Here is a 54599-nt window from a genome sequence, read left to right as displayed (position 1 = left end):
GCGGCGGACATAGACGGTCATCCCGCCTTGCGCGCCGCTTTCCTTTTCCGGGAACAGCGAGGCGGCCGTGCAGCTGCCGATATTGTCGCAGCCCACCACCCAGTCGCGATAGCTTTCGATCGGCCCCGGCACGGGCGCCGCCGCCTGCGCCGGGACGGCGATCGCTATCCCGATCCCTGCCGCCGTCATCGTCGATACAGCCCTGAACATCCCCCCGAATGTCATGCGTCTTCCCCCATTTGCCGGACGATCCCCCGATCCCGGTCCCGTACCTGTCATAGGAATTTCGCGCGGCGATGCAATTAGAGCTTGGCCTTGCGGGCGGAGCGCCTAGATAGGACGCCGGATTTTCGGCGCATGAAAAGGGGCATGGCATGGAAGCGATAGGCGTGATCGGCGCGGGGCAGATGGGGGCGGGCATCGCCCAGGTCGCGGCGCAGGCGGGGCTGCGGGTGCTCCTCGCCGATATCGACATCGCGCGGGCGCAGGCGGGCCGGGACGGCATCGCCCGCATCCTCGGCAGGCAGGTCGAGAAGGGCAAGATCGCGCAAGGCGACGCCGATGCGGCCGTCGCCCGCATCGAGCCGGTGGCCGATTATGCGCCGATGGCCGGTGCGCAACTCATCATCGAGGCCGCGACCGAGCGCGAGGAAATCAAGCTGCGCATCTTCGAGGCGGCGGGCAAGGTGCTGGCGGCCGACGCGGTGCTGGCCAGCAACACCTCGTCCATCTCGATCACCCGGCTGGCCGGGGCCTCGCCCGATCCGGCGCGGTTCATCGGCCTGCATTTCTTCAACCCGGTGCCGCTGATGCAGCTGCTGGAGATCATCCGCGGCTTCGCCACCAGCGACGCCACGGCGGACAAGGCGCGCGCCTTCGGCGAAAAACTGGGCAAGCAGGTCATCATGGCGTCGGACAGCCCCGGCTTCGCGGTCAACCGCGTGCTGCTGCCCCTGCTGAACGAGGCCTTCTTCGCGGTGGGCGAGCGAGTCGCCTCCATTCCCGACATCGATACCGGGGCGAGGCTGGGGCTGGGCCATCCGATGGGGCCGCTGGCGCTGGCGGACCTGATCGGCCTCGACACCTGCCTGGAGATTCTGCGCGTGCTGGTGGACGACACCGGCGATCCCAAATATCGCCCCGCCCCGGTGCTGAAGAAGCTGGTCGAGGCGGGCTGGCTGGGCCGCAAGACGGGCAAGGGCTTCTACGATTATTCCGGCGCCGAGCCGGTTCCCAGCTTCTGATCCCGCGCCGCCCATGGGCATGGTCCGCGCAACGCGCTTGCCTTTTGCGCGGACTTGCCTTTAGGGGCGACTCATGACCCAGAATTACGCACCCGATCCCGCCCTGCTCGCCAAAGCCGAAACGCTGGTCGAGGCGCTGCCCTATATGCAGCGCTATGCGGGCAAGACCTTCGTGGTCAAATATGGCGGCCATGCGATGGGCGACCCCGAAGCCGCGCGCGACTTCGCCGAGGATGTGGTGCTGATGAAGGCGGTCGGCATCAACGTCATCGTCGTCCATGGCGGCGGGCCGCAGATCGGCGCGATGCTGAAGCGGCTGGGCGTGGAATCGCAGTTCGTCGGCGGCCTGCGCGTTACCGACAAGGAAACCGCGCAGATCGCGGAGATGGTGCTGGCTGGGTCGATCAACAAGGAAATCGTCAGCTGGATTTCCGGCGCGGGCGGCCGCGCGGTCGGCATTTCCGGCAAGGACGGCGGGCTGGTGCTGTGCGAGAAGGTCGGCGGCAAGCGGGAGCCCGACCCCAATTCGGGCATAGAGCGCCATGTCGACCTGGGCTTCGTCGGCGATCCGGTCGCGGTCGACCGCAGCATCCTCGACAGCCTGTCGAAGGACGGCATCATCCCGGTGGTCGCGCCCGTGGGCATCGGTGCGGACGGGCACACCTACAACATCAACGCCGACACCATGGCGGGCGCGATCGCGGCGGAGGTGAAGGCGTCGCGTTTCTTCCTGCTGACCGACGTGCCGGGCGTGCTCGACAAGGACAAGCAACTGCTGACCGATCTCGATCCCGCGCGGATCAACGCATTGCAGCAGGACGGCACGATCACCGGCGGCATGATCCCGAAGCTGGAAACCTGCATCCACGCGGTGGAGAACGGCGTCGACGCCGCCGTCATCCTCGACGGGCGGGTTCCGCATGCGATGCTGCTGGAAATTTTCACCCGCCGGGGCGCGGGCACGCTGGTCCGCGCCGCCGCTGCCTGATCCGCAACGCCTTGTTGCGATCCGGCGGGGTTGTGCGGAGCCGACAGGCTGGTCTAAGGCGTTTCGCGATACGGGCGCCCGCCGCCCCGCCTGATTGTCACGCACGGAGAGTTCATGGTTTTCGCTTTGTACCAGATCATTTCCATCCTGCTGAACGTGCTGTGGTGGATCATCATCGTTCAGGCGATCATGAGCTGGCTGATCGCGTTCAACGTCATCAACACCTATAATGACATTGTCCGCTCGATCTGGATCGCGCTCGACCGGCTGACCCAGCCGCTCTATCGCCCGATCCGCCGCATCATGCCGGATCTGGGCGCGCTCGACCTGTCGCCGATGGTGGTGCTGCTGATCATCATCATCCTGCAACAGGCGGTGCTGCCGCCGCTGTTCGGGGCGATGATGTGACGAATCGCTGAAGGGGCAGGGCGCGGTGGAGGAGGCTTCCTTCTGGCGCACCGACGGCGATGATCTGATGCTCGCCATCCGCCTGACCCCGCGCAGCGCGAAGGAAGGGACGGGCGGCGTCTGGCGGGACGAAAAGGGCGCGGCCTGGTTGCAGGCGCAGGTGCGCGCGGTGCCCGAAAAGGGCAGGGCCAATGATGCGTTGATCCGGCTGCTTGCCAAAAGGCTCCGCATCCCGGCAAAAGACATACTATTGGATTCCGGCGATAGCAGTCGGCTAAAGCGGTTGCGGCTCAAGGGACAGGCGCGGAACGCCGCAGCCATCATGAAGGACTGGATTGAGGAATGACCATCGGGAAACTGATAGACGGAAAGGCGTTCGCGTCGGGGCTGCGCGAGCAGGTGGCCGAAGGGGTGGCGGCCTTCGCCGCCGCGCAGGGGCGCAAGCCCGGACTTGCGGTGGTGCTGGTGGGCGAGGACCCGGCCAGCTCCGTCTATGTGCGCAACAAGGGCAAGATGACGCTCGCCGTCGGCATGGAAAGCTTCGAATACAAGCGCCCGGCGACCATCGGCCAGGACGAGCTGCTGGAACTGATCGAGGAGCTGAACGGCGACCCGCGCGTCGACGGCATCCTCGTGCAGCTGCCTCTCCCGAAGCATCTGGACGAGCAGGCGGTGATCGCCGCGATCAACCCGGAAAAGGATGTGGACGGCTTCCATGTCGTCAACAGCGGCCGCCTCGCCGTCGGCCTGCCCGCGCTGGTGCCGTGCACGCCGCTGGGCTGCCTGATGCTGCTGAAGGACGAGCTGGGCGACCTGTCGGGGCTGGAGGCGGTGGTGATCGGCCGCTCCAACATCGTCGGCAAGCCGATGGCGCAGCTGCTGCTGGCGGAAAACTGCACCGTCACCATGGCGCACAGCCGCACCCGCGACCTCGCCTCGGTCGTCCACCGGGCCGATATCGTGGTGGCGGCGGTCGGGCGGCCGGAGATGGTGAAGGGCGAATGGATCAGGCCCGGCGCGACGGTGATCGACGTGGGCATCAACCGCGTTCCCTCCACCGACGAGGAAGGCAAGAGCCGCATCGTCGGCGACGTCGCGACGTCCGAGGCGATCAGCCATGTGAACGCGATCACCCCGGTGCCGGGCGGCGTCGGGCCGATGACGATCGCGGTGCTGCTGCGCAACACGCTGGTCGCGGCCTGCGCGCGCGCCGGGATCGAGGTGCCCGAAGGGCTGTGAGGGCGCGGCTGGCCCTGACGCTGGCCCCGATCCTGACCGGGCTGCTGCTGGCTGGCACCGCCCCGGCGGCGGCGCGCCAGCCGGGGCGCGCCCGCTTCTTCCCCGACCCCAGCAGCGTTTTTTCCGCCGACATCGCCTTCAACCGCCTCGCCGCCGAAAAGGGGCTGTGGGCCGCCTATCGCGCGACGGCGGCCGAGGATGCGGTGTTGCTGGTGCCGAAGGCGGAGAGCGCGAAAAGCTGGCTGAAGGGCCGCAAGGACGATCCGGCGCGGGCGATGAGCTGGCAGGCCTACAGGGCCTTCGTTTCCTGCGACGGCCGCATGGCGGCGACCACCGGAACATGGCGGCGGCGGGACGGGGCGCAGGGCGAGTTCGTCACTCTCTGGCGGCGGGATCGCAAGGGCGACTGGAAATGGGCGTTCGACAGCCGCTTGCCGGGCGAAGCTCTGCCCGAACCGCCAGAGGCGCTGGAGGGGCGCGTCGCCCGGTGCAAGGGCGCGCCCGCCGGAGCGCCGCCGACGACCGGACCGGGGCGGGACGGCCCGCCGCCCAGTCCCCCGCCATCGGGCAAGGACGCGGCCATTCCCGACGACGGCAGCCTGATGCTGAGTTATGTCGTGCAGAAGGACGGCAGCCGCGAGGTCCGCCTGTCCGTCTGGAACGGCGCGGGCTATGACGTGGCGGTCGACCAGCGGGGGATGGCGGCGCAATGATGGAATTGTTCGTCTCCGCCTTCGTCACGCTGTTCGTGGTGATCGACCCGCCGGGCTGCGCACCCATCTATGCCAGCATGACCACCGGAGCGTCGGCGCAGCAGCGCCGCTCCATGGCGATCCGCGCGGTGGCGATATCGGCGGCGATCCTGCTGCTGTTCGGCCTGTGGGGCAAGCAGTTGCTCGGTGTGCTGGGGGTGGAGCTGTACAGCTTCCGCATCGCGGGCGGCATCATGCTGTTCATGATCGCGCTGGAGATGGTGTTCGAGAAACGCACCCAGCGGCGCGAGGACCGGGCGCAGAAGATTCGCGAAACGCCGGAGGTGGAGGATGTCTCCGTCTTTCCGATGGCGATGCCGATGATCGCCGGGCCGGGCTCCATCACCACGGTCATGCTGCTGATGGCGCGGGCCGAGGGCGTGCAGGAGCGGCTGGTGGTGTTCGGTGCGATGGCGGCGGTGCTGCTGCTGATGCTGGCCGCGCTGGTGGCCGCCGGGCCGCTGATGGCGATATTGGGGCAGAAGATCGAGGCGGTCATCACCCGCCTGCTCGGCGTGCTGCTGGCCGCGCTTGCCGTGCAGTTCGTGATCGACGGGATCAGCGCGGGCTTCTGAAAAAAGATAGTGGCGGCGCCCCCGCCTTGGGGAGCGCCGCCGCAGGACGATCAGCTTCTCACGTCGTTTTCGGTGACGGGCACGATCTTGATTTCGACGCGCCGGTTGGCGGCCTTGCCTTCCGCCGTCGTGTTGCTGGCGATCGGCTGCGTCTCGCCGAAGCCGCGCGTCGCCATCCGGGCGGACTGGACGCCGCGCATCGCCAGATAATTGGCGACCGACTGGGCGCGCCGCTCCGACAGGCCCTGATTATAGGCGTCCGACCCGTCGCTGTCGGTGTGGCCGTAAATGTCGATATAGGTCTTGGGGAACTGGCTGAGGGTGGAGGCGACCTCATTCAGCGTCGGCTGGAACTGCGGCTGCACCTCGGCGCTGTCGAAGCCGAAGGTGATGCCCGACGGCATGCGCAGCAGCAGGTCGTTGCCGTCGCGGATCACGTCGACGCCGGTGCCGGCGGTCTGCTCGCGCAGCTTCTTTTCCTGCGCGTCCATGTAGGCGCCGACGCCCGCGCCCGCGAGCGCGCCGATGCCCGCGCCGACGATCTTCTCGGTGCGGTCGCGCTTGCCGCCGACCAGATCGCCGAGCAGATAGCCGCCCAGCGCGCCGCCGACGCCGCCGATCGCGGCCTTGGAAACCTTGCGCTGTCCGGTTTCGGGGTCGGTAACGCAGGCGCTGGTCGCCATCAGGGCCACGAGGGCGAGGCCGATTCCGATCTTTCCGGTTTTGCTGGTCATATATGCACCCTTTCCGATGTCATGAGTTGTTCCGAACAATTGAGCGTTTGACGGCGCCAGAGGTTCCTTTCGTCCTTTTTTACCGCCGTAACTGAACCTCGTCTGATCTGCCTGTTGTGAATTCGCAAGATTCCCTGCAATAAGACCGGCACATCATGATCGAAGCAACTTCTTTGTCGCCTTTCCCCTGGTGGGATGTTGTCATCATCCTTGCCCTTGTCGCGTTGAACGGCGTGTTCGCCATGTCCGAGCTGGCGCTGGTTTCCTCGCGCAAACCAAGGCTTCAGGCGGCGCGGAAGGCGGGGAAGGGCGGGGCGGCGGCCGCGCTGCGGCTGGCCGAGGATCCGGGTAAATTTTTGTCAACGGTGCAGATCGGCATCACGCTGATCGGCATCATCGCGGGCGCCTATTCGGGCGCGAGCCTGGGCGGGCCGGTTTCGGAACGGCTGCACCGGCTGGGGCTGGACGACGATGTGGCGCTCAGCCTCGGCTATGCGCTGGTGATCGGCCTCACCACCTATGCCTCGCTGATCATCGGCGAACTGGTGCCCAAGCAGTTCGCGCTGCGCTCGCCCGAGACGGTGGCGATGATCGTCGCCCGGCCGATGGCCTTGCTCGCGCAGGCGACCGCGCCGGTGGTGTGGCTGCTCGACGGCTCGACCGCGCTGGTGTTCCGCCTGCTCGGCCTCACGCGCGAGGCGGAATCGCAGGTGACGGCGGAGGAATTGCAGTTGATCGTCGCGGAGGCGAGCAAATCCGGCGTGATCGAGGAAAGCGAGCGGGCGATCATCTCCGGCGTGGTGCGCCTCGCCGACCGGCCGGTGCGCGAGGTGATGACGCCGCGCACCGATGTCGACTGGATCGATGCCGACGCCGACGCCCGCACGCTGCGCGCGCGCCTGCTGGAAACGCCGCATACCCGGCTGCCGGTGGGGCAGGGGTCGGTGGAGGAGATTATCGGCGTGGTGCAGGCGCGCGACATCATGTCCGCGCTGCTGCGGCGGCAGAAGATCGACATCCGCGCGCTGATGCGCGCCGTGGAGGTGGTGCCCGACCAGGTCGACGCGATGGACGCGCTGGAGGTGCTGCGCCGGTCCGACGTGCCGATGGTGATGGTGCACGACGAATATGGCCATTTCGAAGGCATCGTCACCCCGTCCGATCTGCTGTCCGCGATCGCGGGCAATTTCGCGTCCGATGCGGATCTCTACGACGAGCCCGATCTGGTGGAGCGGGACGACGGCAGCCTGATCGTTTCCGGCCAGATGGCGATCGACCAGCTGGCCGACCGCATCGGCATCGCGCTCTATGAGGAGCGCGACTATGCGACGGTCGCGGGCCATGCGTTGTGGCATTTCAAGCATCTGCCCGAAGTCGGCGAAACCTTCGAGGATCAGGGCTGGCTGTTCGAGGTCGTCGATATGGACGGGCGCAAGATCGACAAGCTGCTGCTGATACCCCTCCGCCCCCGGCGGCATTGAGCGGCTGGTCCTGTAGGAGCGAAGGCAGGAAGAGCGTGCCGCGTTTCGGAATGAAGCGGACATAACGGTTCAGGAATGACAATTCTCCACCTCAATAATCGAACAGCCGCACGGGCGGAGAAATTCTTGACCGTCTCCGCGTTGCGGTGCAGCATATCGCCCCATGACAACAGAAAACCGGCCTGAGGCGACCATCTCGCAAAATCCCGACATCCGCTATCTGGGGCGGTTGCTGGGCGACGTCATTCGCGCCTATGGCGGGGAAAAGCTCTATCGCCAGACGGAATATATCCGCTCCGCCTCGGTCGATAGGGCGCGCGGCGTGGAGGGCGCGGACCTTGTCGATACCGGCTTGGGTGCGCTCGGCCTCGACGATACGCTGTCCTTCGTGCGCGGCTTCATGCTCTTTTCGATGCTCGCCAATCTGGCCGAGGACCGGCAGGGCATGGACACCGACACCGAAGGCTCGTTCGCGGTCGCGGTCGCCGCGCTGGAACGTCATGGCGTCGGCCGGGACAAGGTGCTGGCGCTGCTCGACCGCGCGCTGGTCGCCCCGGTGCTGACCGCGCACCCGACCGAGGTGCGGCGCAAGTCGATGATCGACCACAAGAACCGCATCGCCGAACTGATGCGGCTGCGCGACGCCGGCCAGATCGAAACCGACGCGGGTGAACCGGTGGACGAGGCGATCATGCGCCAGATCGCGCTGTTGTGGCAGACGCGCCCGCTGCGCCGCGAACGCCTTTATGTGCAGGACGAGATCGACAACGCGCTCACCTATTTCCGCGACGTGTTCCTGCCGGTGCTGCCCGCCCTCTATGCGCGGTGGGAACGGATATTGGGCGGCCGCCCGGCCAGCTTCCTGCGCGTCGGCAACTGGATCGGCGGCGATCGCGACGGCAACCCCTATGTGCAGGCGGACCAGCTCCGCTCCGTGATGGCGCGCGGCGCGGAGGTCGCGCTCGGCCATTATATGGACGGGGTGCACGGCCTCGGCGCCGATCTGTCCATCTCGACCGAACTCGCCGCCGTGCCGCAGGCGGTGCTGGACCTTGCCGAGGCGAGCGGCGACCTGTCGCCCAGCCGGGCGGACGAGCCCTATCGCCGCGCGCTGTCGGGCATCTACGCCCGGCTTGCCGCCACCTATGAGCGGCTGACCGGCAAGACGCCGCCGCGCCCCTCCACGCTCCGGGGCCAGCCTTATGCCGCCCCGTCCGATCTGCGCGCCGATCTCGTCATCCTCGCGCAGGGGCTGGCGAGCGACGGCGAGGGCGCACTGGCGACCGGCGGCGCGCTGGGGCGGCTGATCCGCGCGGTGGAGACCTTCGGCTTCCACCTCGCGACGCTGGACATGCGGCAGAACAGCGCCGTGCATGAGCGCGTCATCGCCGAACTGCTGCAAGAGGCGGGGGTCGAGGGCGACTATCTCGCACTCGACGAATATGCCCGCGTCGCGCTGCTGCGGCGGGAATTGGCGACCAATCGCCCGCTCGGCTCGCGCTTCGCCCGCTACAGCGAGGAGACGGCGAACGAGCTGGCGATCGTCGAGGCCGCCGCGCAGGCCCATCGCGCCTACGGCCCCCAATCGATCACCCATTATATCATCAGCAAGGCCGAAAGCGTGTCGGACATGCTGGAGGTGGCGATCCTGCTGAAGGAAGTCGGCCTCTGGCGCATCGGCGGCAAGGACAGGGACGGCGGAGATGGGCCGCCCCAATGCGCGGTGATGCCGGTGCCGCTGTTCGAAACCATCGCCGACCTGGAAGCCGCGCCCGCGGTGATGAGCGCCTGGTTTGCCCTGCCTGAAATCGGCGCGCTGACCCGCGCGCGGGGGCATCAGGAGGTGATGATCGGCTATTCGGACAGCAACAAGGACGGCGGCTATCTCACCTCCACCTGGGGCCTCTATCAGGCGAGCGAGGCGCTGGCCCCGGTGTTCGAGGCGGCGGGCGTCGGCATGCAGCTGTTCCATGGCCGTGGCGGCGCGGTCGGGCGCGGCGGCGGCTCGGCCTTCGCGGCGATCCGCGCGCAGCCTTCGGTGTCGGTGCAGGGGCGCATCCGCATCACCGAGCAGGGCGAGGTGATCGCCGCCAAATATGGCACCGCCGACGTCGCCGCCGCCAATCTGGAATCGATGACCAGCGCGACGCTGCTGGCGACGCTGGAGCCGCAGACGCTGGGCGAGCAGGACAAGGCCCGTTTCGCCGCCGCGATGGAGCAATTGTCGGCGACCGCCTTCGCCGCCTATCGCGAGCTGGTCTACGATACCGAGGGCTTCAAGCGCTTCTTCCGCGACCTGACGCCGATACAGGAGATTTCCGGCCTCAAGATCGGCTCCCGCCCGGCCAGCCGCACGAAGAGCGACCGGATCGAGGATCTGCGCGCCATCCCCTGGGTGTTCAGCTGGTCGCAGGCGCGGGTGATGCTGCCCGGCTGGTACGGCGTCGGGCAGGCGATCGACCGGTTCGCGGACAAGGCGCTGCTGAAGGACATGGCGCAGGTCTGGCCCTTCCTGCAATCCAGCCTCGCCAATATGGAGATGGTGCTGGCCAAATCGGACATGGGCATCGCCGCGCGCTATCTGCCGCTGGTGCGCGACCAGCAGGCCGGGCAGGCGATCTTCGCCCGCATCCGCGAGGGCTGGGAAAAGGCGCGCGACGGCCTGTTGACGGTGACGGGGCAGAGCTTCCTGTTGCAGGCGAGCCCCGCGCTCGACCGCTCGATCCGGCTGCGCCTGCCCTATATCGAGCCCTTGAACCTGTTGCAGGTGGAACTGCTGAAACGTCACCGCGCGGGCGAGGACGACCCCCGGATCAAGGAGGGGATCGAATTGTCGATCAACGCCATCGCCACGGCGCTGCGCAACAGCGGGTAGGAGGCAAGGCCATCTTCCCCTCCCCTGAAGGGGAGGGGCTTGATATCGCTACCGTCTCCCTATCCACCAAAAAGAAAAGGCAGGCCGCCCATAGACGACCTGCCTTTCCCTATTTCTACCCTCTTCCATCCCTCTGCCAGGCAGTCTGAAACAGGCAGCGGATGGAAGAGAGAGGTTGGCGCCCGGAGGCGCCGGAACGTGGGGATCAGTATTTCAACACCAGACCGGCCATCGGACGGAAAGTGTTGAAATTGCCGAGCGTGTCGACCTGCAGGCGCAGGCGCATATTGCTGCGGTCGGCGCTGCTGCCCAGATCGGCGGGCGAGATTTCCGCGCCGAAACCGTAAGTGGTGCCGTGGAAATCCGGGCTGTCGTCGCCCAGCGCCGAGAAGTTGGTCCAGCGATAGCCGACCGCGCCATAGATCAGGCTGTCCTTGCCCGCCTTCACGCCGGCGCGGCCGGTGACGCCATATTGCCAATCGACATCGCCCTTGACGCCCTTGGCGACATTGCCTTCGACGCCGACCACGATCGGCCCGGCGACGTTGTAGTTGAGGCCCGCGACGCCCTCGACCGTGATGCTGTCATAGCCGAGCGGCGGAATGCCGGACTTGTCGGGCTGGTCGTTGAACTTCTCCCAGCCGCCGAGTACGCCGACATAGGGTTCGAGGCGACCCGCGCCGTCCTGGGCGTGAGCCGCCACGGGAGCGATGGACGCAGCGGCCAGTGCCGCGAAAAGCAGTTTCTTCATGTCTTTCGACCTCTTCATGTTTTTCAGTAAGACACACGGTTTGGACCCGGCGGCCGGCGATCGAACGTTCCCTGTGACCGCACAAGCAAGGGTGGAATGCGCGGGGGCGGCTTACAGTTTCATGAACAGGGACAGAAAACGAAAAGAAGCTGGAAATGCGGCATTAATGTCACGGTTTCTGAACCTCAGATTACTGAAATAAGGCGCAAATGGTGACGAAATATGGAAAAGGCGGGGTGATGCACCCCGCCTGGAAATAATATAGCAATATGGTTCCATCCCGATGGGATGGGCCGTTTGATTATCAGGTCAGGAAACAGTCGCCTTGATGATCTTGCCGGGATTTGCCGGCGGCTCGCCCTTGGGCAGCGCGTCGACATGTTCCATGCCTTCCTCGACCACGCCCCAGACCGTATATTGGCGGTCGAGGAAGGTCGCGTCGTCGAAGCAGATGAAGAACTGGCTGTTCGCGCTGTCCGGGTTCATCGCCCGCGCCATCGAGCAGACGCCGCGCACATGCGGCTCGGCATTGAACTCGGCCTTCAGGTCGGGCAGCTGCGAACCGCCCATGCCGGTGCCGGTCGGGTCGCCGCCCTGCGCCATGAAGCCGGGAATCACGCGGTGGAACACCACACCGTCGTAAAAGCCTTCCTTGGCGAGGGTGGTGATGCGTTCCACATGCCCAGGGGCGAGGTCGGGGCGCAGCTTGATAACGACATCGCCGGTATCGAGCGTGAAAGTCAGTCTCTGGTCGGCCATGTCCTTATCTCCCGAACAGCCTGTTGGTAAAATGGGTTTCGCCCATATAGGGCCTGCATGGCTTTTGGGAAGGCGCAACCATGGCTTTTCTGTCGAATGGCATTGCAATTCGGATGGGCATGAGCGAAAGCGGGCGCATGATCGAAGGGCAGGCAACAGAGGGGGCAGCGGATGAACCAGACCAACGCCGCGCCGCCTGCGGGGCCGCCTGAGGACGCCGAGCCGGGCCTGATCGATACCGTCCCCGGCGAAGACGCCGCCGCCGCCGAATCCCGCCATGACGAGGACGACCGGCTGAAGCCCGAATATGTCTCCGCCGTGCGCGAGGCGGTGGAGCAGGGCGACCGCGACCGCGCGCGGGAGCTGGTGTCGCCGCTGCACCCCGCCGACATCGCCGACCTCATCGAGCTGACCCCGGCGGAGGAGCGCGCCGACATCATCGCCGCGCTGGGCGATCTGGTCGGCGCGGAGGTGCTTTCCGAACTCAACGAATATGTCCGCGACGACCTGATCGAGGCGCTGGAGCCGCAGCAGGTCGCCGACCTCGCCTCCGAGCTCGACACCGACGACGCGGTCGCGATCATCGAGGATATGGAGGAGGCCGACCAGCAGGCCGTCCTCGACGCGATGGAGCCGGAGGACCGCGCCGCCATCGAAAGCGCGCTCGCCTATCCGGAGGAATCGGCCGGCCGCCTGATGCAGCGCGACCTGATCGCGGTGCCGCCCCATATGAATGTCGGGCAGGTGATCGACTATCTGCGCGACGGCCAGCGCCTGACCACCGACTTCTGGGAAATCTTCGTCGTGGACGAGGCGCATCATCCGATCGGCACCTGTCAGCTCAGCTGGGTGCTGACCTGCCCGCGCTCCATCCCGATCGCCGACGTGATGAAGCGGGAGCAGACGCTGATCCCCGTCGACATGGATCAGGAAGAGGTGGCGCTGCGCTTCCAGAAATATGCGCTGATCTCCGCCGCCGTGGTCGATGCCGAAGGGCGGCTGGTCGGCATGATCACCGTCGACGACATATTGCACATCGTGCAGGAAGAGGCGGGCGAGGATATTCTCCGCCTGTCCGGCGCGGGCGACGGCGACATCAACGAACCGATCCTCGAAAGCTACAAGGGCCGGGTGCGCTGGCTGCTGTCCAATCTGGTGACGGCGCTGGTCGCCTCGACCATTATCGGCATATTCGAAGGTACGATCGAGAAGATGGTCGCGCTGGCGACGCTGATGCCGATCGTCGCCGGGGTCGGCGGCAATGCGGGCAGCCAGACCATGGCGGTGACGGTGCGCGCGTTGGCGACCAACCAGATCACCGCGTCCAACCGCTGGCGCACGGTGCTGCGCGAGATACGGGTGGCGTTGCTCAACGGGTCGACGGTGGCCTGCGTGCTGGGCATCGGCGTCGCGATCGTGTTCGGCAATATCGTGCTGGGCGGGGTGATCGCCGCCGCGATGATGGCCAATATCGTCACCGCCGGACTGGCCGGAGCATCGATTCCGCTGATCTTCGACCGTTTCGACGCCGACCCGGCGGTCGCCTCCTCGATCTTCGTGACGATGGTGACGGATTCGATGGGCTTCCTCGCCTTTCTGGGGCTGGCGACGGCGGCGGGACTGACCGGATAGCATCGCCACCGGCCGGAAAAGGCCCGGTCCGAAAAAGGTTGAAAGCGGGCCCGGCACGCGCCATGTGCTGTGCATGCCCCTGCACATGACGAAGATCGCCTTCGGTTGCGACAGCGCGGAGGATTTGCGCCTCTATCTCGAATCCTGCGCGGGAATGGGCGAGGCTCGCCTGACCACGCGCTATTGCCCGAAGCGCGCGGGGGAGATGGCGGGCGGATCGCTCTACTGGATCCACGCGGGAACGATCATCGGGCGCAGCCCGCTGCTGGGCTTCGAGGAAAACGGGCAGGGGCGCTACTGGATCCGTATCGAACCGCGCCTCATCCCCGTCGCCCCTCGCGCCAAGCGGGCGCATCAGGGTTGGCGCTATCTGGAGGATAAGGACGCGCCCGCCGATCTGGGCGGCGACGGCGCAGGGGGCGATGCGCTGCCCGCCCATCTGGCGCAGGAACTGGACCGGCTGGGGCTGATGTAGCGCGCTGCTATAGGATCAGGGTATCCCCGTCGACTCCCGCATCCGTTTTTCCGCATACCATTGCCGCAGCATCGCCTGGGTGCAGCCGGTAAAGCCGTAGCTGCCGTTGGGCGAGCAGCTGTTCGGCGTGATTGCCTGACCCGCCTGCTCCATCATCGCCACCTGGCTGGCCCAGCCGGGGCCGCCCATCGGCTCCGCCTTTTCGCGCAGGGCCTTGGGGATGCGATAGCGCTCCGCCTCCGGCTTGCGGGCGCAGACGACGATCTCCTCTTGCTTGCCCGCGTCGGTGGGGCAGGGATCGTCGCCATAGACGACGAGGGTGATGACGCGCTCCGGCGGCTCGGCCGCCAGCGCGGGCGCGGCGCAGAGCAGCGCCGCCAGTGGCGGCATCAGGGCAAGGACAAGGGCGCGGCGCGGGGCTTCCATCCCCATTCCTTCCGCCCGACCGCCTGAACCCAGCCTGTATGGGGAGGGGGACTGTGGTTGCACTGGCTGGTTTCGGCCAAGAGCTTACCTCCGCCTTCATCGTCACCCTGAACTTGGTTAGCTGCGCTGGCCTTCGGCTCAGGTCCATTTCGCCGGATTGACCATTGGTCTGTGGGGCTTGATGGATGCTGAAACAAGTTCAGCATGACGATTAGGTTACATCTAGCTACCTAAATAACCTCTCCTATCCCGTCATGCCAGCGCAGGCTGGCATCTCAGGAGGTGGCGCGCGACACGGCCTGAGACTGGGGCCTGAGTCCCCGGTGGCGCATGAGGAGAGCGGATCGCTCCCCACCCCATCCCAAACCGCTATCCGCCGCCTTAATGCCGATGATCCGGCTTGCTGTCGGCGGGCGGGGTGGTGACGGGGGCGCCCTTGTCCTCCAGCCCTTCCTGCGCGGCGCGGGCGCGGGCGGCTTCCTCGGCCTTCACCCGTTCCTCGATCTTTTCCGAATCGGCGTCGATGGTCGACAGGCGCTTCTCCCGCTCCGCCGCGACCAGATCGGCCCAGCTCTGCTCGCCGGTCATGCGCCGTTCGGCCTTGGCCTGCGCGGCGAGCTTGGTGAAGCAGCCGGTGACGCCGCCCGCGCCATCGGGGGTGCAGCTTTCCGTGCCGGACTTGCCGACATATTCGATCGACTTGACGCGGTTGGCCCAGGCTTCATTGCGCGTCGATCCGAAATCGGGGTTTTCGCGCAATTCCTTGGGAATGCGATAGCGTTCCTTTTCCTCCTGCCGCGCGCAGACGGTGATTTCGCCGCCGGTGCTGGCCGGGCAGGGATCGTCGCCATAGACGATGACCTGCCGGATGCGCTCGGCCGAAGGACCCGCGACCTCGCCCTGCGCCAGCGCGGGAGTGGCCGTCGCGATCAACGCCGCCGCGCCCGCGCCCAGAACATATGTCAGTCGATGATGCATGGTCAGATCCTCTTCGAAAGGGCGATGGCGGCCTTGCACCCCAGCCGGATCGCCCCGAACAGCAGGGGATAGGCAGGCGCGTTCTCCGCCCCATGGGCCAGCGCGGCGTCGCGATGCTCGACCTCTTCGGCCTGAAAATCCCGGATCGCCTCGGAAAGTTCCGGGTCGCTGTCGCCCAGCGCGCGGAGCTGCTCCTCATAATGCTTGTCGATCTCCGTCTCGATCGCGGCGGTGCAGGCCATCGCGGCCTCCGGCCCGATCGCGGCGGTGACGGCGCCCAGCGCGAAGCCCGCCGCCTTCCATACCGGATGCAGCAGCGTCGGGCGCACGCCGCGCTGCGCGATCATCGCGTCGAAATGCTTGCGGTGGCGTTCCTCCTGCGCGGCCATCACCGCGATGGAACGGCTCATCGGGTGGCGATCCCCCATCACCGCGAGCTGGCCCGCATAGATGACCGTCGCCCCGAACTCCCCCGCCTGATCGACGCGCAGCATCGAGGCGCGGTCCGGCTTCGGGCGGTTGGGGCGGGGAAAGTCGCTCATCTCTTTCTCAATCCTTGCGGGCGCGCAGCAGGCAGGCGGCGATCAGCGCCGCCGCCGCAAGGGAGAATAGAGCATTGAAGCCCGCAAGGGAAATGCCGAAAAGCGACCAGGGCGCGACGTCGCAGCGGGTCAGCGGCGCGGCCATGATCGCATCGAGCATATCCTGCGCGCTGCCCCCCGCTATCGGCACGGAGCAGGCGGTGATACCTTCCCACCAGCCATATTCGACGCCCGCGTGAAACACGCCGATCGCCCCGCTCACCGCGATTCCCAGCGCGGCGAGCGCTGTCAGCAGGCGGCTGGTCCCGGCGCGCGGCCGGGTGGCAAAGGCGCCGAGCGCAAGCAGGATCGCGGCGGCATGCGGCCAGCGCTGCCACAGGCACATCTCGCACGGGTAAAGGCCGCCTATATATTGCGACGCCAGCGCCCCGCCCAGCAACAGCGCGGGCGCGGCGAGCGCGATCAGGCGAGCGAGCGGCAGCGCGGAGGACCGGTTCATCCCCGCCTCAGCGCCTGCCCGCGGCTTTCTTCAGCGCCTCGGTTTTTGCCTCGGCCGTGGTTTTCGTACCCTGCGGGGCGAGGCGGGCGATGGTGTCCAGTGCATAGCGCAACTGGAAATCCTCTATGCCCTTTGCCTTCAGCTGCTCGGCGGTCATGGAGAAGCGCGGATCGTCCTTCGCATCTTCCTCGAACACCGGGTCGTCGCTCTTGATCTCGTTGATCAGGTGGCGGCGCAGGTCCGATTCGCGGAATTTGGGCCGCGTCTTGTAATCCGGGTCGGACAGCTGCGGCACGCGGATATCGGGCTTGATGCCGCCTTCCTGCACGCTGCGGCCCGACGGCGTGTAATAGCGCGCGGTGGTGAGGCGCAGCGCGGTGGTGGGCGAGAGCGGCAGCAGGGTTTGCACGCTGCCCTTGCCGAAGCTGGTTTCGCCCATGACGAGCGCGCGATGCTGGTCCTGCAACGCGCCCGCGACGATCTCCGACGCGGAGGCCGAGCCGGAATCGACCAGCACGATGATCGGCGCGCCGTTCGTATCGTCGCCGGGCTTGGCGTAATAGCGCTCTATGTCGCCCTTGGCGCGGCCGCGCTGCGACACGATCTCGCCGCTGTTGAGGAAGGTGTCGGACACCGATACCGCCTCGTCCAGCAAGCCGCCGGGGTTGGAGCGCAGGTCGAGGATATAGCCCGCCGGCTTGCGGCCGAGCGACTGGGTGATGCTGCGGATGGCCGAGCGCACGTCGGCGCCGGTATTGGCGGAGAAGCTGACGATCTGGATGACGCCGACGCCGTCCTTCACTTCCCACTTCACCGGCTTGATGTCGATGATCTCGCGGGTCAGCGTCAGTTCCAGCGGCTTGTCGCGGCCGGGGCGCACGATGGTCAGCTTGATCTGCGTGCCTGGCTTGCCGCGCATCTTCTCCACCGCCTCGTCGAGCGAGCTGCCATAGACCAGCTCGCCGTCGATATGGGTGATATAGTCGCCCGCCTTGATCCCGGCGCGGGCGGCGGGCGTGTCGGCGGTCGGCGCGATCACCTTGACGGTGCCGTCCTCCATCGTGACGGAGAGGCCGAGGCCGCCATAGCTGCCTTCCGTCTGGGTCTTCATATTCTCGAAATCGCGCGCGTCGAGGAAGCCGCTGTGCGGATCGAGGCTGGACAGCATGCCGGAAATGGCGCCGCGAATCAGCTTTTCGTCGTCGACCTTCTCGACATAGTCGGTGCGGACCTTCTGGAACACGTCCATGAATTCGTCGAGCGCGGCATAATTGCTGCCTTCCGCTTCGGCCATGGCGGCGGTGGTGGCAGGCACGAGCGCAAGCGCGGCCAGGGCGGCGGCATTGCGGAGCAACGAGGAATTCATAGGTGCAGCGGTCCCGATACTGATATGGCCACTATATAGGACGGCGCGGGCGGCGCGCATAGCGGGATTTTCGGCCACCCCTGTCGCGTCATGCCAGTGCAGGCTGGCATCTCAGGAGACGGCGCGCGGGCATGGCCTGAGACTGGGGCCTGCGACCCCAGCCTGCGCCGGGGTGACGGCAGGCCAAGGTCAGCTAATCGTAAGTCCGCCTGCTCACACCCCCGCATTCGCCATCGCCACCACATCGACGGGCCGGCCCTGCCGCCGCAATTCGATGGTGACGGCGGGATGCTCTCCGCCGCCCGCGACGCCGATCGGCCCGCCCTGCCCGACATCCTGCCCCACGGCGACGGAGAGGCGGGCGAGGTCGGTGACGAGGGTGGTCCAGCCGTCGCCATGGTCGATGATGACGATCTGGCCGAAGCCGCCATAGGGACCGGCAAAGACGATGCGTCCTCTGGCGGGTGCGACGACCTGCGCGCCGGGCGCCGTGGCGATCGTGATGCCGCGCGATCGCACGCCGCTGTCCGACAGCTCGCCCATGCCGGTTATCAGCGTGCCCGCGACCGGCAGGCGATAGGCGGGTGCGGCGGCGGCGGCGGCGGCGGCGGCGCGTTCAGGCGTGCCGGGGCGGGGTTCCGGGCCGGGCAGGGCGGCGAGCCGGTCGCGCCGGGCGCCGGCCTGCTGCATCCGCGCGAGCAGCGCGCCGATGTCGCGCGCTCGCTCGCTCATCGCCAGCGCCCGCTCGGTTTCCAGCGCGGCGTCGGAGGACAGGCCCCGCGCCGCGATCCGCTTCTGCGCTTCCAGGCGGCTGAGCGCCACGCGCTGCTCGGCCAGCCGGGCGCGGGCGTCGCGCAGCCCATCGGTGGCCTGCACCGCCATCGCCTGAAGCGCGCGCGTGCGATCGAGGTCCGCGCGCAGCCGGTCAGTGCGCTCGCGGATGACGGGCAGCAGATGGGCGAAGGCGGCGCGGACATGCACCGTGTCGCGCAGGCTGCCCGGTTGCAGCAGCGCCAGCACGGGCGGGCGGCTGGAAAAGCTCTGCAAGGCGGCGGTCAGGCGCACCAGCGGCCCCTGCTGCCGCGCCAGCCCGGCGGACTGGCGCTCGACCAGCTTGCCGATGATCGCGATGCGCGCCTGCCCGGCGCGCAGGTCGGCCTCGCTTTCGGTAACGCGCGCGGCGAGGGCGGCGGCCTGCGCGTTGAGGCGGTCGGCCTCCCGCGTCGCGGCGCTCGCCTGCGCCTCCAGCTGGCGGGAGAGGGCGCGGGCGCGCTTCGCCTGCTCGCTCGCCTGCCGGTAGGCGCGCTGTTCGTCCGCCATGCTGGCGGTGCGGCCGGAGACGACGACCTGCTGGGCCGACGCGATCCACGCGCCGGACAGCAGCGCCAGAGCGCCCGTGCCTGTGACGATGGTGATGAGGACCCCCCGCTTCATGCCCGCTATCCTTCGCGATGATAGGGGTGGCCCGCAAGGATGGATGTCGCGCGCCAGAGCTGTTCGGCCAGCATCGCGCGGGCCATCATGTGCGGCCAGGTCATGCGGCCGAAGGCGATCAGCAGGTCCGCCCCGGCCCGCGCCTCATCGTCGAAGCCGTCCGCCGCGCCGATCATCAGCCGGCATTCGCGCATGCCGTCGTCGCGCCAGCCGCCCAGTTTCTCGGCGAATTCCATCGATCCCAGCTGCTTGCCCTTCTCATCCAGCAGCACGGTGACGCAAGGGGAAGCGGCGATCGCGGGCGGCTTGCCGCCGGTGTCGGGCAACTCGGTGACGCGGGTGGGCCAGCTTATCCGTTTCAGATAGCGCTCGACCAGTTCCGCCTCCGGCGAGCGCCCGATCTTTCCGCGCGCGACGATGTGCAACAGCATGAGCGCGGCCTTTCCGCTCGCTCCGGCGCGTCAGCGGCGCGGAGCGGTCAAAGGGAGGCGGCGGCCGGCGGGGCGGGCGGCGCGTCGGAAAAGCCCCACATGCGCTCCAGATTGTAGAAGCTGCGCACTTCCGGCCGGAACAGGTGGACGATCACGTCGCCTGCATCGACCAGCACCCAGTCGGCGGCGGGCAGCCCCTCGATGCGCACGATGCGCCCGGTCTGCTGCTTGATCCGCTCGGCCAGCTTCTGCGCCATGGAGGCGACCTGGCGGGAGGAGCGGCCGCTGGCGACCACCATATAGTCGGCGATGCTGCTCTTGCCGGCGAGGGGGATGGAAATGGTTTCCTGCGCCTGATCGTCGTCCAGCGACTGCATCACGATGGCGTGGAGGTCTGCCGGGGAACCGGCGTCGGATGCCGGGACACTGGCGGGGTGGGTCTGGTTCAAAATCGCTCCTTCAGTGGTGATGGGACCATGGATGACGGGACAAGACGGTGCGTAAGCGGGTCGCGCACGCTCCGGTTTCGATATTCGCGGTGCCAGAAAGGGTCGGCCCGTCGCAACAGGGTTGCCGATCGCGGATCAGGGCGGAAGCGCAAAAGCACAAGCGCCGGGGCTCTCCAGTCCGTCCAGTTTCTGCTCTGGCGCGCGGGCCGGACGAAACGCCGCAGCCAGTTCATGGCGGGTTCACCATGACTGCGCGCATCATAACCCGGACGCGCGACCACGGCAATGGGCATGATGCGCGCTATGCCGCGCCAGTCCTTCCACGCGCCGAACTGGCGCAGATTGTCCGCGCCCATCAGCCAGCAGAAGCGATGGCGCGGATAGCGGCGGACGAGCGCGTGCAGCGTATCGACGGTGTAGCGGGTGCCGAGGCGCTGCTCGATCGCAGTCGGACGGACCGGCGCGCGCGCCGCTACCCGCCGCGCATGGGCGAGGCGGTCGGGCAGCGGGGCCATGCCCCTGGCGGGCTTCAGCGGATTGCCGGGGCTGACCAGCCACCAGATCTCGTCCAGCCCCAGCGCTTCCCGCGCGAACAGGCTGATCGCGCGATGGCCGCCATGGGCGGGGTTGAACGATCCGCCCAGCAGGCCGATCTTCCGGGGAAAGCCGCTTTTCGTCATGAGGGGAAGGGCAAGGGCGGTCAGGCCCGCGCGCCCGCTTCGCCCACGCCCGCGCTATTGTGGCGCAGCGCCTTGAGCACGGTGGCGACGATGCCGTCGGCGTCGAGTCCCGCCTCGGCATATTGCCGTTCCGGCTTGTCCTGATCCTGAAAGACATCGGGCAGGCGGAGCGTGCGCAGCTTCAGCCCGGTGTCGATCAGTCCCTCGTCGCTGGCGAGCGTCAGCACATGCGCGCCCAGCCCGCCGATGCTGCCTTCCTCCACCGTCACCGCGACCTCATGGCCGGTGAGCAGGCGGCGGATCAGCGCCTCGTCGAGCGGCTTGGCGAAGCGCAGGTCGGCGACGGTGGTCGAAAGCCCGCGCGCGTCGAGCGCGTCGGCGGCCTTGAGCGCCTCCTCCAGCCTTGTGCCGAGCGAGAGGATCGCGACCTTCTTGCCCTCGCGCACCACGCGGCCCTCGCCGATCTTCAGCCGCATGGGCTGCTCGGGCAGCGGCACGCCGACGCCGTTGCCGCGCGGATAGCGCACCGCGATCGGGCCGTCGTCATGCAGCGCGCAGGTGTGGATCATGTGCACCAGCTCCGCCTCGTCGGCGGCGGCCATCACCACCATGTTGGGCAGCGTCGCGAGATAGGTGATGTCGAAGCTGCCCGCATGGGTGCTGCCGTCCGCGCCCACCAGCCCCGCGCGGTCGATGCCGAATCGCACCGGCAGGTTCTGGATTGCGACGTCATGCACCACCTGATCATAGGCGCGTTGCAGGAAGGTCGAATAGATCGCGCAGAAGGGCCGCATCCCCTGCGCGGCCAGCCCCGCCGCGAAGGTGACGGCATGCTGCTCGGCAATGCCGACATCGAAGCAGCGGTCGGGGAATGCCTCCTCGAACTGGTCGAGCCCGGTGCCCGACGGCATGGCGGCGGTGATCGCGCAGATCGTCTCGTCGCGTTGCGCCTCGGCGATCAGCGCCCTGGCGAACACGCCGGTATAGCTGGGCGGTCCCGGCGGGGCCTTGGCCTGTGCGCCCGTCACCACGTCGAATTTCTGCACGCCATGATATTTGTCGGCGGCGGCTTCGGCGGGCGCATAGCCCTTGCCCTTCTGCGTCACGACATGGACGAGGCACGGCCCCTCGGCCGCGTCGCGCACATTTTCCAGCACCGGAATCAGCTGGTCGAGATTATGCCCGTCGACCGGGCCGACATAATAGAAGCCCAGCTCCTCGAACAGCGTGCCGCCCATCGCCATGCCGCGGGCGAATTCGTCGGTCTTCTTCGCGGCATTGTGGAGCGGCCGGGGCAGCTTGCGCGCGATCTTGCGGGCCAGCCCGCGCAGGCCGAGGAACTCGCGGCTCGACACCAGCCGGGCGAGATAGGCCGACAGCCCGCCCACCGGCGGCGCGATCGACATGTCGTTGTCGTTCAATATGACGATCAGGCGATTGCCAGCCGCCTCGGCATTGTTCATCGCCTCATAGGCCATGCCCGCCGACATCGCCCCGTCGCCGATGACGGCTATGCCCTTGCCGGGCCTGCCCGCCAGCTTGTTGGCGATCGCGAAGCCCAGCGCCGCGCTGATGCTGGTGGAGCTGTGCGCCGCGCCGAACGGATCATAGTCGCTCTCGGCCCGCCTGGTGAAGCCGGACAGGCCGCCGCCCTGCCGCAGCGTGCGGATGCGGTCGCGCCGGCCGGTCAGGATCTTGTGTGGATAGCATTGGTGCCCCACGTCCCAGATCAGCTTGTCTTCGGGCGTGTCGAACACATAATGGATCGCGGTGGTCAGCTCCACGACGCCGAGGCCCGACCCCAGATGGCCGCCGGTCACGCCGACGGCGCTGATCGTCTCGGCGCGCAGCTCGTCGGCCAGCTGGCGCAGCTGGTCGGGCCGCAGACGGCGCAGATCGGCAGGTTCGTCGACCTGATCGAGCAGGGGCGTGGCGGGGCGTTCGTTCATTGTGCCTGTGTCTCCAGTCCCCGCCCATAGACCTTGCGGCCCCGCTTGTCGAACCCCCAGTAAAGGGCGTTCATGCGGGCGCACACTCCGCGCAGCGGCCCTGAACCTCTATCACCGGGCGGGCGGCGACGAAGCCTTCCCGGTTGGCCCGTTCCCGCACCGAGGCGGTGAGCGTGTCGTCATCGACATGGATCGCCTTGCCGCAGTCGGTGCAGACGAGGAAGATGCAGTCGTGCATGCAGCCGGGATGCGCGTTGGCGATATAGGCGTTCGCGCTTTCCACGCGAGTCGCGAGGTTGGACGACACGAACAGGTCGAGGATGCGATAGACGCTGTTGGGCGCGACCCGCTTGCCGCGCGCCGCCGACACCGCGTCGGCGATGTCGTAGGCGGAGGTCGGCCGGGTCCGCTCCGCCAGCGCGTCGAAGATCGAGGCGCGCATCGGCGTCCATTGCTCGCCTCTTTTTTCCAGCGCATGCTGCGCCGCCTCGCGCAGGGAGGCCCCGCTGAACTCGTGATGATGATGGCTGCCCATGAACGGAGTGTAGGGATGCGGGACGCCCTGTACAAGAGGAGGGGCACAGGGGGAGGGGCATGCGGCAAGGCTTGCCTGTTGCCGCGCAAAGGCGGATAGTCGCGCGATGGATGAGGAAAAGCTGATCGTCTTGCTGACCCCCTTGCTGGGCGCGCGGGCGCGGGCGGCCCTCGATGCGCTCGTCCTGCCCGATGCGGGCGGGGAGGCGGAGCCGGACAGCATCTGTGGGGCGGAGCTGGCCTTCGCGCTCGCGGCGGCGCTGCATCAGGGGCTGCTCGACCGGGCGCCGACCGGCGCCGCCTATGTCGCGGACAGGATCGCCGCCGGGGGGCGGGTGCTGCTGGACCATGGCGCGCTGCGCACCATCCGCCTGCCCGACGGCGAACGCACCGGCGCGATGCCCGCCGGGGCGGATGCCTTCGCCCGGCTGCTGGAGCCGCTCGGCTACCGGATGGCCGGGGTCTATCCGCTCGACCGGCTGAGGATGACCGGCTACGCCTGGTGCCATGCGGAGCATCCGCACGCCCTTCCGCAATATTTCGTCAGCGAACTGCATGTCGACCGCTTTGGCCCGGATTTCCAGGCGGCCGCCCGCCGGATCTTCGGGACGACGGCCGATCCGCTGAACAGCTTCGCGCGCGAGGCGCTGGCGCGGCTGGCGGCGCAGGGACGACTGGCGCTGGAGGATGCGGCGGAGCTGCTGCCGGTGCTGGCGCGCGCGTTCGACCGGCATCATGACGCGCCCGCGCTGGCCGATTATGAGGCGCTGAAGCGGGAAAGCGCAGAGGCGGCGTGGATCGCGACCGAGGGCAATGCGTTCAACCACGGCACCGACCGGGTGGCCGACCTCGACGCCACCGTCGCCGCCCAGCGCGCGGCCGGGCGCGCGATGAAGGATGTGATCGAGATTTCCGGCAGCGGCCGCGTCCGCCAGACCGCGACCCGCGCCGACCGGGTGGAGCGCCCGTTCCTCGACAAGAACGGACGCCATGTGACGATGGGCGTGCCCGGCTCCTTCTACGAATTCATCAGCCGCGATATGGACCCGGAAACCGGCGCGCCCGACCTGCGCTTCGACAGCGGCAATGCGCAGGGCATCTTCAAGATGACGACGCCGGATTAGGACCGATCGACATTCAGCCCATGCGGGCCTGCAAAGCGCGATTTCCTGCGCTTCGGTGCTCACGGACCTTTAAGTCCGCTGCGCTCCGATGCTCGAAAATCACGCTTTTGACCTACGGTCGCCTTCGGCTTCGGCTCCACCTGAACTGAATGTCGATCGGTCCTATAGCGACAAGCATTCATTGGAACCGTTCGGGGTTCTGGTTATCTGAACCCGGTCCTCGTCAGAAGCTCTCTTCCGCATAGACCCGGCTCAAATCGCCGCCCCATTCGCCATGATAGCGGTCGAGCAGGATTTCGGCCGGAGTCTTGCCGCGCGCCACCACCTCGTGCAGCGCGTTGAGATAGCCGGTTTCGTTGTTGCCGCTGGCGTCCAGCCGCGCGCGGCGGGCAAGGCCGCCCTGCGCGATCTCCAGCACCACAGGCGCGATGTCGCGCAGCGTCCGCCCCGCCGGGATCGGCGCGTCGAGGCCGAGCTTCGGCACGGCGTCGCGCAGCGTCTGGCGATCCTCGATGCTCCAGCCCTTCACCAGATCCCACGCGGCGTCGAGCGCGCCCTGTTCGTAGAGCAGGCCGACCCACAGCGCAGGCAGCGCGCAGATGCGGCTCCACGGCCCGCCGTCCGCGCCGCGCATTTCGAGGAAGCTCTTGAGGCGCACCTCCGGGAAAGCGGTCGAGAGATGGTCGTTCCAGTCGCTGACCGTCGGCTTCTCGCCCGGCAGCGCGGGCAGGCGGCCGTCGAGGAAATCGCGGAAGCTCTGGCCCGCCGCGTCGATATAGTGGCCGTCGCGATAGACGAAATACATCGGCACATCGAGCGCATAGTCGGCATAGCGCTCATAGCCGAAGCCGTCCTCGAACACGAAGGGCAGCATGCCGGTGCGCGCCGGGTCGGTATCCGACCAGATATGGCTGCGATAGGAAAGGAAGCCGTTGGGCTTGCCCTCGGTGAACGGAGAGTTGGCGAAGAGCGCCGTCGCCAGCGGTTGCAGCGCGAGGGAGACGCGGAACTTCTTCACCATGTCCGCCTCGCTGCCGTAATCGAGGTTGGTCTGGATGGTGCAGGTGCGCAGCATCATGTCGAGGCCCATGGTGCCGACGCGCGGCATGTGGCGCAGCATGATGCCGTAGCGGCCCTTGGGCATGACGGGCAGGTCCTCGCGCTTCTTGTCCGGCCACATGCCTAGGCCGAGGAAGCCGATGCCCAGCGCCTCGCCCACCGCCTTCACCTGTTGCAGGTGGCGGCCGGTTTCGGCGCACGTCTGGTGCAGATTTTCGAGCGGCGCGCCCGACAGCTCCAGCTGGCCCGCCGGTTCGAGGCTGATCGTGCCGTCCGCGCCGCCCAGCGCGATGACGTTGCCGCCCTCGACGATCGGGTCCCAGCCATAGCCGGTGAGGCCCATCAGCAGCGCGCGAATGCCCTTTTCCTCGTCGTAGGACGGCGCATGATGATCGCCCTGCGCATAGACGAACTTCTCATGCTCGGTGCCGATGCGCCAGTTTTCCGGGGGCTTTTCGCCACGCGCGAAAACAGAGATCAGCTGATCCCGCCCTTCGATGATCGGATCATCCGCCCCTGTATCTGTTCTGGTGCTCATGTGCGCGCCTTACCCCCTGTGAGTGTCGCTGCAAATAGGGATGAGCGCGGCCGCGATCAATCGCCCCGCTATTGCAAAATGATATTTCATTTCCGGGATAATCAATCGCCCGGCGCCTGATGGGCCCGCCAGTCGCCGTTCAGCGCCATCCAGCAGGCGGTGGCGGCGATTGCGGCGGTTTCGGCGCGCAATATGCGCGGGCCGAGCGAAATCGCGACCGCTGCCCTGTGGGCGCGGATCGCCTCCCGCTCCTGCACCGTGAAGCCGCCTTCCGGCCCGATCAGCAGCGCCGCCGGGCCGGGATGGGCGGCGAAGGCTTCGCGTATCGGCGCGCCGCCCGTCTCGTCGGCGAAGAAGAGATGCCGTCCCTCCGGCCAATGGGCGAGCAGCGCGGGCAGCTTTTCCATCCCGTCCAATGCGGGCAGGGCGGTGCGGCCGCATTGCTCGGCGGCCTCGACCATATGGGCGCGCAGCCGGTCGAGATTGAGCTTGTCCACCACCGCGCGCGCCGTCAGCACCGGGCGAAAGCGGGCGACGCCCAGTTCGCACGCCTTTTCCGCGACCAGATCGATCCGCCCCTTCTTGATCGGCGCGGCGCACAGCCAGAAATCCGGCGCGGTTTCCAGCGGCCTGGTTTGCTCCGCGCACTCCAGCACCAGATCGCGCTTGCGGATCGCGGTGGCGCGCGCCGCCCATTCGCCGTCGCGCCCGTTGAACAGCAGCACGGCGTCGCCTTCCTTCACCCGCATCACCGAGAGGAGATAATGGGCGGCATTGCCCTCGACCGGGATGCGCGCGCCGGGCCCCAGCGCCTCCTCCACATGAAGGCGCGGCGCGCTGCGCGGCGGCCAGGCCGGGGTCGCGGCCATCAGCGGCGCGCGCCCGATGGGCGGGGAAGGGGGCGGGCGGTCGTCATGCCCGCTTCTCTAGCGGCAGAGGGGAGGCGCGGCCACCGGGATTTTCGCCTTCTCTTGCCATCGCCCTTCGCGGCATGGCAGATGGGCGCAAGCAAGGGAGCAGCGCATGACCGCCGGAAAAGAGGAACAGGGCCGGGAAAACCGGCTGCATTACTGGATGTTCGGCGGCTTTCTGGCGGGGCTGATATTGGGGCTGGCGGTCTACAGCTTCGCGGGCGGCGCGCCCTGGGTCGGCTGGGTCGCGACGCACATCACCGGGCCGGTGGGGCAGGTGTTCCTGCGGCTGCTGTTCATGCTCGTCATTCCGCTGCTGGTGTCGGCGCTGATCGTCGGCGTCGCCGAAATGGGGGAGGTGCGCGCGCTGAAGGCCATTGGCGTGCGTACGCTGGTCTATACGCTGCTGGTGTCCTCGGTGGCGGTGGTGCTGAGCATGGCGGTGGTCAACCTGTTGCGCCCCGGCGCCGGGGTCGACCCGGACGCCGCCCGCGCGCTGCTCGAAACATCGGGCGCAGGGGCGAAGGCCATCATCCAGAGCGCCGAGGAGGCCGGGGCGAAAACCGGCATGGAGTCGATCGTCGCCATCGTCCCGTCCAACTTCATCCAGGCGATGAGCCAGAACGACATATTGGCGGTGATGTTCTTCGCGCTGATGTTCGGCATCGGTTTCCTCATCACCGATCCCGACCGCACGCAGGTGCTGCGGTCCGGCATAGAGGGCGTGTTCGAGATATCGATGCGGCTGATCGGTGTGGTGATCCGCATGGCGCCGCTCGCCATATTCTGCTTCATGTTCAACCTCGCCGCGCAATTCGGCTGGGATCTGATCGTGCGGCTATCGGCCTATGTCGGCGTCGTGCTGCTGGCGCTGGGGTTGCAGATGTTCGGCGTGTTCCCGCTGATCCTCGCCTTTTTCGGGCGCAAGAACCCGATCGCCTTCTTCCGCGAGACGCAGGAGGCGAGCGTGATGGCCTTCGCCACCGCCTCGTCCAACGCGACGCTGCCCACCTCGCTGCGGGTGGCGGACGAAGGGCTGAAGCTGCCCCGCCCGATCGCGCGCTTCGTGCTGACCATCGGCGCGACCGCGAACCAGAACGGCACGGCGATGTTCGAAGGGGTGACGGTGCTGTTCCTCGCCCAGTTCTTCGGCGTCGACCTGACGCTGGGGCAGCAGCTGGTGGTGATGATCATCTGCATATTGGGCGGCATCGGCACGGCGGGCGTCCCGGCCGGGTCGCTGCCGGTGATCGCGCTGATCCTCGGCACCATCGGCGTGCCGCCCGCCGGGATCGGGCTGGTGCTGGGCGTGGACCGGCTGCTCGACATGTGCCGCACCACGCTCAACGTCGTGGGCGATCTGGTCGCCGCGCAGGTCATCAGCGCGCGGACGGGCGCGCTGGCCCCGGTGGGGGAGGAAGAGGCGGCCCCGGCCGGATGACCGGGGCTGCGGTCCTCCGTTTTACTGGACTTCGAACACCGCCTCGACCTCGACCGCGCAGTCGAGCGGCAACTGCGCTACGCCGACGGTGGAGCGCGCATGGCGGCCCGCATCGCCCATCACCGCAACGATCAGGTCCGACGCGCCGTTCATCACGGCGGGCAGGGCGGAGAAATTCGGCGTCGAATTGATGAAGCCGCCCAGCCGCACGCAGCGCACCACCCGGCTGAAATCGCCGTCGACGGCGAGCTTCAACTGCGCCAGCACGTTGATGAGGCACAGCGCCGCGGCTTCCTGCCCCGCTTCCTTCGTCACCGCGCCGCCGACCTTGCCCCGGTGCGCATCGGCGATGGTCCCGTCCGCCCCGGCGCAGATCTGGCCCGAAATATGGATGAGGTTGCCGCTCTGCACATAGGGCAGGTAATTGGCGACCGGGGCCAGCGGGGTGGGAAGCTCTATGCCGAGTTGCCGGAGATTATGCTCGATCTTGCTCATGTCTGCCTTTCTGGTGAGGACGGGGTTCCGGGATATGCTAGCAACAGCGCCCTCCGCCGCCGCCATAGCGCGCCTGCTCCCGGTTGCGGAAGAATTCGACGCGGCTCATCGGCGGTCGGTCGGGGTGGCGCTGGGCCATGTGGCGCAGATAGGCGTCGTAGCTCGGCTGGCCGACCATCAGCAGCGCCATCTCGCGCATCCGTTCCAGCAGCGCCCTCATTCGGCGGGCACCATGTCGGGCGTGATCTCGTGCGCGGTGGGCGCGTTCACCCGGCGCGCGGCAATGCAGGTGCGGATGGTGAAGAGCAGCAGCGACAGCACGACGAACAGGAAGATCGCGCACAGCGCCGCATCCACCCGGTCGTTGAAGATGATAGCCCGCATCTCCGCCATCGACTTGGCGGGCGCCAGCACCTCGCCCCGCGCCGCCGCTTCGGAGAAGATCGACGCATGGGCGAGGAAGCCCACCTTCGGATCGGCGGAGACCAGCTTGAGCGTTCCGGCGGTCAGCGTGCAGACCAGCAGCCAGACGGTCGGCACCGCCGTCACCCAGGCGAAGCGGTCGCGCTTCATGCGGAACAGCACCACCGTCGAGAGCATCAGCGCCACGGCGGCGAGCATCTGGTTGGAGATGCCGAACACCGGCCACAGCGTGTTGACGCCGCCCAGCGGATCGGTGACGCCCTGATAGAGGAAGAAGCCCCAGGCCGCGACGCACAGCGCCGTCGCGATCATCCCCGGCGCGAGCGAACTATGCGCGCGGAAGGACGGCACGGCGAGGCCGATCAGGTCCTGCAGCATGAACCGCCCGGCGCGCGTGCCTGCGTCCACCGCCGTCAGGATGAACAGCGCCTCGAACAGGATCGCGAAATGATACCAGAAGGCCTTCATCGCCGGGCCGCCGACGACATGGCTGAAGATTTCCGCCATCGCCACCGCCAGCGTCGGCGCGCCGCCGGTGCGGGAGATGATGCTGTGCTCGCCCACATCCTTCGCCGTCTGCACGAGGATGTCGGCGGAGACGGGAAAGCCCATCGCGGTGACGGCGGCCGAGGCGCTTTCCGGCGTCGCGCCGAGCACGGCGGCCGGGCTGTTCATCGCGAAATAGATGCCGGGGTCGAGGATAGACGCGCCGACCAGCGCCATGATCGCGACGAACGCCTCCATCAGCATGCCGCCATAGCCGATGAACGGCGCGTCGCCCTCGCTGGCGATCAGCTTGGGCGTGGTGCCGCTGGAAATGAGCGCGTGGAAGCCCGACACCGCGCCGCAGGCGATGGTGATGAAGAGGAACGGGAACAGCGCGCCCGACCACACCGGCCCGCCGCCGCCGACGAACTGGGTCAGCGCGGGCATCCGGAGCGGCGGCGCCATGATGAAGATGCCGACCGCCAGCGCGACGATCGCGCCGATCTTGAGAAAGGTCGAGAGATAGTCGCGCGGCGCCAGCAGCAGCCACACCGGCAGTACCGAGGCGATCGCGCCATAGCCGATCAGCAGCCAGCACAGCTGCACCGGGGTGAAGGTGAACACCGGTCCCCAGAAAGGCGAGGCCGCGACATTCTGGCCGAAGATGATGGCGAGGATCAGTCCGACGAAGCCGAGGATCGACACCTCGCCGATCCGGCCGGGGCGTATCCAGCGCGTATAGACGCCCATGACCATGGCGAGCGGCACCGTCGCGGCGACGGTGAACATGCCCCACGGGCTTTCGGCCAGCGCCTTCACCACGATCAGCGCCAGCACCGCGAGGATGATGACCATGATCATGAAGGTGCCGACCAGCGCGATGGTGCCCGCGACCGGGCCCATTTCCATGCGCACCAGCTCGCCCAGCGAGCGTCCGTCGCGGCGCATCGAGACGAACAGCACCATGAAATCCTGCACTGCGCCCGCCAGCACCACGCCCGCGATGATCCAGAGGGTTCCGGGCAGATAGCCCATCTGCGCGGCCAGCACCGGCCCCACCAGCGGCCCCGCGCCCGCGATCGCCGCGAAATGATGGCCGAAGAGCACCCGCCGGTCGGTCGCGACATAATCGAGGCCGTCGGCGCGATAGAGGGCGGGCGTGGGCCGCGCCGGGTCGAGCCGCATCACCCGCCGCGCGATGAACAGCGCATAATAGCGATAGGCGACGAGGAAGGTGCAGAGCGCCGCGACGACGATCCACAGCGCGTTGATCTGCTCGCCCCGCACGGTGGCGGTGACGGAAAGCGCGACCGCGCCGATGATGGCGAGGATGATCCAGGGAATATGCTTCATGAAAGGCCCCTCTGTTCGCCGCGAATCCTGCCGCATCCTCGCGCCGCATGCAATGGCGCTCTGGCTGATGGGGCGGGGTGCGGGGAACGGGCTGGCGGAAGGGAAGGCCATCCGCCAGATCATCACGCCTTGAGAGAGCTTATTTCAGCTGGGCCAGATAGGCGATCACGTTGGCGCGCGCCTGCGGGTTCGCCATTCCGGCAAAGGCCATCTTGGTGCCGGGCACCATCGCGGCCGGGCGCTTGAGCCAGGCGTCGAGCCGGGCCGGGGTCCAGACGATGTTCGCCTTGGTGAGCGCGGACGAATATTTATAGCCCTTTTTGAGGGCGGACTTGCTGCCAACGATGCCGAACAAATTGGGGCCGAGCGTGTTGGCGCCGCCGCGATTGACGGTGTGGCAGGCGCGGCACTGCGCATAGAGCTTCGCCCCCTGCGCCGCATCGCCCGCGGCAAAGGCGCTGGTGCCGAAGAAAAGCGAGGCGCCGAGCGCGGCACCGGCGCATGCGAGAGAGATTGTCCGCACTGTTTTCCGATCTCCATTCTGTTTTGTGGCGACAAATAGTAACATTCGTTATTGTTGTGCAATCCCTTATAGGAAAAGCACCGTCGATGCGCGCGGAAAATCATGGCGGTGGGACAAAAAGGCCATCGACCCGCTTGCGGCGCGGCGCGGGGCAGGCTGATATGACGGAACCCATCCGCAGGAGCGATCACAGATGAAGACCCTATTCCCCCGCACGCTCGCCGGTGCCGCCGCGATCATGGCGGCGGCCTGCCCCGTCCATGCGCAACAGGCCGCTTCGCCGCCCGCCGCGCCCGCGCCGGTGCTGGAATTCGCCTTTGAGGAAATCGTGACGCTGGCGGCGGATATTCCGGTCGGCAGGACCGCGCTGGGGGAGCGCAACATCGTGCCGATCACCGGCGGTACCTTCGAAGGGCCGGGCGAAGGGCCGGGCATCAGGGGCACGATCATCCCCGGCGGGTGGGACTGGCAGTTGCGGCGGCCCGACGGGTGCACGCAGATCAAGGCCGATTACATGCTGCGCACCGATGACGGCGTGGTCATCAACGTCGTCAATTCGGGCGTGCTGTGCCGCTCCGCCGATGGCGCCCTGGTCCCGGCGCGGACGACGCCGGTGTTCGAGGTTCCGGTCGGCAAATATGACTGGCTCGGCAAGTCGGCCTTCATCGGCACGCTGGAGCCGGTGAAGCTGCCCTCCGGGCCGGCGGTGAAAATCCGCTTCTATCGCGCCCGCTAGAGCATTTTCAAGTCAGGTGGACACATCTGACGACTCGGAAAAGGCGGAAACAAAAGATAATCAGAGCATGATCCGCTTCAGTTGAAGGGGATCATGCCCTAGAATTCCGCGAGCGCCGCGCCGTTGGCGCGCAATATCTCGTCGACCCTCCGCAGCGCGAGGGCGAGCGGCTCCGTCTCGCCCAGCAGGGCGAAGCTGCCGCCCAGCGCGAAGCTGCAATGGCCGTGCACCGTCGCGACGAGGGACCGCGCAAGGCTGGGCGCGTCCTCCTGCCTCTCCTCGGCCAGGATCGCGGAAACCTCGCGTGTCACGATGGCGGTGAGGCGCGCGCGCTGGTCGGCGAGCGGTTCGGGCAGGCCCGTGCCCTCCGGCAGGCGATGCGCGTAGATCGCCGCCCAGAGATTGGGATGCCCTTCGGCGAACTCGAAATAGCCGCGCACCAGCGCCTCGATCCGCTCCTGTCCCCGCAGGCCGGAGAGGCGGTGTTCCAGCCAGTCCGCCCACAGCAGGAAGGTGCGGCTGTTGATCGCCATCACCAGCGGGTCGATGCCGCCGAACATGTGCATGATCGTGCCGACCGAATAGCCGATGCGCTTGGCCACTTCCCGCGCGGAAAAGCGGGCGAGGCCGACCTCCGCCATCAGCGCCTGCCCCGCATCGAGGATCAGCGCTTCCAGTTCTGCCCTGCTGTGATCGGATCGCCTGCCCATGGGCCCCGTTTCTAATATGGAAATTGAACAGCGTCCAATTTTAATTGCACAGCGTTCAATTTTAGGCTAGCTGCGATGCATCGACGGCAAGCGAGAGGCGCTGGATGACGGCCTTATGGTTCCTGGGCATGGTGGTTCTGGCCGTGCTGCTGATGGATGCGCGCAAGCGGCTCGCGGCGCTGGAGCGAAAGGTGCGCGAGGCCGAACTGGCGGACGAGGGCTTGATGTGGCGCGCCGCCGCGATCGCGGAGCCCCCGGCCGAAGCGCCCCCGGCAAGGCCCTCCCCATGGCAGGCGCCGGAACCGGAACCCCAGCCGCAGCAACCGCAACCCTTCCCGGCGGCGCAGGCGCAGGAGGGTGCGCGCCCGGCGGTCGAGCCTCTCGCCGAAGCCGCGCCGGTCGTTACCGAAACGGACCGCGGCGAAGCCGTCGCCCCGCCGCAACCCGCGCCGCGCTGGCAGGCCATGCGGCCGTCCATCAGCTTCGAGGATCTGTTCGGCCGCAAGCTGCCGATCTGGGCGGGCGGCATCACGCTGCTGGTCGCGGCGGTGCTGCTGGTCAAATATTCGATCGACGCAGGGCTGCTCTCGCCGCCGGTGCGGATCGTGCTCGGCCTGCTGTTCGGCGGCGGCCTCATCGCCGGGGCGGAGCTGGCGCGCAGGCGCGCCGAGCTGGTGCAGGACGCGCGGATCAGCCAGTCGCTTGCGGGCGCGGGGCTGGGCAGCCTCTATGCCGCGACGCTGGCGGCGGCCAATCTCTACGGCCTGATCGGGCCGGGGACGGCCTTCGCCGCGCTTGCCGCGATCACCGCGCTCGCCATGGGGCTGGCGCTGCGTTTCGGCGCGCCGAGCGCCGTTCTCGGCCTGGTCGGCGGCCTCGCGACGCCTGCGGTGATCCAGGCAGGCGAGCCCAATGTGCCGCTGCTGGCGGGCTATATCGCCGTCGTCGTCGGCGGCCTGACGCTGCTTTCGCGCAGCCAGCGGTGGATATGGCTCGGCCTCGGCGCGCTGATCGGCGGCGCGGGGTGGAGCCTGCTGATGATCCTGATGGGCAATCTCGTTTCCCTCTCGATGCTTGCCGTGGGCCTGCTGGTGCTGCTGCTCGGCATCGGCCTGCCGGTGCTGGCGGCGGGCGAGCGGCACAGCGTCGCGCTGAGGATCGGGGCGGCGGTGGTCGCCGCGCTCCAATTGGCGCTATTGGTCGCCACCGGCGATTTCGCACCGCTCAGCTGGGGCCTCTATGGGCTGCTGTCGGTCGCCTTCATCTGGCTGACCGGCCGGACGCCCGCGCTACGGCAGGGGATGGCGGTTCCGCTGCTCGCCGCGCTCGCGCTGGCGGGCATCTGGCCGGACCCGGACCCCGCGCTGTTCCGAATCGTCATCGCCGGGATCGTGCTGCTCTATGGCGGATCCGCGCTCTGGCGCCTGTGGCGGACGGAGGGCAGCCTGCTGGAAGCCGGGTCGATCGCCGCCATCGCGGTCGCGGGCTATGGCGTGTGCCACTGGCAATTTTATGACGGCGCGCCGGGGCAGGACGGGGCCTTCGCGCTGCTGGCGGGCGGCTTCGCGCTGCTGCCCGCGCTGGGTGCGGCGCTGGGCTGGAACGATGCGCGCCGCCATCAGGATATCCGCTTCGCGCTGCTGGCGTCGACGGCGGGGCTGCTGGTCGTCATCGCCGCGCTGATGGGCCTGCCGGGCTGGAGCCTGCCGGTCGGCATCGCGATCGTGTCGGCCGTACTGCTCGGCATCGCCGTCAAGGCGGAGGACCGCTGGCTGCCGCGCGGCGCGCAGGGCTTCCTTGCCATGGCCGTGGCCGCGCTGTTCGCGACCGGCGCCACCGATACCGAGCTTGCCCGGCTCGTCGCGACGGAGCCGCACGCCCATCCGGCGCAGGCGGTCGCGCGATGGGGCATGGCGACGCTCGCCGCCGCGCTGCTGGCGTGGCGCCATCTGGGCGCGCGCGCGGGCGTGGCGCTTCAGCTGGTCGCGGTGCTGCTCGGCTACGGCCTTGCCGCGCAGATCCTCCCCGCGCCCTGGCTGGCGATCGCCTCGGCCCTCACCATGCTCGCCCTTGCCGAAGTGATGCGGCGGCAGGGCGGGCGCCTGCTCGTGCCCGCACTGGCCACCGCCGCCGGGCTGGCCGCGCTCTGGGCGATGTCGCCCTTCATGCTCTGGCTGCACCCCGCGCTCGTTTCGCTCTACGGCGAGCCGATGCTCGCCTCGGCCCTGCCCGCGCTGCGCCCGATGCTCCAGCATCTGCTCGTCCCCGCGCTGATCGCGGGCGTCACGGTCTGGCGGCTGCGGGATGGCCTGCCGCGCCCCGGCTGGATGCTCGCCATGGCGCAGATCGGCACGCTCGCGGCGATCGGCGTGCATATCCTCTACAAGCAGATATTCGCCATCGCCGACATGGACGCGTTCGTCCGGCTCGGTCTGGCGGAGCGCACGCTGTGGCAGGCCGCGCTCATCGGCGCGGGCGTGCTGCTGTGGCGCGCACTGGGCCAGCGTCCCGCCGCGCTCGCGCTGATCGGCGCGGGGCTGGCGCATAATCTGGTCTATACGCTGCTGCTGCACGATCCGCTGTGGAGCGCGCAGGCGGTCGGTCCGCTGCCGGTCGCGAACCTGCTGCTGCCCGCCTTCGGCATCGCCTTCGCCGCGCCGGTGCTGGCCGAACGGATCGCGCCCGAACAGGCCGCGCGCTTCCGCCGTCCCCGCGATCTGCTGTGGATGGCGGTGATCCTGCTCTTCGCCTATGCGAGCCTGCGCCAGCTTTTCTCCGGCACCCTGCTCACCGGCACGGCCATCGGCCCGGCGGAGAATATCGGCTGGTCGGTCCTCGCCATCTCCATCGCGATCGGCTTCCTGCTCTGGGGCATAAGGCAGGGGCTGCGCGACTGGCGCATCGCGTCGCTGCTGCTGATGCTGCTCGCGGTGGGGAAGGTGTTCCTCATCGACGCCTCCGGTCTGGAAGGGCTGCTCCGGATCGCCTCGTTCCTCGCCCTCGGCTTCAGCCTCATCGGCATCGGCTGGCTGTACAGCCGCTATCTGAAGCCCGACGGCCTGAAGCCCGACAGCGCGGTCAGCCCATAGCGGCGGCCGGTTCCGGCGCCCGCTCCGCATCGAGCAGCGCCTGAATGAGCCGCCGCACCTTCACCGCAGGGCCGTCGGCGCGCACCAGCAGCTCGCGTTGCGCGGCGGTGGCCGCGTCCAGCCGCCGCTCCACCGCCTCGATCGCGTCGACATCCTGCTGCCGGATGGTGCAGTCCGACCGATATTGAAACGCGTCCAGCTCCTCGCTGTCGAGCCGGAAGTTGCGGGTGGAAAAGCCGAAATAATGGGTGGTCGTCTCGGTTTCCGGCGTGATGCCGTGCAATATGTAGAGCGCGCCGAGCGCGGCGGGCACCTCGTCCCGCCCGTCGATCGCCAGCGTGACCGGCAGGCTGGTGCGGATCAGCTCCGGCCCGTAATAATCGGTCAGCGACAGGAAGTCCGACAGCCCCTCGAACCGCGCCGCCGCCCCGAACAGATGTTCGTGGAACGGGGTGAAGGGCACCTTGCCCGTGCGGGACACGCGATAGCCCGCCGCGCGCTCCTCCTCGACGAGGCGCGGGTTCTTCATCGCCTCGCCGCCGCCGATATGATGATGCACATAGGGCAGGTGGGTCAGGTCCATCAGATTGTCGATGAGCAGCTGCGCCCGCCCGCGCAGGTGGAAATAATTGGGCGAGCTGTAGCGCCAGCCGGGCCGGTCCAGCCCGAAATCCTCATAGGGCGGGATCAGCGCCGGGTCACAGCGGTCCCTGTCGCCCATCCAGATCCAGCACAGCGGCCCGCGCTCGACGATCGGCCAGGTCGGCTGGCGGAATCCGGCGCCGGTGCCCTGAGAAGGGACCTCGATGCATTTGCCGTCCGCGTCGAAGACGAAGCCGTGATAGCCGCAGACGATCGCATCGCCGCGCAGCTTGCCCAGCGCCAGCGGATAATAGCGGTGCGGGCAAAGCCCGTACATCGCCACCGGCTCGCCATTCTCCTTGCGATAGAGCGCGACCGGTTTGCCGAGCAGCGTGCGTTCGATGGGGTCGCGCGAAATCTCGCTCGAAAAGGCCGCGATATACCACCGGTTGCGCACGATGCCGGTCTGGGTGGTGAACGGATACATGTTTCTTCTCCTGAAACAGGGATGTCGGGTTAAGGCCGGTCGGGCGGCGCAACGGGGGCGAGGCCCAGCAGCGCGGCGGCGTTGCGGCCGAGAATGGCGGAGCGATCCTCCTCCGCCAACCCGCCCAGGAAGCCGACCGGATCGGGCTCGGCCATGTCGAACGGATAGTCGCTGCCCAGGCAGAGCCGGTCCGCGCCATGGCTGCGCACCAGCGCGTCGAGCTGCGCGCGGTCGAACACCAGCGTGTCGAACCAGAGCCGGCGCAGATAGGAGGAGGGCGGGCGCGATATGTGCTGGCGGCAATCCTCCCGCGCGCGCCACGCATGATCCATCCGGCCCCAATAGCCGGGCAGATAGCCGCCGCCATGCACCACGCACAGCTTGAGACCGGGATGATCCTCCAGCACGCCGCCGAAGATCAGATGGCTGAGCGCGACGGTCGATTCGAGCGGGTTGCCGATGAGGTTGTTGAGATAATGCTCGCTCAGGCGCTGCCCCTGCGTGAAGCCGAGCGGATGGAGCAGCAGCAGCACCCCCAGTTCCTCCGCCGCCTGAAAGAAGGAGCGGAATTCGGGATCGGCCAGCTCTCGCTCGCCGATATTGGTGCCGATCTCGATTCCCCGCATGCCATGGTCGGCGATGCATCGGCGCATCTCGGCGATCGCCATGCCGCAATCCTGCAACGGCACGGTGCCGATGCCGACCAGCCGGTCGGGCGCTCGCGCCACCGCCCCGGCGATGCCGTCATTGACGAGGCGGGCAAGCTCGCGGCCCAGTTCGGGCGGGGTGGAATAACAATATTGGGCGGGGTTGGGGCTGATCGCCTGCACGTCGACGCCCAGCCGGTCCATGTCGGCCAGCCGTTCCTCGACCCCGTTCAGCTTCGCGCCGATCGTCTGGAACATGCGCGCGTTGACGGCATCGGAGGCCGGGCAGGAAAAGGGCAGCCCGCGCGGCGCATCCGGCGCCGCCTCGCGCAACCGGGCTTCCGCGGCCGCGACATGGAGGTGTGCGTGGATGTCCACCACCAGATGCGCGCCCCGTTGCCGGACCGCGATCGTCTCGCGATCCGGCCCGCAGCAGCGCCCCTGCCCCTGTTCATGCCCCTGTTCATGCCCATGCCCCGCCATGTCAGGCCGTCTCGTCCACCGGGAAGGGGCCCCAGTTCCAGCCGCGCCCGTGGGTTTCCTCGGCGACGACATGGTTGCGCTGGCGGCCGAGGAACGTCAGCTCGCTCTCGATCACGTCCCCCGGCTTCAGCCAGCGGTTGCCGTGGAATGCCCCGTTGCCCGGCGGCGAGCCGGTGCTCAGCAGGTCGCCGGGCAACAGGCGGATGCGCTCGGACGCGTAGGACAGGATCTGCTCCGGCGAGAAGATCATGTCGGTCACCGGCCAGTCCTGCATCACCTGCCCGTTGAGCTTCAGCTCGATGCGGATGCGCGAGAAATCGACGAACTGCCTGGGCACGATGAACGGGCCGAGCGGCTTGAAATTGGGCTGGTGCTTGCTGACCCAGTCATACATGAAGCGCACGTCGGTCCGCCGGAACTCGTCCACCGTGCCGAGGTCGTTGACCATCACATAGCCCGCGATCAGATCGCCCGCTTCCTCCGGCCGGACATAGCGGCCGGTCTTGCCGACGATCACGCCCAGCTCCAGCTCCCAGTCGGGATGCTCGCCGACCAGCGGCAGCGGAATGTCGTCATTGGCGCCCGCCAGCGCCGAATGCAGGCTGGTCCAGAAATAGGGCATGCCTTCGCGTGCGCGGCGGTCGATCTCCGCATAATTGCGCTGGAAGAAATCCTCGTCGCTCTCGCCTGGCTTGCGGTTGTGCTGGTTGAAGCGGTTGTGCGTCATCATCTCGGCGACGTGCTGGCGATAGTTCGATCCGGTGAACAGCATATTCGGGTGCGCGACGCAGGGCAGCGCGCGCAGCGCCGGAAAGTCGAGCTGCCGCCCCGCGCGCTTCGCCGCGATATCGACCAGTGCGTCGAAGCTGCGGTCCCAATCGTCGAATATCGCATGGGTATCGCGCCAGCGGTCCGACAGGTCCAGCACCGTGCCGTCGGGCAGGACGATGCCGGGAAAGGGCGCTTCGCCGGGGACGGCGTAGGTTCCGATCCCGAACGATCCCGAAGCAAGGCCGGTGGCCGCGTTGAATTCCGTCATATATGCCTCCTGAGGAAGAGTGGGATTGGGTCAGGCGAAATAGCGTTCCGGCGTGTCGTCGGACCATTCGTCCATCACCACGGTCGAAATGTCGTGGACGTTGGTGCCGTCCGATGCGCGGAACAGGTCGGTGTCGGAGAAGGTCTCGAACCGCGCGCCGTCGGGCGCGCGCCAGACGTCGAACACATGGCTGCCATGGGGATGGCGGCCGACGCCCCAGATCGACTGATAGGCGCGGGCGCCGAGATAGCGGTGGGTGCGCTGCTGCGCCTCGAAATCCTGCGCCTCGAACGAGATGTGATGGCATCCGCCGCGCGCGTCCTGCATGAAGGCAAGGATGTGGTGATCGACATGCTCCTCGCCGCGATCGAGCCGGAAGAAGCCGACGATCCGCGCCTGCGGCTGACCCGGTATGTGATAGATATCGCTGCCGATCAGGCCGAGATTTTCGGCATACCAGGCGGTGACCTGCGCGAAATCCTTCACGAACAGCCCGGCATGTCCCAGCCGCCAGAGCCGCGCCGGGCCCCGGTCGCGGGCGTGCTGGTTGCGGCCGAGGCGGCGCTTTTCGAACGGGGTGTTGAGCAGCAGTTCGGGATAGGGCTCCCCGGCCGCGCGGCGGCTCATGCCGTGGACCAGCAGCACCTGATTGCCGTCGGGATCGGTCAGCGCCACGCCCTCGCCGCCGCCGGGCAGGTCCAGCGCCTTCACCGGCCCCGCGCCGGGCCGGGCGGCGGCCTCGTCCAGCGCGGCGCGATCCTCCGCCTCGAAGGCGAGGCCGAGAAACGCGTCCTCCTCCCCCCGGATCGCGACATAGGCGCATTCGTCCCCGCCGCTGGTCCGCATCACCAGCCGGTCGGCGGAGCGTTCGGCGGTGATCAGGCCGAAATCGGCCGCGAACACCTCCAGCCCATCCAGATCGCGGACCTTGAAACATACATGATGGAGGCCTTTCAGTCGCATATTATGTCTCCGTGGAAGGGGCCGCCCGGCTGCTCAGAACCCCGCGCTCAGGCGCAGGCCGTAGGTCCGGGGCGGCGTGAAGGATCCGGTGGCGAAGCCGATGGGGGAGGCCGATGCCTGCACGATATGGCGGTCGCCCTCGATATTGCTGACGAAGGCGCCGACCGCCCATTTCCCGTCGCTCGCCCGCAGCGTCAGGGTGGCGCTGGTGGTCCAGTAGGCGGGGGTCCGCATGAAATCGAGATAGTTGAAATTGGTCCAGAAGCTGTCGCGCCACGAGGTGTTGACCGAGCCGGCCAGCTCGACCTCGCCCGGTAGCGGGACGACCTGCTCGACGCCCAGATTGACCGTCCATTGCGGCGCTTGCAGCAGCGGCCTTCCCGAACAGTCGAACTCGATCACCGGTCCGCTGGGCGTCATGATGTTGGTGACGGTGCGGGGGCAGTTGTAATTGTCGCGCGGCGCCAGCGTCCGCAGGGTCAGGCCCTTGTACAGCGTGTCGAGATACTGGACCTTGCCGGAGAGGATGGTGCCCGCGAACGGCTTGGCGATGATGTCGACGTCGAAGCCCTTGATCGTCGAGCGGCCGACATTCTCGTTCGTGTTGGAAACCGTGCCGGATATCGCGCTGTAGCTGAAATAGGTGATCTGCTGGTCGCGATATTTCCAGTAGAACGCCTCCAGGTTGATTTGCAGCCGGTTGTCGAGGAAGCGGTTCTTCGACCCCAGCGTATAGGCGGTGATGAACTCCGGCTCATAGGTCGCGCTGCCCCCGCCGATCTGCAACCCGCCCGCGCGATAGCCCGTCTCCACCGAGGCGTAGAGCAGGTTCTTCGGCCCGGCCTCGAATTCGGCGGCGGCTTTCCACGTCACCCGGCTGAAGGAGCGGGTGTCGTTCACCGGCGCCTCGGTCTTCAGGATGATACTGCGATCATTGGGATCGCCCGTCGCCGGGTCGTAGGAAATGACCGGATAGACCTGTGTTCCGGCGGCATAGGGAATATTGGCGGGGATGTAGCCGCTCGCCGCCAGCCAGGCATGGGCATCGCCCGGTTGCAGGAAATTGGGGAAATGCGGCAGGTTCGGCATGCCGTCAGGGCGGAAGCCCGCGCAGCCGATCGCGAAGGAGCGCGGCGGCGTATCGGGCGGCGACCCGCCGCACAGGGCGACGAACGTGGTCTGCACGCCGTCCATCCGCTTCTCGTCCTCGGTATAGCGCAGGCCGCCGATCAGCCGGAAGCGGTCGGAGACATGCGCGGTCAGCTGGCCGAACGCCGCCCAGCTCCTGGTGCCGGAGCGGTAATCCTGAAGCGGCAGCACGAATTCCTGATTGAAGTTGTTGTTGCCCCTGATGTCCTCGTCGAAATAGAAGCCGCCCAGCACATATTCGATCATGCCGGTCCGGCCCGCCAGCCGCAGCTCGGTGCTGAACTGGCCATATTCCTCGCTGAATTGGGCGGTGTTGAAGCCGGGGCCGTAGAAGGCCGATGCGCCCTTCGTCTTGCGATAGGCCGGGATCAGCGTGAATTCGCCGATGCCGGTTTCCAGCTTCGCCTCGGCATGCACGCCCCAATAGCGATAGCCGATCGACTGCTGCTCGTTCATCGGCGCGAGGAAGCCGAAGCCCGGCGCGCCGAGCAGCGTCTGGCGATAGGCGTTGGCCGCGGGCGTATTCAGCCCCTCGCTGCCGTCGAACCCGGCCGGGATCAGCGCATTGCCGGAGATGTTGCCGAGATAGCTGTCCCCGGCGCCGACGCCCTGCACCCTGGTATAATCGCCCGCGATCCGCACGCTCAAGCCTTCGGCCGGTTCGATCAGATATTGCGCGCGCACGCCGTAGCGATCCTGATCCGCCGAGCCGTCGCGATTATAGCCGTCATGCCGCTGGCGCACCCCCGACACGCGCAGCGCGCTGGTTTCCGATACCGGCAGGTTCAGATAGCCCTCGGCCGAGATCGCGTCGTAATTGCCGTAGGAGAGCGAGAAGCCGGCCGACCGGTCGCCGATCGCGGGGTGGTTGGGGATGATGTTGACCGCGCCGCCGGTCGCGTTGCGGCCGTAGAGGATGCCCTGCGGCCCCTTCAGCACCTCGACGCGGGCGAGATCGTAGAAGGCGGTGGCGAACGCGCCGGAAGGGCGGCCGAGGACCACGCCGTCATAATTGGGCGAGATGGCGGCGTCGAAATAGGCGTTGTTGGTGATGTTGCCGACGCCGCGCAGGAAGATCGACGTTACCTGCCCGCCCGCATTGTTGATCGCGATCGCCGGGACCGCGCGGGTCAGGTCGGTGACGTTGACGACCCCTCGCGCGGCGAGGCTGTCGGCGCCGACCGCGTCGATGGCGACGCCGACGTCCTGCAGATTCTGCTCCTTGCGCTGGGCCGTCACGACGATCTCGCCGATCCCGGCTCCGGTCCTGTCCGCCTGCGCTTCCTGCGCCTGCGCCGCAACCGCCGCCAGAGCGGCGCAGAGCGCCGTCGATGCAAATAGAATCTTCCGCATAGGTCTGCCTCCCCCGTTGTGCCCCTCGCCTCCTGGGGCGAGGGTGCCGATTTCGTTGCCTGTTCCTCGCAGCTTCTGTTGATTCAGAAAAATGAATTGATTAAATGCCACGCATAGGGAAATCCTATGCGTTAGAGGGGAAGGCAGAATGCGATTCGACCGGCTCGACCTGAACCTGCTGGCCGCGCTCGACGTGCTGGTGGAAACGCAGAGCGTCACCGAAACCGCGCGCCGCCTGAACCTCAGCCAGCCTTCGGTCAGCGCGGCGCTGGCGCGGCTGCGGGATTATTTCGGCGACGAGCTGCTGGTGCAGATCGGCCGCAAGATGGTGCCGACCGCGAAGGCGCGGGAGCTGGCGCCCGCGATCAAGGAGATGCTGAACATCGTCCGGTTCCGCATCACCCCTTCGGATGAATATGACGCCGCGCAATCCCGCCGCCGGTTCCGCATCGTCGCCTCCGACTATGCGTTCGACGTGCTGCTGTCCCGCGTGCTCGCCAGGGCCGAGGCGCTGTCGCCGCATGTCGCCTTCGACATCAGCCCGCCCGGCCCGCAACGCACGCGGCAATTTCAGGACGGCGATATCGACGTGATGATCACGGTCGCGGATTACGCGTTCGAGGACCATCCCCACCAGCTGCTCTTTTCGGACGAGGACGCGGTGATCTGCTGGAACAGGGGCGCTTTTGCCGATGGCATCGATGCGGGGCAGTTCCTGAGCGCCAGTCATGCGGTGGCGGTGTTCGGGCAGGAGCAGATGCCGACCGTCACCGAACTGCATTTCGACGCGACCGGGGTGAAGCGCCATGTCGCGGTCCGCGTGCCCAGCTTCGCCGCCTTGCCCGGCGCGGTCGTCGGCACCAACCGGATCGCCACGCTGCATCGCCGCCATGCGGAGATATTCTCGGCCCTCCACCCGATCCGCGCCCACCCGCTGCCGATCAGGGGGCCGGAGATCCGGGAATTCATGCAATGGCATAGATTGCGCCGCAACGATGCGGGCCTCCATTGGCTGACCGAGTTGCTGAAGGCCGAGGCGGCGTCGCTGTGAGAACCCTTTCCCCGTCCGGGCGTTTGTTCCGCGAAGCGCGAACGCCGGTCAGGAAGGAGAGGCGAAATGGGTCTCAAGGCACTTGCACTCAACTGCACGCTCAAGCCGGAAGGCGGTGAGGCGTCCTCGACCGACGCGATGATCGCGGTCCTGAAGAAAGCCTTCGCCGCGCAAGATGTGGAGCTGACCGAAACGGTGCGGGTGTCCGCGCTCGACATCCGGCCCGGCGTGACGTCGGACGAAGGGGACGGCGACCAGTGGCCCGGCCTGCGTGCGAAGATACTCGCGCACGACATCCTGCTGTTCGGCGGCCCGATCTGGCTGGGGCAGATCAGCAGCATCGCCAAGCGCGTGCTCGAACGCATGGACGCGTTTCTGGGCGAGACGGACGATCAGGGCCGAATGCCGAGCTACGGCAAGGTCGCCGTTGCCGCGATCGTCGGCAATGAGGACGGCGCGCATTGTTCCTCGGCGCAGCTGTTTCAGGCGCTCAACGATGTCGGCTGGACCATTCCGGCCGTCGCCGCCTGCTATTGGGTCGGCGAAGCCATGGGCTCCACCGACTTCAAGGACCTGAAACGGACGCCGGAGATGGTCGACAAGACCGCGAAGATGGTGGCGGCCAACGCCGCCCATCTGGCCGCCCTGCTCAAGGCCAACCCCTATCCGGGCTGAGCCGTGATATAGCGGGCCGCGCCGCGACGGGTGTGGCGCGGCCCTGCCGGATCAGGCCGCCGGATCAGGCCGCCGGGGCGGACGCCGCCTCCCGCCGCCGCCGGGCGAGGATGTTGAGCGCCTCGACCGCGGCGGAAAAGGCCATCGCCGCATAGACATAGCCCTTGGGCACATGCGCGCCGAACCCTTCGGCGATCAGCGTCGTGCCGATCAGCATCAGGAAGCTGAGCGCGAGCATCACCACGGTCGGGTTGCGCTCGATGAAATCCGCCAGCGGCGTGGCGGCGAACAGCATCACGCTGACGGCGACGACCACCGCGATCACCATGATCGCGATATTGTCGGTCATGCCGACCGCCGTGATGATGCTGTCGATCGAGAAGACGAGATCGAGCAGGATGATCTGCCCGATCGCGGCGGCAAAGCCGATGCCGACCGTGCGCGTGTCGAACAGGTCGTCATTCGGACGCGGGTCGATCGTGTGGTGAATCTCCTTCGTCGCCTTCCAGACGAGGAACAGGCCGCCGGCCACCAGCGTCAGGTCGCGCCAGGAAAAGCCGTGGCCGAAGGCTTCGAACACCGGCTGGGTCAGCTGCACGATCCACGCGATCGACGCGAGCAGCAGCAGCCGCAGCACGAGCGCGAGGCCGATGCCGATGCGCCGGGCCTTCACCCGGTGCTCCTCGGGCAGCTTGTTGCTGAGCACCGAGATGAAGATCAGGTTGTCGATGCCGAGCACGACTTCCATCGTCACGATCGTCGCGAGCGCCACCCAGGCGGCGGGATCGCTCATTAGCGCGTTCAGTCCTTCGAGCATGTCGTCGTTCCTTCGCTATTCCGTCGCCGCCTATTCGCGTTCCCCGGTCAGGTTGAGCAGCAACTGGAAGATGTTGACGAAATTGAGGTAGAGCGACAAGGCGCCGAATACCGCGAGCTTGTCGTTCGTCTCGCGGCCGTGATGCTCCGCGAACTGCGCCTTGATGGCCTGCGTGTCCCATGCGGTCAGCCCGGTGAACACCAGCACGCCGACGATCGACACCACGAATTGCAGCACCGACGAGCCGAGGAAGAGGTTGACGAGGCTGGCGACGACGACGCCGATCACGCCCATCATCAGGAAGCTGCCGAAGGCGGACAGGTCGCGCTTGGTCGCATAGCCCCACAGGCTCATGCCGGTGAACAGGATCGCGGCGATGAAGAAGGTGCGCGCGATGCTGACGCCGGTGAAGGCGAGGAAGATCGAGGCGAGCGACAGCCCCATCAGCGCCGAGAAGGCCCAGAAGGCCGTCTGCGCCGCGCGGGCCGACATGCGCTCCATGCGGAAGGAGAAGAGGAACACGAACGCCAGCGGCGCCAGCATCACCACCCATTTGAGCGGCGTGCCGAAAAGCGGCTGGTAGAGCGCGGGGCTCGCCGCGACCAGCATCGCGACGATGCCGGTCAGCAATACGCCCGACGCCATGTAATTATAGACGCGCAGCATGTGGCGGCGCAGGCCCTCATCGAACAGCGCGTCATGCGTGCGCGCCGGAGAGCGGCCCAGAATTTCCTGATCGAACATCAATCACTCCTCGTCTGATTCAGTCGACGAGTGCTTCGCTGCCTGTGGCGAGAAGAGTTCAGACCGGCATCGAGCGCACTCGATGCGGTCCGACATCACGACCGTCGCTACGATCGCCAGAGGGGCCCGGTCCGCATGACAGGCTATTTAGCAAGAAACGCGGCGGGTTCAAGCGGCATTGAGAGGGGAGGGAGCGCGCGCCACCGACATCCGATGCGGCGCGCGCTCCGTTTCCATCTCAGTCGAACAGTTCCTCAAGGAAGGACTTGCGGCGCTTATAGGGCTTGTGGCCATAGCCTTGCTGATGGCCCCAGGGTGCGCCGGGCTGCGGAGCCGGGGCGGGGGCGGCCGCCTGTGGCGGCGGCGCGTCGCGGGCGCTGCGCTCGATGATCTTGTCGAGTTCGCCCCGGTCGAGCCAGATGCCCCGGCATTGCGGGCAATAATCGATCTCTATGCCCTGCCGCTCGCTCATCACCAGCGGAACGGCGCAAACCGGGCACGGCATTCCAACCCCTGGGTTGGTCATAATCAGGTCTCCCATTTCTGGCTCGATCCGGGGTCAGGGAAATCGACCTGCATCGAGCCGCCTCGATGCGGTCCGACATCGCGATCATGAAGGATCGCCAGAGGGGCCCGGTCCGCAGAGGCCATGATGGGAAAGGCGAAGGGATTTTTCAAGCAGGGCCGTAGCGCGCCTGGCCAAAGAAGTCCGCCGGGCCGATGCCCGGCGGACAGTGGGCTGGGGGTATTGGGGGCTGGGGGTATTGGGCCGGGGGTATTGCGTCCGGTTATTGCGCGTCGGCGGCGGCGCTGCCGGAGGACGCGGCGCTGCCCGACGACCGGGCCTGCTTCGCGGCCTTGCTGATCTGGCCCTCGCTCATCGCGGAAACCAGCACGTCGCCCTGGCCGGAGAAGTTGGCGGCGGGCAGGGAGGCGGTGCGGCCCTTCACATCGACCAGCAGCGATTGCACCCGGCCCCGGCTGTCGGCGACGACCTGCCGCACGCGGCCGATGGTCTGGCCCTTGACCGAGCGGATCGCCATGCCCGGTTCGACGGCAAAGGCCCCGGCGGCATTGGCGGCCGCGCTGTTGGCGAGCGCGAGTCCGTTGCCGCCGGCGCTCAGCGCGCCATCGGCGCTGCCGCTGACTGCACCCGATGCGCTGCCGGTCGCATTGCCCACCGTATTGCGCAGGGCATCGCCGGTGCCGCGCACCGCTCCGGCGGCCGAGCCGGCGGTCGAGCGCGCCGAGGACACCGTGTCGCGCACCGCGTCGGTGCCGATGAGCTGCGCCTCGCCCGAAGCGCCCGCGCTGCCCGATGCCGTGCCGGACGCCGAGCCGGTAACGGTGCGCGCGGGCGTGTCGAGCGTCTGGCCGACAGCGCCGCCCGCCGTCGCATCGACCGAGCGGTCGACCGCAACCGAGCCGCTGCGGCGATCGACGCGGCTGTCGCCGCTGGTGCGGGCGGTGCCCGACAAGGCGCCGTCGGCCGTGCCGCGCACGCCGCCCATGGCGCCGTCGATGCCGCCGCCAAGGCCACCGCTCAACCCACCACCGAGGCCGCCCGTCAGCCCGCCCCCAAGGCCGCCGCCCAGAAGCTGCGCCGAGGCGGGGGCCGTCGCCGCCATCATCAGCGCGCCGGTCGCGATGAAAATCTTCTTCATGACGAATTCCTTTCCGTTTCACTCAGGGAGCGCCGTTCGCGGCACCCTCATCAAGGCAAACGGACCCCCCTGCCGATTTCATCCATGGGGCCGGAATTTTTTTCAGCGCGGGCGGCAATCGCCGCACAGCAGGCCGCGTCCGTAGGTGGCGTCGGCGCCTTTCGGGCCAAGATCGCGCGCTTCCCTGTCGAGCGCGGCGCGCAGGCCCGCCCCTCCATGCCCGGCGTCCTTCATCGCGGCGGCGCGGGCGGCGGCCAGCGGCGCGGCGAAGGAGGTGCCGCGCACCGCCCGCCAGCGCCCGCGCGCATCCATCGCCTTCATGTCGGCGCCGGGCGCGGCATAATCGAGATGCGCGGGCCGCCCCGCCTCGATCAGCGCGCGGTTGCGTCCGTCGACGCCGGTGACCGCCAGCACCGACGGATAGGAGGCGGGATAGGCTGGCGGCGCGGCCGGGCCGTCATTGCCGACCGCCGCGACGATCGCCATCCCCCGCGCGGCGCAGGCCGCCACGGCGCGGGCGAGCAGCGGGTTGTCCGGCCCGGTCAGGCTGATCGAGACGACGGGCACGCGCTGCCCCTGCATCCAGTCGAGCGCCCGCACGATGGCGAGCGCGCCGCCGCCCGCCGGATCGCGGCCATAGACATCGGCGGCAACGATCGCCTGCACCCCGGCATGGCGCAGCAGCGAGGCGACGGCCGTGCCATGGTCGCTCGCGCCCGGCGCCCCGGTTGCGAAGCCGCGCGCCGCGCGCACGGCGACCGCCTGTCCGACGCCGCCGTCGATCATGCCGACCGGGGAGCGGATCGTGCCGCGCCCCACCTTGCCCTGAGGCGCGGCTGCCGCCGCTCCCGCCGCGCCGCCGGGGAAATGAAGCTGGTCGGCGGTGAACTCCCTGTCGGGCAGCGCCTTGCGCAACGTCGCCAGCGCGGCGGGCAGGCTCATCCCCGGCGGCGCCGTCAGCTCGGTGGCGGACAGGCCGAGATTGCCGAACGCTTCCACGCCCTGCACGCCAAAGCCGAGCGTGCGCGCCTTCTCCAGCGCCGCCGCATCGCCGCCGAGCATCAGCACGACGCCGCGCCGTGCGGGCGCGCCCCGCTCGTCCGGCTCCACGCTGTCGCGATGGGTGCGCAGGAACCCCCGCAGGCGATCGACGCGATCGCGCGCCATGTCCGCCACGGACCGCACCGGCGCCGTCACCTCGTCCAGCGGCGCGAGGCGGTCCAGCGCGCCCGTCGCGCGATCCAGCACCGATGCCGCCGTTCCGCCCACGTCAGGCACGCCGATCTGCGCGGCCGCGGGCAGGGCGGCGAGGGAAAACAGCAGGGGAATCAGGCGGGTCTTCATCTTTCTGCATCCTGTCACGCGAAAAAAGCGTTATGCAATGGATGAAACGGACGAGCCCGCCCGTTGCATCCCTGAAAAGAGAATGGCCCGAAAGAGAAAGGCATCGGTTCGAGCATGAGTTTCGAGGATGGCATCGTGGCGCTGCTGCCCCGGCTTCGCCGGTTCGCGGCGGGCCTGTCGCGCAACCTCGCCGAAGGCGACGACCTGTGCCAGATGACCATCGAACGCGCGCTCAAGGCCCGGCATCAATGGGCGGAGGGCACGCGGCTCGACAGCTGGATGTACCGGATCATGCGCAATCTGTGGATAGACGAGATACGCGCCGCGCAGCGCCGCCGCCAGACCTTCGTGGAGGAGGAGGCGGGCCTCGGCGTCGGCGTGGCGGCGGAGCAGGAGGTGCGCACGGAACTCGGCTTCGTCGACCGGGCGATGGCCCGGCTGCCCGACGAGCAGCGCGAGGCCGTGCTGCTGGTGATGGTGGAGGGCTATGGCTATCAGGAGGCGGCCGACATCATCGGCTGCCCGGTGGGCACGCTCAGTTCGCGCTTCGTGCGCGGCCGCGATGCGTTGCACAATCTGCTGGAGGGCGGACAATGACGATCGACCGGGAAATGCTCGCCGCCTATGCGGAGGGGCAGCTCGACGCGGCGGACCGGGCGCGGGTGGAGGCGGCGCTCGCCGCCGATCCGGCGCTGGCGGCCGAACTGGCCGGGCACCGCGCGCTGCGCGAGCGGCTGCGCGCCCATTATGCGCCGGTGGCGGAAATGCCGGTGCCCGACAGGCTGATCGACGCGGCACGCTCTCCCGCCCGCGCGGGCGAAGTGATCGATCTGGACGGCGCGCGGGCGAAGAGGGCGGAAAAGACGCGCTTCTCCTTGCCGTCGCGCTGGATCGCGGGCGGCGGCGCGCTGGCGGCCTCGCTCGCCCTGGGGCTGTTGCTGGGCAGCCGGATAGGGGGCGGCCCGGTCGGCAGCGCGGACGGGCAGTTGGTGGCCGAAGGCGCGCTCGACAGGGCGCTGACCGCGCAGCTGAGCGCCGCCGAGCCGCAGCCGGTGCGCATCCTGCTGTCCCTCCGCGACGCGGACGGCCGCTATTGCCGGATATTCGAGACGGAAGCGCTGGCGGGCCTCGCCTGCCGGGAAGAGGGGCGCTGGGCGATCGAACGCCTGCAATCCGGCGGCGGACAGCCGGGCGGGGACTATCGGCAGGCCGGCGGGGCGGTCGGCGAAATCATGGCCGCCGCGCAGGCCCTCGCCCCCGAAGGCGCGCTCGACCAGCGCGAGGAAGCGGCGGCGCGCGCGCGGAACTGGGAGTAGGGGGAACGGATTTCCGGCCTGCCTCAGGCGTGCTTTCGGCGCGGTGTTGCGGGGAAAGAGAAGTGAATCTGCTGATCCCCGACCTGTATCCCAACCGGCCGATGCAAATCGAATGGGTCAAGATTGCGGCCTGAAACGCTCCACCGTGCCGATTGTCCGGATTGCCGGGACGCGAGGATATTGTGTGGGCAGGCAGCAATCCGGGTTCCTTTGCTTGGCAGAAGAGATTCGATCGGTACAATCCGGTCCTGGGATTTTGTCGAAGAAGGACCAATATGGTTGAAACAGCAGTGGCGAGCAGCAGTCGTGGCAAGTTGCGCCGCTGGTGGAATATCTGGGCCGTGGGAGGCGTCGATCATGACGCCGTGCTGCGGCAGATCGCGGAGGAATCGGGCTGGTCCGGCCGCTATGTATTCCTGATCCTGGTGTCCGCCGCCATTTCCATGCTCGGCTTGCTGATGCCATCCGTCGCGGTGCTGATCGGGGCGATGCTGCTGTCCCCGTTGATGATGCCGATCATCGGGCTGGGCTTCGGTATCGCGACGCTCGATTTCCATGAGATACGACGCGCCGCCACGGCGCTGGCGCTGGGTTCGGCGATCGCCATCCTGCTCAGCGTGGTGATGGTGGCGATTTCGCCGGTCCAGACCATCACCAGCGAGATCGCCGGGCGCACCCGGCCCACGTTGTTCGACCTTCTGGTGGCGCTTCTTTCCGCCGTTGCCGGCGCCTATGCGCTGATCCGGGGACGCGGGGGCACGGTCGTGGGGGTCGCCATCGCCATCGCGCTCATGCCGCCGCTGGCCGTGGTCGGCTTCGGCCTCGCCACCTGGAACTGGACCGTCTTTTCAGGATCGCTCCTGCTGTTCCTGACCAACGCGGTCACGATCGCGCTGACCGCAGCCCTTGTCGCCCGCATATACGGCTTTGGCGGCCATCTTTCCCCGCACCATACGGGTTGGCAGCTCGCGCTTTTCGTCGTCGCGCTGGGTGTGTTGTCGGTGCCGCTGGGGGCTGGTCTCAGGCAGATCGCGTTCGAGGCGGTCGCGCAACGCCAGATTCGCGATGCCTTGCGCGCGCATTTCCCGGAGGGCGCGAGGCTGAGCCAGCTGGACATCGACTATGCGACCGACCCCATCCGCGTGCGGGCCGTCATGTTGACGTCGAGACTCGACCAGCAGGCCGACCGGCGGCTGGGAACGACCCTGGGCCAACGGCTGGGCAAGCCCGTCGATTTCCATGTCGACCAGCTTCGCATCGGTTCCGATGCCAGCGCGGCCGAAGCAGCGCAGATCGCGCGGGCGGCCGAGACCGGTATGGGGACGGGACAGCGGGAGCGAGCCGTTGCCGAACTTGCGCTGATCTCTGGTCAGGACGCCTCCGCCATCCATGCCGACATGGCATCGCGCACGCTGCGCGCTACCGCGGCCCCGCTTCCGGGGCTCGGCATGGCCGGCTACCGGGCGCTTGAGGCCCGCGCCGGTCGCGCGCTTCCGGGATGGACCATCGCACTGTCTCCGCCGGTGGATGTGGAACTGCCGGCCGTGCCGATTGACAGCGGCGTGGTCGATGTCACGGCACTGGATGTCGCCGCCTGGGGGGCGTCCCGCCTTTCGCGGGGCATAGTCGTGCATGGAGGCACTTCCGCGCAGCGCGAGGCCATAGCGAAAGGAATTGCCGTGCGGGGAGGCGCGGCGGAAACGGGTTCGGCGGGCGGGGCCCTCCATCTGCGATGGGCGCAGGGTGCGACCGGGGCCGCCGAAGCTTCCGTTCCGCAAGACTAGCGCGAGGACCCTTCAGCAAGCCGGGGTCAGGCGGGTCCCGACCGGTCGATCAAGCCGCTGTCGAGCAGGGGCGCGGCATCGATGGTATCGGCGTCCATCAACGTGGCAAGACGCTCGACCGCTGAGAGGATCATGGCCTGTTCCCATGGCGGAAGCGCCAAAAACCGCTCCATGAACCGCATCTGCAACGGGTCCGGCGCGTCGGCCAGCGCCTTCTTTCCATCGGGCAGCGTGCTCAGATGAAACTGGCGCTTGTCCTTTTCGCTGCGTTTGCGTTGGACGAAGCCCAATGATTCCAGGCGGTCGACGATAGTGGTGATCGTTGCCTGACTGAATTGCAGCGATTGTGCAATGGCACCCGGCGTGGCGGAACCGCGCGTGTCGATTTCTCGCAGGACGAGCAGCTGTGAAGGCGTGAGGCCCGTCGCGGCCGCCAGTTGGCGGCTGCCGATTTCGGTGGCGCGCAATACCCGGCGAAGCGCGCGGAGGGTCAGGGAAGCTATCTCGGAAGCCATGATCCGCTGCATAGCCCCACCATGGAGGAAACAGCAATATGAACCGGATTTTGGCCATATTTTCCGGAATATGCTTTACCTTTCGAAATAGTTTTATGAACCTCAGGGTTGAATATGTGCCGATAATCGGCATATATGGCGCCGACTCCGAAGGTTTTCGACCTTCTGCAACCAAAATATAATTCGGGAGATAAACAATATTCGATTCCCAAGCTACAGCGGCTTTCGCGCCGCCAAGGGCTTCTGCGCGCTCCGACCGGGGCAAGGGGCAGGTCTTTGAACTTCGCAAACCCGTCGCAACGGACGGGCCGGCCATCACGGCGCTGATCGCGGCCTGTCCGCCGCTCGATGCCAATTCCGCCTATTGCAACCTGTTGCAATGCACCGACTTCGCCGATTTCTGCATCGTGGCGGAACGGGGCGCTCAGGTGATGGGCTGGGTATCGGGCTATCGGCCGCCGACGGCGCCTCGGGATTTCTTCGTCTGGCAGGTGGCGGTTTCAGCCGAAGCGCGCGGTCGGCGGCTGGCGGGCCGGATGATCGAAGAACTGCTGGCCCGCCCGGAAAATGCGGGCGTCACCCATCTCACCACGACCGTGACGGACGACAATCACGCGTCCTGGGCCTTGTTCAAGGGGCTCGCCCGCAGGTGGCGGACCGCTCTGGAGAAAATCCCCCGCTTTGAGCGCGACGCGCATTTTGCCGGCGCCCATGCCACCGAATGGCAGGCGCGCATCGGCCCGCTGCCCCTGGGCGGCGCATCGTCCGAGGAGAATGGATGATATGACCCCTGCACTCCCCAAACCCACCTCGACCCTTCCCGACACGCGCATCTACGAGCGGCGGGAATCCACGGTGCGCAGCTATGCCCGTGCGATGCCGCGCCAGTTCGCAAGAGCGGAAGGCGTGTGGATGCACGACAATCGCGGCGGCCGCTATCTGGACTTTCTGTCGGGCTGCTCGACGCTGAACTATGGGCATAATCATCCCGTGCTGAAGCAGGCCCTGCTCGATTATATCGCGGCAGACGGCATCGCCCATGGCCTCGATCTGCACACGGACGCCAAGGCCGACTTTCTCGAAACGCTGGAAGCCCTCATCCTGAAACCGCGCGGGCTGGATTATCGCGCGATGTTCACCGGGCCGACCGGCACCAATGCGGTGGAAGCGGCGATCAAGCTCGCCCGCAAGGTGACGGGGCGTGAACTGGTGATCGCCTTCACCAACGGTTTCCACGGCATGACGCTGGGCGCGCTGGCCTGCACCGGCAATGCGTCCAAGCGGGCGGGCGCGGGCGTGCCGCTCAGCCATGTCGCGCATGAGCCCTATGACGGCTATCATGGACCGGACGTCGATACGGCCGAACTGCTGGAACGGCGGCTGGCGGACCCGTCCAGCGGCCTTGATGCGCCCGCCGCCATATTGGTGGAGATCGTGCAGGGCGAAGGAGGCCTCAACGCGGCTTCGCCCGAATGGCTGCGCAGGATCGCGGAGATCGCCAGGCGTCACGGCGCGCTGCTGATCGTCGATGATATTCAGGCCGGTTGCGGCCGCACCGGGGACTTTTTCAGCTTCGAGGGCATGGGCTTCACGCCGGATATTGTCACTCTGGCAAAGTCGCTTTCCGGCATGGGCCTGCCCTTCGCGCTGACCCTTTTCCGCCCCGAACTCGATCAATGGTCCCCCGGCGAGCACAACGGCACCTTTCGGGGCAACAACCATGCCTTTGTGACCGCAACCGCCGCATTGCGCCATTTCTGGAGCGACGGCGCATTCCGGAAGGATATCGCCCGGCGCGGTGCGCTGCTCGAACGGCGGCTGGCGGCGATCGCGGCCGAACAGGATCTTTCGACCCGTGGCCGGGGCATGATGCGCGGGATCGACGTCGGTTCGGGCG

General features: G+C 67.7%; 55 protein-coding genes and 1 pseudogene (2 of these 56 only partly in view). 23 read left to right on the top strand and 33 right to left on the bottom strand.

The features are described from left to right. Positions 1–225 carry the 5' portion of a DUF1176 domain-containing protein gene (locus GGR43_RS00805; protein WP_246343257.1) on the bottom strand. The gene continues 858 nt to the left of window position 1, outside the view, so only the first 225 of its 1083 coding nucleotides appear in the window; the start codon lies at positions 223–225; its stop codon lies off the left edge, out of view. Positions 226–374: 149 nt separating this feature from the next. Here GGR43_RS00805 and GGR43_RS00800 point away from each other — a divergent pair, with 149 nt between their 5' ends. The 7 genes from GGR43_RS00800 to GGR43_RS00770 all read left to right on the top strand — a co-directional run bounded on the left by GGR43_RS00800 (position 375) and on the right by GGR43_RS00770 (position 5206). Continuing rightward, positions 375–1244, top strand: coding sequence for a 3-hydroxyacyl-CoA dehydrogenase family protein (locus tag GGR43_RS00800; RefSeq protein WP_188070042.1), 870 nt, complete (start codon positions 375–377; stop codon positions 1242–1244). A 73-nt stretch (positions 1245–1317) separates the two neighbouring features. Continuing rightward, entirely contained in the window at positions 1318–2232 is a 915-nt protein-coding gene (gene argB / locus GGR43_RS00795; protein WP_188070041.1) for an acetylglutamate kinase, read from the top strand. A gap of 114 nt (positions 2233–2346) precedes the next feature. Next, complete coding sequence (locus GGR43_RS00790) at positions 2347–2640, top strand: YggT family protein (RefSeq protein ID WP_188070040.1); 294 nt, start codon at positions 2347–2349, stop codon at positions 2638–2640. A 67-nt stretch (positions 2641–2707) separates the two neighbouring features. Beyond that, a complete protein-coding gene (locus tag GGR43_RS00785; RefSeq protein WP_188070332.1) occupies positions 2708–2986 on the top strand; it encodes a DUF167 family protein in 279 nt (92 codons plus the stop codon). Next, on the top strand, positions 2983–3879 hold the full coding sequence (gene folD / locus GGR43_RS00780; protein WP_188070039.1) for a bifunctional methylenetetrahydrofolate dehydrogenase/methenyltetrahydrofolate cyclohydrolase FolD: 897 nt from the start codon (positions 2983–2985) through the stop codon (positions 3877–3879). The genes GGR43_RS00785 and folD overlap by 4 nt, the downstream gene beginning before the upstream one ends. Beyond that, a complete protein-coding gene (locus GGR43_RS00775) occupies positions 3876–4592 on the top strand; it encodes a hypothetical protein (RefSeq protein WP_343054373.1) in 717 nt (238 codons plus the stop codon). The genes folD and GGR43_RS00775 overlap by 4 nt, the downstream gene beginning before the upstream one ends. Next, entirely contained in the window at positions 4589–5206 is a 618-nt protein-coding gene (locus GGR43_RS00770) for a MarC family protein (protein WP_188070038.1), read from the top strand. Before GGR43_RS00775 ends, GGR43_RS00770 begins: the two co-directional genes overlap by 4 nt. Positions 5207–5256: 50 nt before the next feature. Here GGR43_RS00770 and GGR43_RS00765 read toward each other — a convergent pair whose 3' ends face one another. After that, entirely contained in the window at positions 5257–5940 is a 684-nt protein-coding gene (locus tag GGR43_RS00765; RefSeq protein WP_188070037.1) for a YiaD family glycine zipper/OmpA-like lipoprotein, read from the bottom strand. A 155-nt stretch (positions 5941–6095) separates the two neighbouring features. On the opposite strand from GGR43_RS00765, the gene GGR43_RS00760 reads away from it, so the two are divergent. Together GGR43_RS00760 and ppc are read left to right on the top strand one after the other, a co-directional pair. After that, entirely contained in the window at positions 6096–7421 is a 1326-nt protein-coding gene (locus tag GGR43_RS00760; RefSeq protein ID WP_188070036.1) for a hemolysin family protein, read from the top strand. 163 nt (positions 7422–7584) lie between these two features. Beyond that, on the top strand, positions 7585–10296 hold the full coding sequence (gene ppc / locus GGR43_RS00755) for a phosphoenolpyruvate carboxylase (protein WP_188070035.1): 2712 nt from the start codon (positions 7585–7587) through the stop codon (positions 10294–10296). A gap of 205 nt (positions 10297–10501) precedes the next feature. Here ppc and GGR43_RS00750 read toward each other — a convergent pair whose 3' ends face one another. Then, entirely contained in the window at positions 10502–11047 is a 546-nt protein-coding gene (locus tag GGR43_RS00750) for an outer membrane protein (RefSeq protein ID WP_188070034.1), read from the bottom strand. Positions 11048–11356: 309 nt separating this feature from the next. Beyond that, positions 11357–11806 (bottom strand): peptidylprolyl isomerase, encoded by a 450-nt coding sequence (locus GGR43_RS00745; protein WP_188070033.1) that lies wholly within the window; start codon positions 11804–11806, stop codon positions 11357–11359. Between the two features lie 171 nt (positions 11807–11977). On the opposite strand from GGR43_RS00745, the gene mgtE reads away from it, so the two are divergent. Both mgtE and GGR43_RS00735 read left to right on the top strand, forming a co-directional pair. Continuing rightward, complete coding sequence (gene mgtE, locus GGR43_RS00740; RefSeq protein ID WP_188070032.1) at positions 11978–13438, top strand: magnesium transporter; 1461 nt, start codon at positions 11978–11980, stop codon at positions 13436–13438. Between the two features lie 73 nt (positions 13439–13511). Then, positions 13512–13913, top strand: coding sequence for a DUF1489 family protein (locus tag GGR43_RS00735; protein ID WP_188070031.1), 402 nt, complete (start codon positions 13512–13514; stop codon positions 13911–13913). A 15-nt stretch (positions 13914–13928) separates the two neighbouring features. On the opposite strand, the gene GGR43_RS00730 is transcribed toward GGR43_RS00735, so the two are convergent. The 11 genes from GGR43_RS00730 to GGR43_RS00680 form a co-directional block, all read right to left on the bottom strand. Continuing rightward, on the bottom strand, positions 13929–14339 hold the full coding sequence (locus GGR43_RS00730; RefSeq protein ID WP_188070030.1) for a hypothetical protein: 411 nt from the start codon (positions 14337–14339) through the stop codon (positions 13929–13931). 381 nt (positions 14340–14720) lie between these two features. Further along, positions 14721–15317 carry a hypothetical protein gene (locus GGR43_RS00725; protein ID WP_246343256.1) on the bottom strand — a complete coding sequence of 199 codons (597 nt, stop codon included), beginning with the start codon at positions 15315–15317 and terminating at the stop codon, positions 14721–14723. 2 nt (positions 15318–15319) lie between these two features. Continuing rightward, positions 15320–15859 carry a demethoxyubiquinone hydroxylase family protein gene (locus GGR43_RS00720; RefSeq protein ID WP_188070029.1) on the bottom strand — a complete coding sequence of 180 codons (540 nt, stop codon included), beginning with the start codon at positions 15857–15859 and terminating at the stop codon, positions 15320–15322. A gap of 7 nt (positions 15860–15866) precedes the next feature. After that, positions 15867–16358, bottom strand: a complete 492-nt coding sequence (locus GGR43_RS00715; RefSeq protein WP_188070028.1) for a disulfide bond formation protein B — start codon at positions 16356–16358, stop codon at positions 15867–15869. A 7-nt stretch (positions 16359–16365) separates the two neighbouring features. After that, complete coding sequence (locus tag GGR43_RS00710) at positions 16366–17724, bottom strand: S41 family peptidase (protein WP_188070027.1); 1359 nt, start codon at positions 17722–17724, stop codon at positions 16366–16368. Between the two features lie 213 nt (positions 17725–17937). Further along, positions 17938–19158 (bottom strand): murein hydrolase activator EnvC family protein, encoded by a 1221-nt coding sequence (locus GGR43_RS00705; protein ID WP_188070026.1) that lies wholly within the window; start codon positions 19156–19158, stop codon positions 17938–17940. Between the two features lie 5 nt (positions 19159–19163). After that, positions 19164–19589 (bottom strand): 23S rRNA (pseudouridine(1915)-N(3))-methyltransferase RlmH, encoded by a 426-nt coding sequence (locus GGR43_RS00700; protein ID WP_188070025.1) that lies wholly within the window; start codon positions 19587–19589, stop codon positions 19164–19166. 47 nt (positions 19590–19636) lie between these two features. Further along, positions 19637–19966 carry a ribosome silencing factor gene (rsfS, locus tag GGR43_RS00695; RefSeq protein ID WP_188070330.1) on the bottom strand — a complete coding sequence of 110 codons (330 nt, stop codon included), beginning with the start codon at positions 19964–19966 and terminating at the stop codon, positions 19637–19639. 68 nt (positions 19967–20034) lie between these two features. Continuing rightward, a complete protein-coding gene (locus tag GGR43_RS00690; RefSeq protein WP_188070024.1) occupies positions 20035–20718 on the bottom strand; it encodes a nicotinate-nucleotide adenylyltransferase in 684 nt (227 codons plus the stop codon). 20 nt (positions 20719–20738) lie between these two features. Then, positions 20739–22667: a 1-deoxy-D-xylulose-5-phosphate synthase gene (gene dxs / locus GGR43_RS00685; RefSeq protein WP_188070023.1), complete on the bottom strand. Its 1929-nt coding sequence runs from the start codon at positions 22665–22667 to the stop codon at positions 20739–20741. A 70-nt stretch (positions 22668–22737) separates the two neighbouring features. After that, positions 22738–23202, bottom strand: a complete 465-nt coding sequence (locus GGR43_RS00680; RefSeq protein WP_188070022.1) for a Fur family transcriptional regulator — start codon at positions 23200–23202, stop codon at positions 22738–22740. A 106-nt stretch (positions 23203–23308) separates the two neighbouring features. Between GGR43_RS00680 and GGR43_RS00675 the strand changes: the two genes are divergently transcribed. Then, positions 23309–24325: a 2-oxoadipate dioxygenase/decarboxylase family protein gene (locus GGR43_RS00675; RefSeq protein WP_188070021.1), complete on the top strand. Its 1017-nt coding sequence runs from the start codon at positions 23309–23311 to the stop codon at positions 24323–24325. 223 nt (positions 24326–24548) lie between these two features. Here GGR43_RS00675 and GGR43_RS00670 read toward each other — a convergent pair whose 3' ends face one another. Continuing rightward, on the bottom strand, positions 24549–25922 hold the full coding sequence (locus tag GGR43_RS00670) for a glutamate--cysteine ligase (protein WP_188070020.1): 1374 nt from the start codon (positions 25920–25922) through the stop codon (positions 24549–24551). Between the two features lie 101 nt (positions 25923–26023). Continuing rightward, complete coding sequence (locus GGR43_RS00665; RefSeq protein WP_188070019.1) at positions 26024–26791, bottom strand: 16S rRNA (uracil(1498)-N(3))-methyltransferase; 768 nt, start codon at positions 26789–26791, stop codon at positions 26024–26026. Between the two features lie 154 nt (positions 26792–26945). Here GGR43_RS00665 and GGR43_RS00660 point away from each other — a divergent pair, with 154 nt between their 5' ends. Continuing rightward, positions 26946–28274 (top strand): dicarboxylate/amino acid:cation symporter, encoded by a 1329-nt coding sequence (locus GGR43_RS00660; protein WP_246343255.1) that lies wholly within the window; start codon positions 26946–26948, stop codon positions 28272–28274. Positions 28275–28295: 21 nt separating this feature from the next. Here GGR43_RS00660 and GGR43_RS00655 read toward each other — a convergent pair whose 3' ends face one another. Genes GGR43_RS00655 through GGR43_RS00645 form a run of 3 tightly spaced genes read right to left on the bottom strand, consistent with a single transcriptional unit; the run spans position 28296 to position 31031 of the window. Further along, positions 28296–28769, bottom strand: a complete 474-nt coding sequence (locus tag GGR43_RS00655) for a RidA family protein (RefSeq protein WP_188070018.1) — start codon at positions 28767–28769, stop codon at positions 28296–28298. Between the two features lie 37 nt (positions 28770–28806). Then, positions 28807–28989: a YbdD/YjiX family protein gene (locus GGR43_RS00650; RefSeq protein WP_188070017.1), complete on the bottom strand. Its 183-nt coding sequence runs from the start codon at positions 28987–28989 to the stop codon at positions 28807–28809. Then, entirely contained in the window at positions 28986–31031 is a 2046-nt protein-coding gene (locus GGR43_RS00645) for a carbon starvation CstA family protein (RefSeq protein WP_188070016.1), read from the bottom strand. Before GGR43_RS00645 ends, GGR43_RS00650 begins: the two co-directional genes overlap by 4 nt. Here GGR43_RS00645 and GGR43_RS23700 point away from each other — a divergent pair. Continuing rightward, entirely contained in the window at positions 31030–31164 is a 135-nt protein-coding gene (locus GGR43_RS23700; RefSeq protein ID WP_281392388.1) for a hypothetical protein, read from the top strand. The two genes, GGR43_RS00645 and GGR43_RS23700, sit on opposite strands and share 2 nt — an antisense overlap. Positions 31165–31170: 6 nt before the next feature. Here GGR43_RS23700 and GGR43_RS00640 read toward each other — a convergent pair whose 3' ends face one another. Then, a complete protein-coding gene (locus tag GGR43_RS00640) occupies positions 31171–31554 on the bottom strand; it encodes a c-type cytochrome (RefSeq protein WP_284278679.1) in 384 nt (127 codons plus the stop codon). 193 nt (positions 31555–31747) lie between these two features. Here GGR43_RS00640 and GGR43_RS00635 point away from each other — a divergent pair, with 193 nt between their 5' ends. Next, complete coding sequence (locus tag GGR43_RS00635) at positions 31748–32290, top strand: DUF3237 domain-containing protein (protein ID WP_188070014.1); 543 nt, start codon at positions 31748–31750, stop codon at positions 32288–32290. Positions 32291–32388: 98 nt separating this feature from the next. Here the strand turns inward: GGR43_RS00635 and GGR43_RS00630 are convergent, their stop codons facing one another. Then, on the bottom strand, positions 32389–33000 hold the full coding sequence (locus tag GGR43_RS00630) for a TetR/AcrR family transcriptional regulator (protein ID WP_188070013.1): 612 nt from the start codon (positions 32998–33000) through the stop codon (positions 32389–32391). A 104-nt stretch (positions 33001–33104) separates the two neighbouring features. On the opposite strand from GGR43_RS00630, the gene GGR43_RS00625 reads away from it, so the two are divergent. Beyond that, positions 33105–36089 (top strand): DUF2339 domain-containing protein, encoded by a 2985-nt coding sequence (locus tag GGR43_RS00625; RefSeq protein ID WP_188070012.1) that lies wholly within the window; start codon positions 33105–33107, stop codon positions 36087–36089. Here the strand turns inward: GGR43_RS00625 and GGR43_RS00620 are convergent. From GGR43_RS00620 to GGR43_RS00600, 5 genes are read right to left on the bottom strand one after another with little or no spacing between them, the layout of a single operon-like run. Then, positions 36079–37158 (bottom strand): aromatic ring-hydroxylating oxygenase subunit alpha, encoded by a 1080-nt coding sequence (locus tag GGR43_RS00620; protein WP_188070011.1) that lies wholly within the window; start codon positions 37156–37158, stop codon positions 36079–36081. The genes GGR43_RS00625 and GGR43_RS00620 overlap by 11 nt on opposite strands. A 29-nt stretch (positions 37159–37187) precedes the next feature. After that, positions 37188–38288: an amidohydrolase family protein gene (locus tag GGR43_RS00615; protein ID WP_188070010.1), complete on the bottom strand. Its 1101-nt coding sequence runs from the start codon at positions 38286–38288 to the stop codon at positions 37188–37190. Position 38289: 1 nt separating this feature from the next. After that, positions 38290–39327, bottom strand: a complete 1038-nt coding sequence (locus GGR43_RS00610; protein WP_188070009.1) for a fumarylacetoacetate hydrolase family protein — start codon at positions 39325–39327, stop codon at positions 38290–38292. A gap of 30 nt (positions 39328–39357) precedes the next feature. Beyond that, the gene (locus GGR43_RS00605) at positions 39358–40290 is read right to left on the bottom strand and encodes a VOC family protein (protein ID WP_188070008.1); all 933 of its coding nucleotides are present in this window, start codon (positions 40288–40290) and stop codon (positions 39358–39360) included. 33 nt (positions 40291–40323) lie between these two features. After that, positions 40324–42792: a TonB-dependent receptor gene (locus tag GGR43_RS00600; RefSeq protein ID WP_188070007.1), complete on the bottom strand. Its 2469-nt coding sequence runs from the start codon at positions 42790–42792 to the stop codon at positions 40324–40326. A gap of 148 nt (positions 42793–42940) precedes the next feature. Between GGR43_RS00600 and GGR43_RS00595 the strand changes: the two genes are divergently transcribed. After that, the gene (locus GGR43_RS00595; RefSeq protein WP_188070006.1) at positions 42941–43843 is read left to right on the top strand and encodes a LysR family transcriptional regulator; all 903 of its coding nucleotides are present in this window, start codon (positions 42941–42943) and stop codon (positions 43841–43843) included. A gap of 66 nt (positions 43844–43909) precedes the next feature. Further along, entirely contained in the window at positions 43910–44518 is a 609-nt protein-coding gene (locus tag GGR43_RS00590) for a flavodoxin family protein (RefSeq protein ID WP_188070005.1), read from the top strand. A gap of 64 nt (positions 44519–44582) precedes the next feature. On the opposite strand, the gene GGR43_RS00585 is transcribed toward GGR43_RS00590, so the two are convergent. From GGR43_RS00585 to GGR43_RS00565, 5 genes are all read right to left on the bottom strand, one after another. Beyond that, positions 44583–45335: a TerC family protein gene (locus tag GGR43_RS00585; RefSeq protein ID WP_188070004.1), complete on the bottom strand. Its 753-nt coding sequence runs from the start codon at positions 45333–45335 to the stop codon at positions 44583–44585. Positions 45336–45365: 30 nt separating this feature from the next. Continuing rightward, complete coding sequence (locus GGR43_RS00580; protein WP_188070003.1) at positions 45366–46079, bottom strand: Bax inhibitor-1/YccA family protein; 714 nt, start codon at positions 46077–46079, stop codon at positions 45366–45368. A gap of 238 nt (positions 46080–46317) precedes the next feature. Further along, positions 46318–46584 (bottom strand): TFIIB-type zinc ribbon-containing protein, encoded by a 267-nt coding sequence (locus GGR43_RS00575; protein WP_246343254.1) that lies wholly within the window; start codon positions 46582–46584, stop codon positions 46318–46320. Positions 46585–46867: 283 nt separating this feature from the next. Then, the gene (locus tag GGR43_RS00570) at positions 46868–47743 is read right to left on the bottom strand and encodes a hypothetical protein (protein WP_188070001.1); all 876 of its coding nucleotides are present in this window, start codon (positions 47741–47743) and stop codon (positions 46868–46870) included. A 102-nt stretch (positions 47744–47845) separates the two neighbouring features. Beyond that, on the bottom strand, positions 47846–49087 hold the full coding sequence (locus tag GGR43_RS00565) for a S8 family serine peptidase (RefSeq protein ID WP_188070000.1): 1242 nt from the start codon (positions 49085–49087) through the stop codon (positions 47846–47848). A 114-nt stretch (positions 49088–49201) separates the two neighbouring features. Here GGR43_RS00565 and GGR43_RS00560 point away from each other — a divergent pair, with 114 nt between their 5' ends. The 3 genes from GGR43_RS00560 to GGR43_RS00550 all read left to right on the top strand — a co-directional run bounded on the left by GGR43_RS00560 (position 49202) and on the right by GGR43_RS00550 (position 52187). After that, complete coding sequence (locus GGR43_RS00560) at positions 49202–49684, top strand: RNA polymerase sigma factor (RefSeq protein ID WP_188069999.1); 483 nt, start codon at positions 49202–49204, stop codon at positions 49682–49684. Beyond that, positions 49681–50403: a hypothetical protein gene (locus GGR43_RS00555; RefSeq protein ID WP_188069998.1), complete on the top strand. Its 723-nt coding sequence runs from the start codon at positions 49681–49683 to the stop codon at positions 50401–50403. Before GGR43_RS00560 ends, GGR43_RS00555 begins: the two co-directional genes overlap by 4 nt. A 275-nt stretch (positions 50404–50678) precedes the next feature. Then, a complete protein-coding gene (locus GGR43_RS00550) occupies positions 50679–52187 on the top strand; it encodes a DUF389 domain-containing protein (RefSeq protein ID WP_223177229.1) in 1509 nt (502 codons plus the stop codon). 26 nt (positions 52188–52213) lie between these two features. On the opposite strand, the gene GGR43_RS00545 is transcribed toward GGR43_RS00550, so the two are convergent. After that, the gene (locus tag GGR43_RS00545; protein ID WP_188070327.1) at positions 52214–52702 is read right to left on the bottom strand and encodes a MarR family winged helix-turn-helix transcriptional regulator; all 489 of its coding nucleotides are present in this window, start codon (positions 52700–52702) and stop codon (positions 52214–52216) included. Positions 52703–52986: 284 nt separating this feature from the next. On the opposite strand from GGR43_RS00545, the pseudogene ectA reads away from it, so the two are divergent. Together ectA and ectB are read left to right on the top strand one after the other, a co-directional pair. Further along, a pseudogene (gene ectA / locus GGR43_RS00540) lies at positions 52987–53484 on the top strand (diaminobutyrate acetyltransferase); the annotation flags it as partial. Between the two features lies 1 nt (position 53485). Then, a protein-coding gene (gene ectB / locus GGR43_RS00535) for a diaminobutyrate--2-oxoglutarate transaminase (RefSeq protein ID WP_188069997.1) crosses the window boundary here: on the top strand, positions 53486–54599 show its 5' portion. It continues 194 nt past the right edge of the window; only the first 1114 of its 1308 coding nucleotides appear in the window; the start codon lies at positions 53486–53488; its stop codon lies off the right edge, out of view.

The organism is Sphingobium jiangsuense (genome assembly GCF_014196495.1).
Lineage (GTDB): Bacteria > Pseudomonadota > Alphaproteobacteria > Sphingomonadales > Sphingomonadaceae > Sphingobium > Sphingobium jiangsuense.
This window is presented reverse-complemented; position numbering and strand designations above follow the sequence as displayed.

What these genes read in the sequence shown, in the direction of transcription:
- GGR43_RS00720 (WP_188070029.1), bottom strand. Translation starts at nt 15,859, where the DNA reads ATGAGCGACTTTCCCCGCCCCAACCGCCCGAAGCCGGACCGCGCCTCG.
- GGR43_RS00765 (WP_188070037.1), bottom strand. Translation starts at nt 5,940, where the DNA reads ATGACCAGCAAAACCGGAAAGATCGGAATCGGCCTCGCCCTCGTGGCC.
- dxs (WP_188070023.1), bottom strand. Translation starts at nt 22,667, where the DNA reads ATGAACGAACGCCCCGCCACGCCCCTGCTCGATCAGGTCGACGAACCT.
- GGR43_RS00600 (WP_188070007.1), bottom strand. Translation starts at nt 42,792, where the DNA reads ATGCGGAAGATTCTATTTGCATCGACGGCGCTCTGCGCCGCTCTGGCG.
- mgtE (WP_188070032.1), top strand. Translation starts at nt 11,978, where the DNA reads ATGAACCAGACCAACGCCGCGCCGCCTGCGGGGCCGCCTGAGGACGCC.
- GGR43_RS00560 (WP_188069999.1), top strand. Translation starts at nt 49,202, where the DNA reads ATGAGTTTCGAGGATGGCATCGTGGCGCTGCTGCCCCGGCTTCGCCGG.
- ppc (WP_188070035.1), top strand. Translation starts at nt 7,585, where the DNA reads ATGACAACAGAAAACCGGCCTGAGGCGACCATCTCGCAAAATCCCGAC.
- GGR43_RS00590 (WP_188070005.1), top strand. Translation starts at nt 43,910, where the DNA reads ATGGGTCTCAAGGCACTTGCACTCAACTGCACGCTCAAGCCGGAAGGC.
- GGR43_RS00715 (WP_188070028.1), bottom strand. Translation starts at nt 16,358, where the DNA reads ATGAACCGGTCCTCCGCGCTGCCGCTCGCTCGCCTGATCGCGCTCGCC.
- GGR43_RS00660 (WP_246343255.1), top strand. Translation starts at nt 26,946, where the DNA reads ATGACCGCCGGAAAAGAGGAACAGGGCCGGGAAAACCGGCTGCATTAC.
- GGR43_RS00650 (WP_188070017.1), bottom strand. Translation starts at nt 28,989, where the DNA reads ATGAGGGCGCTGCTGGAACGGATGCGCGAGATGGCGCTGCTGATGGTC.
- GGR43_RS00680 (WP_188070022.1), bottom strand. Translation starts at nt 23,202, where the DNA reads ATGGGCAGCCATCATCATCACGAGTTCAGCGGGGCCTCCCTGCGCGAG.
- folD (WP_188070039.1), top strand. Translation starts at nt 2,983, where the DNA reads ATGACCATCGGGAAACTGATAGACGGAAAGGCGTTCGCGTCGGGGCTG.
- argB (WP_188070041.1), top strand. Translation starts at nt 1,318, where the DNA reads ATGACCCAGAATTACGCACCCGATCCCGCCCTGCTCGCCAAAGCCGAA.
- GGR43_RS00575 (WP_246343254.1), bottom strand. Translation starts at nt 46,584, where the DNA reads ATGCCGTGCCCGGTTTGCGCCGTTCCGCTGGTGATGAGCGAGCGGCAG.
- GGR43_RS00750 (WP_188070034.1), bottom strand. Translation starts at nt 11,047, where the DNA reads ATGAAGAAACTGCTTTTCGCGGCACTGGCCGCTGCGTCCATCGCTCCC.
- rsfS (WP_188070330.1), bottom strand. Translation starts at nt 19,966, where the DNA reads ATGCAGTCGCTGGACGACGATCAGGCGCAGGAAACCATTTCCATCCCC.
- GGR43_RS00725 (WP_246343256.1), bottom strand. Translation starts at nt 15,317, where the DNA reads ATGCATCATCGACTGACATATGTTCTGGGCGCGGGCGCGGCGGCGTTG.
- GGR43_RS00580 (WP_188070003.1), bottom strand. Translation starts at nt 46,079, where the DNA reads ATGTTCGATCAGGAAATTCTGGGCCGCTCTCCGGCGCGCACGCATGAC.
- GGR43_RS00625 (WP_188070012.1), top strand. Translation starts at nt 33,105, where the DNA reads ATGACGGCCTTATGGTTCCTGGGCATGGTGGTTCTGGCCGTGCTGCTG.
- GGR43_RS00545 (WP_188070327.1), bottom strand. Translation starts at nt 52,702, where the DNA reads ATGGCTTCCGAGATAGCTTCCCTGACCCTCCGCGCGCTTCGCCGGGTA.
- GGR43_RS00620 (WP_188070011.1), bottom strand. Translation starts at nt 37,158, where the DNA reads ATGTATCCGTTCACCACCCAGACCGGCATCGTGCGCAACCGGTGGTAT.
- GGR43_RS00665 (WP_188070019.1), bottom strand. Translation starts at nt 26,791, where the DNA reads ATGGCCGCGACCCCGGCCTGGCCGCCGCGCAGCGCGCCGCGCCTTCAT.
- GGR43_RS00595 (WP_188070006.1), top strand. Translation starts at nt 42,941, where the DNA reads ATGCGATTCGACCGGCTCGACCTGAACCTGCTGGCCGCGCTCGACGTG.
- GGR43_RS00655 (WP_188070018.1), bottom strand. Translation starts at nt 28,769, where the DNA reads ATGAGCAAGATCGAGCATAATCTCCGGCAACTCGGCATAGAGCTTCCC.
- GGR43_RS00615 (WP_188070010.1), bottom strand. Translation starts at nt 38,288, where the DNA reads ATGGCGGGGCATGGGCATGAACAGGGGCATGAACAGGGGCAGGGGCGC.
- GGR43_RS00675 (WP_188070021.1), top strand. Translation starts at nt 23,309, where the DNA reads ATGGATGAGGAAAAGCTGATCGTCTTGCTGACCCCCTTGCTGGGCGCG.
- GGR43_RS00555 (WP_188069998.1), top strand. Translation starts at nt 49,681, where the DNA reads ATGACGATCGACCGGGAAATGCTCGCCGCCTATGCGGAGGGGCAGCTC.
- GGR43_RS00550 (WP_223177229.1), top strand. Translation starts at nt 50,679, where the DNA reads ATGGTTGAAACAGCAGTGGCGAGCAGCAGTCGTGGCAAGTTGCGCCGC.
- GGR43_RS00700 (WP_188070025.1), bottom strand. Translation starts at nt 19,589, where the DNA reads ATGCTGTTGCACATCGTCGCGCGCGGAAAGATCGGGCGCTCGCCGGAG.
- GGR43_RS00585 (WP_188070004.1), bottom strand. Translation starts at nt 45,335, where the DNA reads ATGCTCGAAGGACTGAACGCGCTAATGAGCGATCCCGCCGCCTGGGTG.
- GGR43_RS00605 (WP_188070008.1), bottom strand. Translation starts at nt 40,290, where the DNA reads ATGCGACTGAAAGGCCTCCATCATGTATGTTTCAAGGTCCGCGATCTG.
- GGR43_RS00645 (WP_188070016.1), bottom strand. Translation starts at nt 31,031, where the DNA reads ATGAAGCATATTCCCTGGATCATCCTCGCCATCATCGGCGCGGTCGCG.
- GGR43_RS00790 (WP_188070040.1), top strand. Translation starts at nt 2,347, where the DNA reads ATGGTTTTCGCTTTGTACCAGATCATTTCCATCCTGCTGAACGTGCTG.
- GGR43_RS00785 (WP_188070332.1), top strand. Translation starts at nt 2,708, where the DNA reads ATGCTCGCCATCCGCCTGACCCCGCGCAGCGCGAAGGAAGGGACGGGC.
- GGR43_RS23700 (WP_281392388.1), top strand. Translation starts at nt 31,030, where the DNA reads ATGAAAGGCCCCTCTGTTCGCCGCGAATCCTGCCGCATCCTCGCGCCG.
- GGR43_RS00690 (WP_188070024.1), bottom strand. Translation starts at nt 20,718, where the DNA reads ATGACGAAAAGCGGCTTTCCCCGGAAGATCGGCCTGCTGGGCGGATCG.
- GGR43_RS00800 (WP_188070042.1), top strand. Translation starts at nt 375, where the DNA reads ATGGAAGCGATAGGCGTGATCGGCGCGGGGCAGATGGGGGCGGGCATC.
- GGR43_RS00760 (WP_188070036.1), top strand. Translation starts at nt 6,096, where the DNA reads ATGATCGAAGCAACTTCTTTGTCGCCTTTCCCCTGGTGGGATGTTGTC.
- GGR43_RS00670 (WP_188070020.1), bottom strand. Translation starts at nt 25,922, where the DNA reads ATGAGCACCAGAACAGATACAGGGGCGGATGATCCGATCATCGAAGGG.
- GGR43_RS00565 (WP_188070000.1), bottom strand. Translation starts at nt 49,087, where the DNA reads ATGAAGACCCGCCTGATTCCCCTGCTGTTTTCCCTCGCCGCCCTGCCC.
- GGR43_RS00610 (WP_188070009.1), bottom strand. Translation starts at nt 39,327, where the DNA reads ATGACGGAATTCAACGCGGCCACCGGCCTTGCTTCGGGATCGTTCGGG.
- GGR43_RS00635 (WP_188070014.1), top strand. Translation starts at nt 31,748, where the DNA reads ATGAAGACCCTATTCCCCCGCACGCTCGCCGGTGCCGCCGCGATCATG.
- GGR43_RS00630 (WP_188070013.1), bottom strand. Translation starts at nt 33,000, where the DNA reads ATGGGCAGGCGATCCGATCACAGCAGGGCAGAACTGGAAGCGCTGATC.
- GGR43_RS00730 (WP_188070030.1), bottom strand. Translation starts at nt 14,339, where the DNA reads ATGGAAGCCCCGCGCCGCGCCCTTGTCCTTGCCCTGATGCCGCCACTG.
- GGR43_RS00770 (WP_188070038.1), top strand. Translation starts at nt 4,589, where the DNA reads ATGATGGAATTGTTCGTCTCCGCCTTCGTCACGCTGTTCGTGGTGATC.
- GGR43_RS00735 (WP_188070031.1), top strand. Translation starts at nt 13,512, where the DNA reads ATGCCCCTGCACATGACGAAGATCGCCTTCGGTTGCGACAGCGCGGAG.
- GGR43_RS00710 (WP_188070027.1), bottom strand. Translation starts at nt 17,724, where the DNA reads ATGAATTCCTCGTTGCTCCGCAATGCCGCCGCCCTGGCCGCGCTTGCG.
- GGR43_RS00570 (WP_188070001.1), bottom strand. Translation starts at nt 47,743, where the DNA reads ATGAAGAAGATTTTCATCGCGACCGGCGCGCTGATGATGGCGGCGACG.
- GGR43_RS00745 (WP_188070033.1), bottom strand. Translation starts at nt 11,806, where the DNA reads ATGGCCGACCAGAGACTGACTTTCACGCTCGATACCGGCGATGTCGTT.
- GGR43_RS00705 (WP_188070026.1), bottom strand. Translation starts at nt 19,158, where the DNA reads ATGAAGCGGGGGGTCCTCATCACCATCGTCACAGGCACGGGCGCTCTG.